Consider the following 57,671-nt stretch of genomic DNA (forward strand, 5'->3'; position numbering starts at 1 on the left):
AGCTTGAAGCCGCGCTGCTTGATCTCGGGCAGCGCATCCGGCGCCGGCGCCTCGACCCAGTCGACCTGACCCGACAGCAGCGCCGCGGTGCGCGCATTGGCTTCCGGCATCGGCAGCAGGATCATCTTGTCGGACTTCGGCACGCGCGCCTTGTCCCAATAGGCCTCGTTCTTCGCCAGCTCCAGCCGCTCGCGCGGCGTGAACTTGGTCATCTTCCATGGGCCGGTGCCCGACGCGTCCTTGGCGAAGGCGGCCCAGGCGGCTTGCGACTTCGCCTTGTCGTCGGCGCCGGTCGCGGCCTCATAGAGCTTCTGCCACTTGGTCGGGCTCGCCATGAACAGGTTGGTGAGGTTGATCGGCAGGAAGCTGTCCGGCTCCTTGGTCGTCAGCTCGACCGTGAGGTCGTCGATCTTGCGCGCAGACGCCAGCGTCGGCATGCGCGAGGCGGTGACGCCGACCTGGCTCGGATCGAATTGCGGCGCGTCCTGCTTCAGCACCTTCTCGACGTTCCACACCACGGCATCGGCGTTGAACGGCGAGCCGTCATGGAAGGTGACGCCGGGGCGCAGCTTGAACGTCCATTTGGTCTTGTCGGCATCGTCGACCTTCCATTCGGTAGCAAGGCCGGGAATGACGACGCTCGGCTTGTCCGCCGACGATAGGTCCCATCCCGTCAGCGCGTCATACATGGTGAGGCCGGTGAAGCGGTTGCCCTCGAAGCCTTGGTCGGGCTGGCCGAGCGTGCGCGGAATGTCCGCCGCAGTCATGCCGATGCGCAGCACGGATTCCGCGCTGGCTTGCGCCGGCAGCGCGAGGGCCGAGACCGTCGTCATCATGGCAGCCGCAACAGCCGCACGTTCCTTCATTGAGGTCGCAATACGCGAAAGCACGATCAACATCTCCGATCAAGCTGGCTAAATTCTGTGCATCGTTATGCAACGGCTATGCCAGCGATGCCTTCGCGCACGGCCCTGCGACGCGAGGTCACAACCGTTTGTACTCAAATGATCACGACCGGGGCTTGGCACCCGGATTGCAGGTTTCGCGGATCGAATTGATCCGATTGCCACGGAGCTTCACCCGCATGCGTATCCTCAACTCACTGCTTGCCACCGCGCTTGCGCTCGGCCTCTCTGCCGGCGCGGCGCGGGCCGAAACCGTTCTGCGCTACGGCATCTCGATGGCCGACATCCCGCTGACGACCGGCCAGCCCGATCGCGGCGCCGGCGCCTATCAGTTTACCGGCTATACGATCTATGATCCGCTGGTCGCGTGGGACATGAGCACAGCCGACAGACCGGGCAAGCTGATTCCGGGTCTCGCCAGCGAGTGGAAGGTCGACGAGGCCGACAAGACCAAGTGGCGCTTCACCCTGCGCAAGGGCGTCAAGTTCCACGACGGCAGCGACTTCAATGCCGACGCGGTGATCTGGAATCTGGACAAGGTGCTCAACGATAAGGCACCGCAGTTCGACAAGCGGCAGAGCGCGCAGGTGAAGACGCGGCTGCCGTCGGTGGCGAGCTACGCCAAGATCGACGACTCCACGGTGGAGATCACCACCAAGACGGTCGACTCCTTCTTCCCCTATCAGATGCTGTGGTTCCTGATTTCGAGCCCGGCGCAGTATGAGAAGCTCGGCAAGGACTGGGACAAGTTCGCCAGCCAGCCCTCCGGCACCGGCCCGTTCAAGCTGACCAAGCTGGTGCCGCGCGAGCTCGCCGAGCTCACGAAGAATTCCGAATATTGGAACAAGGACCGGCTGCCGAAGACGGACAAGCTGGTACTCGTGCCGATGCCGGAAGCACTGACCCGCACCAACGCGCTGCTCGCCGGCCAGGTCGATCTGATCGAGACGCCGGCGCCGGACGCCGTGCCGCAACTCAAGGCCGCCGGCATGAAGCTCGTCGACAACGTCACGCCGCATGTCTGGAACTACCATCTCAGCGTGCTGCCGGGATCGCCCTGGACCGATATCCGGCTGCGCAAGGCGCTCAACCTTGCCATCAACCGCGACGAGGTCGTCGGTCTGATGAACGGCCTCGCCAAGCCGGCCAAGGGCCAGGTCGACCCGTCGAGCCCGTGGTTCGGCAAGCCGAGCTTCGAGCTGAAATATGATGTCGCCGCCGCCAAGAAGCTGGTCGAGGAGGCCGGCTATTCGCCAGCCAAGCCGCTGAAGACGACCTTCATCATCGCGCAGGGTGGCACCGGCCAGATGCTGTCGCTGCCGATGAACGAATATCTGCAGCAGAGCTTCAAGGAGATCGGCATCGACATCGACTTCAAGGTCGTCGAGTTGGAGACGCTGTACACGCATTGGCGCAAGGGCGCGGCGGACGAGATGAACGCCGGCATCACCGCCAACAACATCGCCTATGTCACATCGGACCCGCTCTACGCGATCGTCCGCTTCTTCGCCTCCGACCAGATCGCGCCCGTTGGCGTCAACTGGGGCGGCTACAAGAACCCCAAGGTCGATGCGCTGATTGCTGAAGCCAAGCAGACGTTCGATCCGGCCAAGCAGGACGAGTTGATCGCGCAGGCGCATGCGGCTGTGGTCGACGATGCGGTGCTGGTCTGGGTCGTGCACGACACCAACCCGCACGCGCTATCGCCGAAGGTCAAGAAGTTCGTGCAGGCGCAACACTGGTTCCAGGACCTGACGACGATCGGGGCGGAATAACTGACCGGGCCGGCTGCTGTCGCGCTCGCAAAGAAAGAAGCCCGGCGTTTTGCCGGGCTTCCTCTTCAGCACGATAGCCAATATTTCATTTCCCGAAGGCGCCCGAGTCAAATTTGTAGGAGGCCTGGAGAAAGCCGCCGTACCGCTCGTAGCTGAAGGTCGTGGGCGACCCCGGGACTCCAGGAAATTGGGTGGTCCCACTGGTCGTCCGGGCGTACCAATAGCGGCCACCGACGCCGACGCTGAAATTTCTCGTCACGTCGTATGACACAACGCCCTCGAGCTGGTAGCCCCAGCCATTTCCAGATTGCGGAAGCGGATTGATGTCTGGCCGCAGCCAGTGATTGTCGAATCCGCTCAGCCGGACATAGGGCAGAACGGCGCCATCGAGGGTGACGTTCCAGTTCTGGCCGAGCTTGAAGACGCCGTTCAACCCCACACGGAGCGAATCCCAGTTCTCGGTCTTGCTGAGCACCAGCACGCCCCCCGCAACAGGATCGAGACCACAGATAAACGGATTGGTCGCGACCTGGATACATCCGTATGCGTTGACGGTTTCGTAGAAATGGTTGTAGCCGATGAAGCCGCCGACCTTGAACGCCGGCCCCCTCCAGAAATTGTAGCCGGCGTCGATCGTGCCGTACCAAAGCCTGCCGCTGTTCACGCTGCTGTCCGTATTCGAGTACGGAATGACGGCTGGCGGGAAGTCTTCGTCGTTGAGCCTGCCGCTGAAGATGTTGCCACCGCCCGCAAAGCCCTTGGCGAAGAAACCCAGACTGTGATCGGCCCTGGCGAACCCCTCGCCGGCATGGCTGTTGAGATTCTTGTAGGTCAGCAGAGAATTGGTTTGGCCAGCGACGAAAGGATCGCCCAACGTGTAGCGGGTGCGGCCCGAACTGTAGAAATAGCGGGCGCCGACCTCGAACTCCCACAGCGAGACCGGCGGAGGCGGCGCCTTGACCGGGAGATCCGCGGCCGACACCGCGCCGGCCCCGAGCACACAAGCCACAGCAGCGATGAGGCTGCCCGCAACTGGTAGAGTGAAACGCTTGATCGCACCCCGTGCCGGCCTGGCCTGCGTCAAACCAGCCGCACTCCTGTCCTCAGAAGACTGCATCGATGCCCCCCTCTGCAGCTCTTTCTATCTTGAGTAGAGACATGCTACAAGTTCGCGCAGATTCATGCAATCGACGCCACATGACACAAGTTGCTTCTTATCCCCCTGTTGCAACCTCGCAACAAACGCAATGCGCTCGACGCCTGCTCGATTGCGCTATCCTTGTACCCGTCCCGCGGACTGGAGCGCGCTATCGTTCGGTCAAGCTCGTCATCCTGTCGCTCGCATTCATCGGCAAGCTCGCGGCGGTGGACGCCCAGACATCATCCAATGGGCCTGGAAACCCCTTCGTCCCATCGTCATCGAAGCACGATCCGGGCAAGCTGCCGCGTGCCAAGCGAAGCCTCCCGCCACGGCATTCCACCCGCCCCGTCCCCGGCACGGAAGAACGCAGCAAGCGTTGCCCGCCCTATTCGGCTTATGTGGTCTGCAAGTGATGAGCATACTCATCGCGCGGGCACCGAACCTGGCAAACGAGGCCGCCGCGATCTGATGCGAACTCGGGAACGGGGCACCGGCTACTTCGTCAGCAGTGCGTACGCCCCGTTCCAATCCTCGGGCGGCGGATTGACCTGGTAGTTGCGGATGCGTGCGTCATAGAGATCATAGAGCTTGGCCAAGTCTTGTCCCTGGTCGCTCTTGCGGCCGCGCTCGATCGCGGCCAGCGCCCCTTCCCAATCGCGGCTGCGATAGCTCGCCAGCATCTCGATGGTGAGGTTGCGGAGCAACTGGAAGCGCTCGGAATACATCACGTCCTCGCGGCCGGCGATGGCGTAGATCACCTCCGGCTCGGTCTTACCCTTGACCATGATGAAGTCGAGCTCGAGAATCGCGAGCCGGTCCTTCACGGCCATCGCAGTCGCCGAGCCGACGATGATCGGAAAGCCGTACTCCTTGGTCTGGCCCTCCAGGCGCGAGGCGAGGTTTACGCTGTCGCCAAGCGCCGAATAGTTGAACTTCAGGTCGGAGCCCATGTTGCCGACCACGCCGATGCCGGTGTTGAGGCCGATTCCGACCTTGAGCGGAATGTAGACGTGGCCGCCATGCTCGGCCTCCTGCTCGCGTTCGCCGTTCACCTGATCGATCCGCTCGAGCATGTCGAGCGCCGCCTCGCAGGCATTGATCCGATGATCCTTGTCGGCGAGCGGCGCGTTCCAGAACGCCATGATGGCGTCGCCCATGTATTTGTCGACATAGCCCTTGCGGGCGATGATGGCGTTGGTCAGCGGCGTGAGGAAGCGGTTCATCAGCTGCGTCAGGCCCTGCGGATCGTGCTTGTAGCTCTCCGAGATCGTGGTGAAGCCGCGCACGTCCGAGAACATCACCGTGATCTCGCGCTCCTCGCCGCCCAGCGTCGGCGGCGATTGGGCAAGCTGCTCGACCAGCACCGGCGACAGATATTGCCCGAACACCGAGCGCATCTGCCGACGCTGGTTCTGCTCGCGGACGAAGTTCGCGAAGATCAGCGTCAGATAGATCGCCGTCGTCGACAGCATCGGATAGGTGAAGTCGATCAGCAGCCGATGCTGGGTGTAGAAGTACCAGGAGATCCCGAGCAGAGCGGCCGCGAACAGCGCCCCGACCACCACGAGTGTGACGGCGCCGAGTTGCGGCGCGAAGACGATCACGAGCAGGCCGAGAAGGAGCGCACCGAAGAACTCGGCCGGGAGTCCCCAATAGGGCGGCGTCAGAATCGCGCCGGTCAGAGCACTCTCGAGCACCTGAGCATGCACCTCGACGCCCGGCATGGCCGGAGAAATCGGCGTGGTCTTGATGTCGTTCAGGCCGGTGGCCGATGGCCCGATCAGCACCAGTTTGCCGGCGATCTTCTCCGGCGGCACCCGACCCTCCAGAACGTCAATGGCCGACACGTAGATCGATGGGTCACTCTCGGCATAATGCAGCCAGAGCTGCCCATTCGCGTCGGTCGGAATCTGTACAGCACCCAGACCAAGACCGATGATGCCACTCTTGTCAGTCCTGATCCGAATCGTATCCGTGCGGGTCGCGACCCGCAGCATCTCGAAGCTCAGGGAAGGCATGATATCCCCCTGAGCCAGCATGATCATCGGCACCCGGCGAATGATGCCATCGCGCTCCGGTTTGATGGTGAACAGGCCGCGACCAGCGGCCGCATGCTCGATCACGGGGACGTTGCGCAGCAGCCCGGGAAAATTCCACATGAATGGCGTTGCATCCTGGCTGTGGCCCAGCGTCACGATGCCTGTCACAGGCAAAGTCTTGTCGAGGCCTGCACGAGCCTCAGGACCACCGGATTCGCCGAGCACTACGCGCGACCGCTTCAGCGCGTCGGCGAGCACCTGGTCATTGGATGGCAATATCCTCAGCTTCTCGCGCGTCGGCTCGTCGAGATTTGAAAAAGTCTCGGCCGCGAGCCCGGGATTGAGCCGGTCCGGCTCGGCAAACACGACGTCGAAGGCAATTACCACGGCGCCGAGTCGGGTCAGAGTGTCGATGATCTCGGCGATCCGCGTGCGCGGCCAGGGCCACTGACCGAGCTTGGGATTCGCGAGACTCTTCTCGTCGATATCGACGATGGTCACCGGCCGCAGCGTCTTGATCCGCGGACTCAGCACCTGGAAATTATCGAAGGTCCGGACGCGCAGCTCCTGCACCAGGGCAGGGTCTGCCACACGCAACGCCGCGAAGCCGATCAGCAGCAGCAGGCAGATCATGCGCGCATAGCCGAACTTGCGCGCGAACCACCGAGGTACTGCTCTCAATCGTTTCATGCAGCATCCGATATCACGCCGAAGCCGGCGATCCGAGTCGTCCGGTTATCCGGACCGCGTTCCGCTCGGCGACGCCGCCGTCCGCATCGCGCGGCGGACGCGCGGGCTCAGACGAGGTGAAAACCGTCGTGATGCGCCTTGAACTGCTCAAGCGTCACCCCCTTGAGGGTGAGCGTATCGTGGGCTGCGTCGGTGATGATCGTGTCGTGGCCGCCATTGGCGGACTGCGCCGAGGCCACGAGCGCAGCAACGCCGGCGAACAGCGAGTGATCGATCTCGACGATGTCCTTGTTGACGTCGAAATCGCCGATCGTGGCGCTGCCGAAATGCGGGTTGAAGACGAAGGTGTCGTTGCCGTCCTTGCCGAAGATCGTCACGCCACCGCCGACATTGACGAAATTGTCGCTCTGGTCCGTGCCGTTGACCGCCGATGCACCATTGCCCGCCAAGGTGACGGTCAGTGCCTTGGTCGCCGTGCCGCCGTGGCCGTCGCTGACCTTCGCCTGATAGGTGATGGTCAGCGTGTCGCCGGAATTGAGGAAATCCAGGTTCACGTCGGCCGGATGATATGTCCAGTGCAGGACATCGGAGCCGCCATCGGAGCTCGTGCTGTCGAAGGTGATCGCGTGGGCATCGGCCAGCGCCTGGACGTGGGCATTCGAAGGCAGGCTCAGAGAGCCATTGTATTTGATCACGCCATTTTCGACCACCGAAGCGGTCAGCGTGTTGCCGACATCCCTGTCGAGCACCGTCAAGGTACCGGACATGCCGCTCGCCAATTTCACCGGCTGATCCGGGATGTAGCCCGCCGAGACGTTGTCGAGCTCGAACGCATTCTGGCTGCTGGCAAGCACCACCTTGTTGAACGGGGACAGGCCGAGGAACTCGACATAGCCGTTCGAGGCCAGCGAAGTCTGTCCGCCATTGGCGAGCAGCGGCGCGACGTCGCTGCCCGAGTAGGAGGCGACCAGCTTGTTGCCGTTGTAGAAGGAGATGCTGTTGTAGCTGTCGACCGAGCCCCAATACAGCCCGAAGCTGTTCTTGACGCTGTCGAAGGTGATGGTCTCCTGGGCGTGGCTGCCGATGCTGAGATAGTTGGTCTTGTCCACACCGTCGACCATGTAGGGCGCCGCCGACACCGGCGAGGAGCCGTGCACGATCCCCGCATTGCCGCTGGCCGTGAACTTGGCGTGCAGCGCCTCGCTGTAGAAGCTGCCGTGGCCGCGTCCGTTGTCGGAGATGTTGCCGGCCGACACGCGATCGAACGTTTCGGTCGGCAGGCCCTCGGCATTGGTGCTGGCGGTGCTTGCGAGCACCCTCGCCTGCTCGGCCAGGATGACGGTCTGGACCGTCGGGTTCGTTTCACCTGTGATGACGGGCGCATCCTCTGCGCCGTTGACCGTGATGGTGACGGGCGCATCGACCACGACGCCGTGACCGTCGTCGATCGCGACCGTGTAGGTCAGCGTGACATGCTCGTTGACGCCGAGATAGTCGAACACCTTGTCATTGGCAGCGAAGGTCCAGGCCTGCGATCCCGCACCACGGCCGGATTCTGTGAGCGCGCCGAGCGACAGCCAGCTCTTGAGTACGGACAGATCCGACGGCAGCCCGTGGTCGTTGCCGGAGGTCGCGACGCCGGTCACCTTCAAGACATGCGCATCGGTGATGTCCGCATCCTCGAAAGCGATCGCGCCGCTTACAGTGTCGAGCAGATCCGAGCCGGACATCGCCGCGCGCTCGGCGATTTCGGCCGCCTGCACCTCGCTCGTCACGACCGGCAGGTCGTTGGTCCCGGTGATGTTGACGACGATCGTCGAGGTCGCGCTCTTGCCCTGATGGTCGTCGAGCGTCACCGTGGTGGTGACCGTGACGGTCTGGCCGGCGCCGAGGAAATCGAGCGAGCCGTCGGTGATGGCATAAGTCCAGTCGACCTTGCCATCGTTGGCGTTGCCGCCCTGGCTCAAGTGCAGCGCCTGTTCCAGCGCTGCGATCTGGTCCGGAGTCAGCTGACTCGACAAATCGGTCTGCTGATCGGCCGCAGTCCAAGTCACGCTCTGCGCCCCGATCGACGCGGTTGGCCGATCGGTCAGGTCGACATCGGTGAACTTGACGCTGCCGGCGACGCTGTGCTGATCGGACGCCCCTGTTTGCGCCGCCGCTTCGGTGATTGTACCGGGCCGGCCGGAATCAGCGATCACAGGCGCCGTGTCTTCGGCCGTCAGCGTGATCAGCGTTCCGTCATGCCCGTCATTGCTGCCCGCGAAATGCAAGTCGCTGAAGTCGCCTTCGAGCGTCAGGGCAATGCTGTGTCCTTCGCCGTCGATGACGGTGAGCACGCCCGTCTCGGCATCGTAAGACGCCGTTGTCGCCTCGCTCCACTTGATCGTCTGCAGATCGATCTTGTCGTCGACGCCGAGGCCGGCGATCTTGGCGGAGAAGCCGGCATCATCGATGACGAGTTCGCTGCTCCCCTCGCTGCTGAAGTCGATCGTCTGGTCCACGTGACCATCGACCGTCAGCGTTGCGCCGGCATCGACCTTGATGATCCCGGAGCCTTCGACGTCGCCGGCGATCTCGAACTTGCCCGCCGTGATCTCGATCGTGCCATAGTTGAAGATCGTTCCGCCGATGCCGCTCAGCCCGCTCGCGGAGATCGTGCCGTAGATGTAGAGCGTGCCGTCATGACTCACCTTGGTATCGGCAAGGTCGAGGATCGCACCGAGGTCTACGGTGCAGACGCCGAAATTCAAGACGTCCATTCCGGACAGGGTCACATCGTTGCCGGCGATCTCCAGCGTGCCGACACTCCGAATTTCCAACGTGCCGCCGGTGAGCGTCGTGCTCCCGTCGAGCACCAGGATCGATTCCACCGGCATCTCACCATCCTCATCGATGATGATCTGACCGTCCGTGTTATCGATGGTAACGTTGTCGAAGGTGGTCGCAGCCGCGGTCTCGACATGCACGATGCCGTGGTTGACGAGATCGCCGCCGGTGATCGTGCTGTCCTCGATCAGCAGCAGCGCGCCGTCGTCCACCTGGACAGTGCCGCCGTTGTCGACGCTGACGCCGATCAGTGTTGCGCTCTCCTCTGCAGCGACCTGAAGCATCGAGCCGTCGCCGATGGCGATATCGACGTCGGTCAATGACGCGCTGCCCTGGACCGTCAGGATGGCCGTGATCTCCGCGAACGCGCCGGTCTCGCCGATCAGCAGCGTACCGCCCGCGACGGCGCTGCCCTCGATCGTGCTGTCGCCGTCGACGGAAATCGTCCCTTCGTTGCCGATAGCGCCGCCTGCGATACTCGTGCCGCTCAGCGAGAGTGCACCGCTCAGCGCAATGGTGATCGCGGCGGCGTTCGCATTCGTGATCGTCTCGTCTTCGAACGCATTGCCGCTACCGGACACGGCGATCGTTTCGAAATTGTCGAGCGTGCCGCCGCTCAGCGTGGCGTGGCCGGTCAGGGCTATCGTTCCGCCGGACTCGTTGGTCAGCGTGCCGCCAGTGATATCCGCATGCGACAGCGTCAGGGTCGCGGAGCCCTCGACCGTAATATTGCCACCCGCATTATCGATGCTGGTGCCGCCGTTTAGCGTAAGCTCACCATCGGCCTCGACATCGATCAGGCCGGCATTCGTGACGGCTTCGTCCGAGAGAGTGTTGCCGCTGCCGGAGACCTCGATCGAGCCGAAATTTTTCAGCTCGCCATCACTGATCGCGGCTCCGCCCTTCAGAACGAGCAGGCCGTTGGCAGGTTGTGGTGCCTCCCCGCCGCTCTCCAACGTTCCGAAGTTCTGAACGATCGGCGCGCCCTGGATGACGATGGCGCCGCCATCGATGCTGCCGCCATCCAGAGTCAGCGTCGCGCCGAGGTCGACCTCGATGAGACCGGAGCTGTCCTCATCGGCGTTCGCAACGTCACCATGCACGGTCAGCGTGCCGCCGGACAGCTCGATCATTCCGGTGTTGACGATGCCGGCGTTCGCCCCGAAGACGCCGCCGCCAGCCAGCAGCACGGTGCCGGCATTGTGCAGCTCGCTTTGCTCGAGAATCTGCGCCGAGCCGCCGACGGTGATCGTCGCACCCGATAAGTTGTAGATGCGCGAGTCGGCCTTGGCCGTCAGTGCGCCGCTGATCGTCAGCGTGCCGTTATTGTCGAGCTCCGGAACGGCGCCGCCGCCGAAATCATTCAGCGTGACCGATTTGGCGTAGGCGTAGGCGTCGTCATCGATCGTCACCGGAAAGGCCGGCGTCAGGCCGTGCAGCTGATCGGTGATGATGATGACGTCATCATCGGTGGTCGGAGCCAGGCCGGTTGCCCAGTTCGCGCCGTCGCTCCACAAATGAACCTGGCCGCCGCTGCTTTCGCCGGGCTGGGTCGTGGCGATCCAGACCACGGCCGGATCGTCGGTGCCGGTGATCGTCACCGTGATCGTCTGGGTCGACGTCGCGCCATGCGAGTCCGTCACGGTCACCGTGTAGGTGAGCGTCACCTTCTGACCCGCGGGAATGAAATCGGCGACATAGACCGGTAGGTTGGCGAAGCTCCAGTTGATCTTGCCGGTGCCGCTGCCGGTGCTGTCGGAGGCCAGGGATGCCGTCAGCGCCTGCTCGAACAGCGCCAGTGGCGCCGGCGGAATGCTGCCGCCGCCTTCAAGAACCGCGCCGGTCAGCTTGGCCGACACGCTATGGGTGTCGGTGAGGTCGACATCCTTGAACGTCAGCGTGCCGGAGGTCGGGTCCTCGGAGGTGAGCGGCCCGCCGGGCACGCTGGTGCCGCCCTCGAACGCGATGGTCGGGACGTTCGCCGTGATCTCGGGCTTGTCGTTGGTGCCGGTCACCGTGATCGTGATCGGCACCTCGGTATACTCGTTCGACGGCGCGAAATTGTTGTCGACGCGCACGACGTAGGTCAACGTCAGCGTCTCGCCCGCGGCCAGAAAGTCGAAGTAGTTGTCGGGAACACTGTAGCTCAGCATTGCCGAGCCGAAATTCTTGTTGGTCGGATCCGGCACCACCGTGATCTTCACGGCCGTCGCCATGACATCCTGCAACTGCAGGGCGTTCAGCGATGCCGTGACGTCGGCCTGCTGCGCGCTCTTGAACGCATAGGACTTGAAACTCACCGAGACAGTCGGCCGGTCGATGTTATTGACGTCGAGGAAATTGACGCGGGTGAGGACGGTGTCGAGGTCGGCGCCGTTGCCCGTCTGACCGGTCCGCTCGGCCAGACCGAAGGTCGTGGTCAGCCGGCCGCCGGCGTCGAGAATCCTGACCTCCGGCGCACCCGGAATGTGCGACAGCTGCTCGGACGTCGAGCTCGTCGTGGGTGTCGAGCCCGTATTGTCGGTCACCTGATAGGTCGGCGTCGCGCTGGTGCCATTGGGCAAGGTCAACGGCGTCAGCGTCTGCGGCACCCCGATGTCGGTGAAATGGGTTGTCGACTTCGGATTGGTGTTGTCGGTGAACTTCAGCGTGAAGACGTCGTTGATGAGCTTCTGGATGTCCGGCGTGAGCGGCACAGCGCTCTGATTCACGATTCCGTTGCTGATCTGGATCTGCTGTCCGGCCTGATTCACCACAGCGATCGGCTGCAGCGTCGTCTTGTCGAACAGCACGTAGGAGCCGGTGCGGCCATCGGGCTCGACCAGCACCTGGAACTTGGCATCGGGCAGACCGCCCTGCCCCGGCACCGTGAAGTCGATCTCGACCAGCACGGCGGTGCCGCGAATGCCCATGGTCGCCACGGGCGTGTCGACCTTCATGTCGCCGTGCTTGGCGGTCTCGCCGGCCACGAACGAGATCGTGCCGGCAACGAGGCTGATCAGCGAGGAATTGTTCGACCCGTTGGGGTCGTACACCATTTCATTCAGCACCATCCGCGCATTGGACGACAGGCCGAACACGGTGCCGTCGATGAAGGTGATGCCGAGCGTCGAATCCGAGCCGGACTGGACCACGTCGCCCTTCTCGACGTTGTCGCCGTTGTGAAGGAGGATCGAAACGCCGTTGCGGATGACGGTCGCGGTGCCCTGCAGCTTGGTCACATGGCCGATGACCTTGCTCACGCTCGCAGCCGCCCCGGCTTGGCTGACCTGCACCGCGCCGGAGAGCGCATTGACGAGGTCGCCGGTCAGATGCGCGCCGTCCGGCGAGGCCAGCGGCGCGCGTTTCTCGCCCTTAAAATAGTCCGGCAGCACCATCTCGCGCCCATCGGACGAGAGGATCAGGTCGAGGCCAGACCGCTTGAAATCGGCATTGAACAGAAAATGCGCGTCCGGAACGACGATGGCGTCCGTCGGCGCATGGGCATGCGGGGCCTCCAGCCGCACGTGGCCATGCGAGGAGGCGCCCCGGCCTTCGGAGAAAAGCGCGGCGTCAGAATTGCCAGCGTAATTCACGGGGCCACCGACTATGGTTAATGAATACATAAGAATGAGTGTTCAAGGCGTGCATATCACTGGCAAGTGTCTGGCGGAACCACCTTCAGCTTGTGCTTCAGGTGGCCAAAAACGGCGGCTTCCGCGGGATCGCTACGATGTTGTCGAGTTTCTGCCCTCTTTAAAGCTGACCCCGGCCGAGACATGCCAAGTCAAAATTCACCTCGTTTCAGAAAGCCAAAGTATTTGTAAGTATTCATAGACCATCAAATACCTTTGCCGACATCAACATCCGCACCGGCTTACCCCTGACAACGGATTTCAAGTGGAGGACTGCGGGTGGGAGAACAAGAATCGACGAATTGCATCAATTTGGCAGGAGCTGCGGCTGAGTTCGAAGCACAACTTCACCGCGAGCCCTCCTGACCTTCGCGACCCTCGCTCAGCTTTCGCTAGGATTTGTCGCATCGGAGCAACACAACGTTCAGCGTAAATCCTGCGATTTGGTCGCCGGATTGCCGGTTTTAAGCAGAGGCCAAACCTCCGCACCCATGCTGACCCCCAACAAGCATCCGGTTCCGTCAGGCGCTGCGTCGCGCCGGCCGAGATCCGGGCACGGGGCGTCACATGAATTTTCTCGCGCTGATGCGCGCATCGCTGGCGGCCGCGGCCGCCAGCGCCGCCATGTGGATCGGCAGCCCAGCGAGCGCCGGTCCTGTCGCGCAGCCATTGGGGCTTGCAGCCGCCATCGAGGATACGGCGGAGCCATTCGGCCTGCCGCGGGTCGGCCTGGAGGCCGGCGCGTTGCGCGACAAGTGGTTGGCGCTCGCGCGCAAGCTCGAAGACGAGCGCGTGCAGCTTGCGCTGTGCGACGGCGACCGCGAGCGCTGCGTCTCCCCCGCCGCCCTCAGCCTGCTGGCGATCATCGATCAGGGCCGTCTCCGCGCGGGACGGGCCAGGCTCGGCGAGATCAATCGCGCGGTCAATCTGGCCATCCGGCCGGCCAGTGATCTCGCTCAATATGGCCAGATGGACGTGTGGGCCTCCCCTCTCACTACGTTCGAACGCCGTGCCGGCGACTGCGAGGACTACGCGATCGCCAAGTTCGTCGCACTTCGGATGGCTGGCATTGCCTCCGACGATCTGCGGATCGTGATCCTGCACGATGTCGTCCGGGGCGAGGATCATGCCGTCGCGGCGGCGCGCCTCGACGGGCATTGGCTCATGCTCGACAATCAGCGCATGGCGATGATCCAGGACAGCGATGCGCGGCAGGTGCGGCCGTTGTTCGTGATCGACGAGACCGGCATCTCCCGGTATCAGGCCTTGCCCCTGATGGCGGAGGTCCGAGCGTTGTCGCCTGAGGGGACGGCTTCCGTGAACCATTGACGATCGCCGCATCGTTGCCGCGCGCCCACAACTTGAGACGTGGCCGGGAGTTCGCGGGACGAGCACGGCAGGAATGCGGACGGTGCGCCGACGGAACCGGCCGGCGCCGAAGGACACGATGCGGCGGCTCGTTCACCGCGCCGCAACGAGTTGCATCCACATTGCAGACGCGAACCGATCGAGGCGATAGTGCCGTCATGACCCCAGGCAGCCCCGCCCTCGCCGTGCGAGGATTGACGAAGTGTTTCGAGCGGCCGGCGGTCGATGCACTCGACCTCGTGGTGCGCTCGGGCGAATTCTATGCACTGGTCGGCCCGAACGGCGCCGGCAAGACGACGACGCTGCGCATGGTCGCGGGCCTGCTGCGCCCGGATGCCGGGCGGATCGAGATCTTCGGCATCGATGCGCTGCGCGACCCGATCGCGGCCAAGCAGGTGATGGCCTGGGTCTCCGACGAGCCCATGATCTACGACAAGCTCACGCCGCTCGAATATCTCGAGTTCGTCGCCGGACTGTGGGGCATCGATCCCGCGACCTCGAGTAACGCGGCAACCGAACTTCTGGTCTCGCTCGGGCTGGAGCCGCATCTGCACGAGCGCTGCGAAGGCTTTTCCAAGGGCATGCGCCAGAAGGTGGCGCTCGCCGGCGCGCTGATCCACGACCCGCGGCTGATCATCCTGGACGAGCCGCTGACGGGCCTGGACGCGGTGTCGGCGCGGCACGTCAAGGGCCTGCTCGCCGAGCGCGTCCGCCGCGGCGGCACGGTGATCATGACCACGCACATTCTCGAAGTCGCCGAGCGCATGGCCGACCGGATCGGGGTCATCGCCGCCGGGCGCGTCGTCGCCGAAGGCACTCTGGCCGAGCTGCGCCAGCAGAACGGTCGCACCGACACCAGCCTGGAGGAGCTGTTCATCGCGCTGGTCGACGTCGAGTCCGCGGCATGACGCGGGCGGCGACGCTCGCCTGGTTCGCCCGTCACGAGCTCAGGCTCGCCTGGCGGGAATGGCTCGGCATGATCACGGCCGGCAGGCGCCGCCGCACGCGGGCCGCCGTCATCGGTCTCGTGCTGTTCGGCGCCCTCATGCATCTGCCGGCCTGGATCGTGGTCGGTCGCTACGCCGATCTCGAGCTGCCGCTCGACAAGACCGCGCTGATCGTCATCACCGCGACCATCATGCTGTCCTGGGCGCTGATGCTGTCGCAGGCGATCGAATCCGTCACCCGCGTGTTCTACGCGCGCGCCGACCTCGATCTCATCATGTCGTCGCCGGTGCGGTTGGCCGAGATCTTTTCGGTCCGGATCGCGGCCATCGCGCTCTCCGTGACCAGCATGGCGCTGCTGCTCGCGACACCGTTCGTCGACGTGCTGCTGATCGAGGGCGGCGCACGCTGGCTCGCGGCGTTCGTCGTGGTCGCGGCCGTCGGCCTGTCGGCGGCGGCGATCGCCATTGCCATCACGATCGTCCTGTTCCGCCTGATCGGCCCGGCGCGAACGCGGCTGGTCGCCCAGATCCTGGCCGCCGTGATCGGCGCCGGCTTCGTCATCGTGCTGCAGATCGCCGCGATCGTGTCCTACGGCACGCTGTCGCGCTTCGCCGTGCTCACCTCGGATGCCGCAGCCGCCATCGCGCCCGATCCCGACAGCATCCTTTGGCTGCCGGCCCGCGCGGCGCTCGGCGACGGCCAGGCGCTGCTGATCCTGCTGGCCGCAGGCCTGCTGTTGCTCGGCGTCGTCATGATGGTGTTCTCGCCGCGCTTCGCCGACACCGCGATCAGCGCCGCGGCCCAGGGCATCTCCAGCCGCGCCGGCGCACGCGTCAGGTCGTTTCGGGGCGGCTCGCGGCAGCAGGCGCTGCGGCGCAAGGAGTTCATGCTGCTGCGGCGCGATCCCTGGCTGATCTCGCAGACGCTGATGCAACTGCTCTATCTGGTGCCTCCGGCGCTGCTGCTGTGGCGCAGCTACTCCGACAGCTCGCAGGCGGTGTTCCTGATCACGCCGGTCGTCGTGATGGCGGCGGGCCAGCTCGCGGGCGGCCTCGCCTGGCTCACCATCTCCGGCGAGGACGCGCCCGAACTGGTGGCGACGGCGCCGCTGCCGGCGACGCGCATCGTGCGCGCCAAGGTCGAGGTCGTGCTGATCACGATCGCGGTGATCTTCGCGCCTCTCGTGCTCGCGCTCGGCTGGGTCGCGCCGGCGCAGGCGGTGATCACGGCCGTTGCCGTTCTGGTCGCGACCGTCTCCTCCACGGCCATCCAGCTCTGGTTCCGGATCCAGGCGCGGCGCAGCCAGTTCCGCCGCCGCCAGACGTCGTCGCGGCTGGCGACCTTTGCCGAGGCGTTCTCCTCGATCGGCTGGGCGGCGACCGCTGCACTGGCGCTCGCGCTGCCCCAGGCTGCCATCGTCTGCGGCCTGATGACCGCGGGCCTCTTGCTCGCAGCCTGGAAGCTGAGGCCGGCACGAACCTGAAGCGTTCAGCGCAGCACCTCCATCACGGCGGCGGCGAACGCCGCCGGCTCTTCCTGCGGCAAATTGTGGCCGGCCCGCGCGATCACGCGATGGCCGATCCGGTTGCTGAACTTCGCAGCATGCGCCTGACCGTCCGTTGCCGGGATCACGCCGTCGGTGTCGCCATCGAGCGTGATCGTGGGCACGGTGATGACGGGCTGGCTCGCCAATCGCCGCTCCAGCTCCCGATAGCGCGGATCCCCATCGGCCAGCCCGTAGCGATGGCGATAGCTGTGGATCACGACGTCGACGTGATCGGGATTGTCGAACGCCCCCGCCCCGCGCGCGAAGGTCGCGTCGTCGAAGCGCCAGTGCGGCGACCATTGCTGCCACAGCAGCCGGGCGATCTCGGCGCGGTTGGCGGCAAGCCCGGCGCGGCCGCGCTCGGTCTGGAAGTACCATTGATACCAGAACGCGAACTCGCGCGGCACCGGCGCCGGCTCCAATGCCCGCGCAATGTCCTGGATCAGGTAGCCGTTCACGGAGACCAGGCCCGTGCAGCGCTCGGGCCACAGCGCCGCGCCGACGCAAGCCGCGCGGCCCCCCCAATCATAGCCGGCGAACACCGCGCGCGGGATCGCCAGCGCATCCATCAGCGCGATCAGGTCGGCGCCAATCGCAGCCTGCTGCCCCGAGCGCGGCGTCGATGCGTCGCGGAACCGCGTCGGGCCATAGCCGCGCACATAGGGGACGATGACGCGGCAGCCATGAGCTGCAAGGCGCGGCGCGACCTCGACGTAGGAGTGGATGTCGTAGGGATAGCCGTGCAGCAGGATGACGACGGGGCCGTCGGCCGGCCCGCTCTCGAAATAGGCGATGCGGAGCACGCCTGCATCGATCTCCCGCAGCGGCCGCAACACCCGATCCGTCATGCCATCCTCCCGCATCGTTGCGCCGCCCTGTCCAGCCGGACGTCGCGCCGAGGATAGTTCTGATCCGGATTCCTCGCTACACTCGCACGCGCTGTTGAAGAGGAACCGCCATGCTGCGCCCGCTGGTCTCGCTGCTTGCCGTCCTGGTCTCGTTCGCATCGCCCGCGGTGGCGCAATCGGGGCCGCGCACCAGCGAGTGCCTGGCGATGGCCAGCGCACCGCCGCGCGCCACGCCTGTCAGCTTGCGCCGGGCGGCGGCGGCCGGCAACGAGGTGACGATCACCTATGCCGGCCACTCGACCTACTTCATCGACACGCCGATGGGCATCCGCATCGCCACCGACTACAGCGGCGCTTATCAAGTCGGACGGCTGCCCGACGTGATCACCATGAACCGGGCGCACTCGACGCATTACACGCTGGCGCCCGATCCGCGCATCCCACACGTGCTGCGCGGCTGGGGCGACGACGGCAAGCCGGCCCAGATATTCGAGCGGATCGGCGACGTGCTGATCCGCAACATCACCACCGACATCCGCCGCTACTTCAGCGATTCCATCGGCATCGACATGATCAAGGACGGCAACTCGATCTTCATCTTCGAGGTCGCCGGCCTCTGCATCGGCCATCTCGGCCATTTGCACGTCAAGCTCGACGAGACGCATTTCGCCGCAATCGGCCGGCTCGACGTGGTGATGGTGCCGATCGACGGCACCTACACGATGTCGCTCGACGGCATCTCGGAGATCACCAAGCGGCTGCGCGCCTCCGTGGTGCTGCCGATGCACCGCTTCGCGACGCCGCTCGACGAGTTCATGCGCAAGATCGGCCAGCAGTTCGAGATCGACCGCCGCGCCGAGCGCAGCTTGAAGATGTCGCGCGAGCTGCTGCCACAGGTCCCGACCGTGATCATCCTCGACGGGGTCTAGAGCATGATCCGGAAAAGTGGAGGCCGGTTTTCCGAGAAGATCATGCTCAGGACAATATGAGCTCAGGCGCCCGCGAGGCTGGTGCCGCGGCGGCCTTCCGGCGTCAGGAACATGCGCTTGAGCTTGTTGATCACGCGCACCGCGAGGCCGAGCAGGTAGGGCTGCGTCTTCAGGCAGAAGGCGAGCTTCTTGACGTGGCCCTCGACATGCCATTTGGCATGGGCGCCGTCGCGGAAGAAGATCACGTCGCCCGGCCCATAGCGCTTCGCCGGCATGCCCTCGCTCTCCAGCACGATCGCGCCTTCGAGGATCAGGATCGTCTCGTCGAAATCGTAGTACCAGTTGAACTTGCCCTCGGTGCAATGCCAGACGATGGTCGAGCCCAGCCCGTCGCTGCTGCGTGCGATGGTGCAGGAGGTCGCGGTCGGACTGCCCTCGATGATCCAGGACGGCTCGATCGGAGCGGGCGCCAGGTCGACGGCGAGATTGGCGGTTTCGATCAAGGACGGGGACATCTTGGACCTCAAATGCATCGGATTGAAATGACCGGCTGAACGGCGGCGTGAGCCCGCGACCGTAGCCGATTGCACCTAATGGCTGCTTTCCGAAGTCGTTAAGATTTGAACCGATCGCCGCGACCAGCCGTCGCATCACAAACACGCAAGCGCTATAAACTCCACGCGAACGCCGCAATTTGTTCGCGGCCTCGCCAAACCTGCTGATCTACTGTTTGACCGCACTGCAAGATGCGGACAGGCTTCCCGCTGGTCGCCCTGCCCATCCTGAGTTGTGCCGTCGCCTTTAAAGATTTGCCGCCTTCGCAGAGATAAGGATTTCCCAGGATGCGCCGACTGAGCCTCGCACTCGCCCTCACGCTGTCCGCCGCCACCCTTGCAACCGCCAGCCTCGTCATGGCGGGCGAAACGCCCGCCCCCGACAACGCCAAGGCCTACTTCATCAACCTGAAGGACGGCGACACCGTCTCCTCGCCGGTCCTGATCCGCTTCGGCCTGTCCGGCATGGGCGTTGCCCCGTCCGGCACCGAGGCCCCCAACACCGGCCACCACCACCTGCTGATCGACGCGCCCGCTCTCGAGGGCGACTCGCTCAACGAGGCGATCCCGGTCGATGCCGGCCACGTGCATTTCGGCAAGGGCCAGACCGAAGCCTCGGTCAATCTCACGCCGGGCAAGCACACCTTGCAGCTCGTGCTCGGCGACTGGAGCCACATCCCGCACAACAAGCCGGTCATGTCGGAGCGGATCACGATCGACGTGCAGGCCACCACCGGCAGCGCCAAGCAGTAGGCACGTTCGGCCGACGACGACACCGCCGCGAGCATCGCTCGCGGCTCGTTTCGGGCCGGTGCACGCGTGACGCCGGCCCGTCATGCGTCAGGCCCACTCGCCCTTGCGGAACACCGGCACGCGACGACCATCTTCATGGAGGCCGTCGATGTCGGTGTCGGCCGCGCCGATCATCCAGTCGATGTGGATCAGGCTTCGGTTGCCGCCCTGGGCGGCGATCTGCTCCGGCGACAGCGAGGTGCCGTTGATGAAGCATTTCGAGTAGCACTGGCCGAGCGCGATGTGCGAGGCGGCGTTCTCGTCGAACAGCGTGTTGTAGAACAACAGGCCGCTCTTGGAGATCGGCGAGGAGTGCGGCACCAGCGCGACCTCGCCGAGCCGGCGCGCGCCCTCGTCGGTGTCGAGCACCTTGTTCAGGACCTCCTCGCCCTTCGAGGCCCTGGCCTCGACGATGCGGCCCTCCTCGAACCTGACCTGGATGTTGTCGATCAGCGTGCCCTGATAGGACAGCGGCTTGGAGCTGACGACGTGACCCGACACACGGCGGCAATGCGGCGTCGTGAACACTTCCTCGGTCGGAATGTTGGCATTGCAGGTGATGCCGTTCTTGGCGGTCGAGGCGCCGCCCTCCCATTCGTGGTCGTCGGCGAGACCGATCGTCAGGTCCATGCCGGGTCCGGTGTAATGCAGCGCGCTGAAGCGCTGGCCGTTGAGCCACCCGGTGCGCTCGCGCAGCACCGCGTTGTGGCGCTCCCAGGCGGACACGGCATCCTCGCGATCGACGCGCGACGCGGCGAAGATCGCATCGGCGAGCTTCGCCACCGCGACCTCCTCTGGCACGTCCGGGAAAACCAGCTTGGCCCAGGACGGGCTCGGATAGGCGATGATGTTCCAGTTGGTCTCGAAATTGGTGATCTTCTCCAGCGCCGGCTGGTAGGCCTTGGAGTTCGCCTTGCTGGCACGTGCCACCTTGGCCGGATCCTGTCCCGACAGCAGCATCGGATTGTCGCCGACGATGGCGAGCCGCGCCGTATTCTCAGAGAATGCCTTGGCCATGCCCTGGTAGAGCCAGTCGGCGGCGCGATCGAAGCTGTTGTCATGACCGAAACGGTAGCGCGCCAGGGTCAGCTCCTCGTCGGAGAAGAACGAGGTCACGATTCCCGCACCGGCCTTGTAGGCGTGCTCGGCGACCTTGCGCACCAGCGGCAGCGCCACCGACGGCGCGGTCAGCAGCAGATCCTGACCCGGCTGCAATTGCAGGCCAACCTTCACCGCCACCTCGGCCAGGCGGTCGAGCTTGACGGGATCGATGGCGGCATCGAAGTTGCGCGGATGTGCGGTCATCAGGGTATCCAGTTCCGTTTCTTTGCGGTGTTGAAGAGATAGGCCAATCGAGAAGGGGGTCAATGGGAAAGGGGCTTCCGTGCGGCGTTGTCATCGCTCGCCGTATCCTCCGCTGTCATCCCGGCGAACGCCGGGATCCATACTCCGCGGTGTCTGTGATGATACGCGGCTGTGGCTCCAGCTCGGTCCAGCGCAGGCTTCGGTGTTTATGGGTCCCCGCTTTCGCGGGGACGACACGGGAGTATTCGGTGGCCTGTCACCTTATCACTGCGTCATCACTGCGCGGGATGGCCACGAAGTTTGCGGGCATGGCAGCTCATCCTCGCACCCGCTTTCGCGTCCGAGTATTGCTCTTGCAGTCACCCTCTCCAAAGCGAGGGTGCAGGGAAGGCCGGACCTCGACTGAGGCCCGTGGCCCGCCTGCTCAAAAAATGCAGGCGGCAGGTACCACAGGTCCAGCCGGACGATCCGGCCCTCCCTGCGCGATGGCTTTAACGGCTGCTTCGCATTCTCCCCGGTGCGCCGGGCTTTCTGGTCACCGTCACCCACGCGGCGCCGTTGGCGCCGGCGCAGGCTTGATACTGGCATCGGAGTATCAGGACCACGCGACTTGACCGTGCGAGCCGATGTTGTTCGTCCGCGCGAATGACCACGCTGCAAACCGGCCCGCCCATCACATCCCACCTCCACGCTTCGTGACGACCGCGCAGCGCCCCTCGTCGATGAGGCGGGACAGCGACAAACAATCATGATTTTCCGAAATTGCCAAGCGGGATATTTTTCTGCCGGGACTGGACAGCCCAAATCAGCCTGAACTTGCTCGTGAAATCGGATTCCGGACGCAGCGGCGATCGGGCGTATCTGACGCCTCGACAGGCTTGTCCGATCTCGGCACGAGGGACATGAGTCGCCCGACGAGCGGCATTCTTGATCGCGTCAGTCCTCGACGCGCAGCCCATCACCATCGACGTACCAGTCGGCGCGGGACGCCCAATGCACGTGGCGATCGGGAACGGCGCCGAGCGGCTCATCGAAGCCTCCGGCGGGAATGATCGCCTCGCGGCCGCTGCGCGTCAGATGTGGCATCGGGCTGCCGCAAGTGCTGCAGAAGGCGGTGGCGAAACTGCGCGCCCGGGGCAAGTCGAACCGCGTGACGTTCGCCTCGCCACGCAGCCAGCGCAGCGCCGCCGCCTTGACGATGACCTCACAGGAGTGCGCCGTGCCGCTGGCCTTGCGACAGCGCGAGCAATGGCAATTGAGGAATTTGTCGAACGGCCCGTCGACCTCGAAGCCGACCTGGCCGCAGAGGCAGCTGCCGCGGAACGTGATCATGACGATCTCCTGTCGTGGTCTGGAACGGAATGTCCAAGAGCGCCGCACGCGTGGAGGATGTTACTTGTCCTGATTGCTTATCCTGATTGCATCCTTGCAGCTATCAGGACGACTGAAGGCCAGCCGCGGTCGCCGCGCTGTTAGTAGGTAGTCTAAACTTCCCAAAGCGGAACATTCATTTGTTGTGAGTCATCCTCGACGTCGAGAGTCAATCATTCCGAATGATTTGGAACCAGTCTGAGCGGGCAGCGCCGTCCCGCATTTGCATGGCTCAGGGGCGATTCGGTCACCTTGAGGACATGTTTGGACGTTGATTGGCGCGCGGCAGGGGGATTTCACAGCGTACAGGAGTCCTCCGAATGTACCGCGTTGTTATTGTCGTCGCCGCATTGCTGGCTCTCTCCGTTCAAGCCGAGGCGCGTCCTCGTCACCATCATCATCACTACTCGCACCGTCACCACTCCTACATGAACGCGATGGCCTCGATTCCCGGCGAAGGTCGCGTCGTCGGCGGCCGCCCATCGGGATGTCCGCATGCCTTTTGCGGCTGCGAAGCGTCGCTCTACACGTTCGGCCGGGTCGTTCCCGAGCTGAATCTGGCATCGAACTGGCGTCGCTTTCCGCGCGCAGCTCCCGCACCGGGAATGGCTGCCGTCCGGTCCGGCCACGTCATGATCCTGCAGCAGCAGGTCGCCGGCAACATCTGGTATGTGCATGACGGCAATTCCGGCGGCCACGTCACCCGCGAACATCCCCGCTCGATCGCCGGCTACACGATCGTGAACCCGAATGGCGGTTCCGCGATGTTCGGCGCGGCGGCTCGTGTCACGCGCGAGGCCCGTGCGCCGAGCTACCAGCGGCTCGCCCGCAACACGCGGCCGGACGGCTGGATGGCCAGCGCGGCGCCGATGGCCTTCAACTAGGTCCTTGATAGCTTCGCGACGCGGCCTGCGGCATCCGGATCGAATGCTGCAGGCCGCGTCGTCTAGCCTGCGCGCGCGTCCGCTGGCAGCACCAGTAACAAGCGGAACCGTTCACAGCGCGCCAAGGGCGGGCGCCAGGATCACACAGGCCAGCAGCGCCAGGGCCGCAGCGCTGCAGCGATAGCCGAGCGACGCCGGCACGACATGCCCGAGGCCGCAGCGCAGCGTCGCGCCGAGCACGATCCAGGCTCCTCCGATCGTCGCAGTCGAGAGTCCGAGCACGACCAAGAACGGCCATAGGCTCGCCGCATCGCCTTCCAGCGGCAGCAAGGTGAAAGCGAAGATGATGGCCTTTGGATTGAACAGCGTCGTGATGAACACGCCGCGCAGGGTGACCGGCGCCGCATCGCTTGCGCTGCTGCTGCTGCCGTGGCGCCAGAGCGCGGCAGCGAGGTGCAGCAGATAGAGCACGACCACGACACGGAGAGCCTGTCCGACCAGCGGCGCGGTCGCGACGAGCGGACCGAGCGTGATGCGCAGCGTCGCGATCGCGAGCAGATAGCCGGCAAGCTCGGCGAGCAGCAGATGAACGGAGGCGCGCACGCCACGACTCGCACCGGCAGTGGCGAGCAGCGTGTTCGTTGGGCCGGGCGTAACGAGCAGCGCTGCGCCCGCCGCACCGAAGGTCAGGATATCCATGACCGCATCAAGCACGCGCGCCATGCGCTGGCCTTGACGAGCGTCAACGTCCGGCGCCGCGGGCTGCGGTCCCGTTTTCCGGAACGGCTCGTATGTCGGCTTCATTGTGGACGGTGGTCGGCCGCGCCGCATGATAGGATCGTATGGCAGCATGCAGGGCGACTGATTGACTTGGCTCTCGTGCAAACTAAGGTTCGCGGCGCCGGAAGTGGAACAGCGCCTGATCATCGCACCGTTCGAACGCGTAGCATCGATGGTCGGCGCGCAAGGATCGGAAGACAGATGACGTTGGCGATGAGCTGGGACGAGTGGGCCCGGCATGATGGCATGGCGCTGGCGGCGCGCGTTCGCAGCGGCGAGCTGACGGCGGCGGAGCTGGCAAGGCAGGCCGCCGAGGCAATCGCAAAAGTCGATCCCGCGCTGTCCGGCGTGGTCGAAGTCTTCGCCGATGCCGTGGAAGATCCGGGCAAGGCAGGCGCCAATCTCGCAGGCCCCTTCGCCGGCCTGCCGTTCCTGATGAAGGATCTCGGGCCGACCATGGCCGGACGGCTGCAGGAGCAGGGCTCGCTGTTCATGCGCGGCAACCGACCCGCCGCCGACACGCACCTGACGGCGAAGATGCGCAAGGCCGGCCTCAATCTGATGGGCCGCACCACGACGCCGGAGTTCGGCGTCTGCAGCTCGGCCGAGAACCCGGCCGTCTACGTCACGCGCAACCCCTGGAATACCGACTATACCACCTGCGGCTCGTCGGCCGGGAGTGCGGCAATGGTCGCCGCCGGCGTGGTGCCGATCGCGCATGCGACCGACGGCGGCGGCTCGATCCGCATTCCCGCCGGCGTCAACGGCAATATCGGGCTGAAGGTCTCGCGCGGCGTGTTTTCGATCGCGCCGCATCTGTCGGATCTAAGCGGCCTGGTCTCGATCCAGGGCTGCCAGTCGCGCAGCGTGCGCGACACCGCGGCATTCGTCGATCATTGCCGCGGCGGCGCGCCCGGCGAGTTCATGCCGTATTGGACCACGCCGGAGCCCTATGTCGAGCTGATCAAGCGCGATCCCGGCAAGCTGAGGATTGCGCTGTCGCATCAATGGGGCGACTACCGCGCAACGCCGCATATTGCTTCAGAGCTGGAGCGTGTGGGCAAATTCCTCGAAGGCCTCGGCCACCACGTCGGCTACGCGCTGCCCGACGTCGATTACCGCCAGGCGTTCGCGGCCCAGACCACCTGCTACATCTCGAACTTCGCGATCGTCATCAACAACCTGCTCGCATCACGCAAGCTCGAGCGGCCGCCAGCCGACCTGATCGAGCCGATCAACATCCGGATCTGGGAAGCGGGCAAGGGCACCAGCTTCGCCGAGCGTGCGGCGATGCAGGCGGTGTTCAATACGACGTCGCGCGCCTTCGGCGCGTTCTTCGAGGACTGGGACATCATCCTGACGCCGGTCACGGCACTGCCGACGCCGAAGATCGGCACCACCGAATACCTGACCATCAGCGACAATCCCGACGTGCTCGACTGGTTCGAGAATCTGTGGCGCAACTTCGCGTTCACGCCGCTCGCCAATCTCTGCGGCGTCCCGGCGATCTCGCTGCCGCTCGCCACCAATGAGCACGGCCTGCCGCTCGGCATCCAGGCGATCGGCAAGCAGGCCGATGACGGCCTGCTGCTGCAGCTCGCGGCCCAGATCGAGCGCGCGATCGGCGGTCAATGGAACGGCGGCGCGACGCCGGCCGTGCATGTGACCAGCAAGTGAGCGACCCACGCGCCTGATCCTGATGACATGATAGGCTGCGCCGGGCGTGGACAAGGCGCTCGCATTTCCGGCAATCTTGCATTTCCGACCATCAGGCGCCCGATGAACATCCTGCTGCTCAATCCCAACATCCGCACCGACATCACCGACCTGATGCTGCAGGTCGGCCGCGACGCCGCCGCGCCCGGCACGACCCTGATCCCCTGCACCGCGCCGCGCGGTGTGCCCTATATCGCAACCCGCGCGGAGGCGCAGATCGGCGGCGCCGTCGCGCTGGAGATGCTGGCGGAGCGCAACGGCAGCTTCGACGCCGCGATCATCGCCGCATTCGGCGATCCCGGCCTGTTCGCGGCCCGCGAGCTGTTCGACGTGCCGGTGATCGGGCTTGCCGAGGCGGCGATGCTGACCGCCTGCATGGCCGGACGCCGCTTCGCCATCGTCACCTTCGCGCAGGCGCTGGGTCCCTGGTACGAGGAGTGCGTGCGCATGCACGGCCTGATGGAGCGCTGCGCCGGCATCCGCATGCTCGACGGCAGCTTCAAGCAGATCTCCGACGTGCAGCACGAGAAGGAAGAGCTGCTGGTCGAGCTGGCGCTGCGCGCGGTGGAGGAGAACGAGGCCGACGTGCTGATCTTCGCCGGCGCACCGCTCTCCGGGCTCGCGGCCCGCGTCGCGCACCGCATTCCCGTGCCCGTGGTCGATCAGGTGATCGCCGCGGTGAAGCAGGCCGAGGCACTGCTGGCGTTGAAGATGCGCAAGGCCACCGCCGGCACCTTCCGCCGCCCGGCCGCGAAGCCGACGACGGGCCTGACGGAAGCGCTCGCGGCGCGGCTGGAGCATCGCGACGGGTAGTTGGGCCGTGTGAGTCGCAACGCTCTCTCCCCACGTCATTCCGGGACGCTGTCGGCGCGAGCCCGGAATGACGTGGGGAGAGAGCGAGCCAGATCTTGTTAGCTGCGAGCTCGGGCGAATCCCGTCATACTCCCATACCCCCACTTTCTCTTCTGTACACAAGCCGCCTTCGTTGCCTGAAAAGGCGGCACGCTTCTTGCTTTTTCAGATCAGTTGAGCAGGAAGCCCATGGCCAGCGTATCGGAAGCCAAGTCGCTCGTTCTGGATCGGATCACCCACCGCTTCGCCAGCGGCACGGTGGCCGTATCCGATATCAATCTCGATGTGAAAGGCGGCGAGATCATCGCCCTGCTCGGCCCGTCCGGCTGCGGCAAGACAACCTTGCTGCGCATCATCGCCGGCTTCATCGGCCACAGCGAGGGGCGCGTCATCATCGGCAACGACGTCGTCGATGCGCTGCCGCCCAACCGGCGCGCGGTCGGCATCGTGTTCCAGAACTACGCGCTGTTTCCGCATCTCTCGATCACCGAGAATGTCGGCTACGGCCTCGCCGCGCGCGGCGTCGACAAGGCCACGCGCAACAGGGAGGCGCAGCGGCTGCTCGACATGGTGCAGCTCGGCCCGTTCGGTGAGCGGCTGCCGCGGCAATTGTCGGGCGGCCAGCAACAGCGCGTGGCCCTGGCGCGCGCGCTCGCGATCAAACCGTCGATCCTGCTGCTCGACGAGCCGTTCGCCGCGCTCGACAAGAATTTGCGGTTGGACATGCAGATCGAGGTCAAGCGGCTGCAGCGCATGGCCGGGATCACAACTTTGATCGTGACCCACGACCAGGAGGAGGCGCTGTCGATGGCCGACCGCGTCGCCGTGCTGAGTCACGGCCATCTCGAGCAGTTCGGCACGCCCTCCGAGATCTACGATCAGCCACAGACGCTGTTCGTGAACAGCTTCGTCGGCACCGCGAACAAGATGAAGGGGACGGTGATCGCGACCGACGCGGGCAGTGTCAAGGTTGGCCTGGAGGCCGGCGGCGAGATCATCGCGCGCGCCCCCACCCCGGTACGTGCCTCAGACAAGGTCACCGTGTGCCTGCGTCCCGAGCATCTCACCTTCGTCAGCGACGACACCGGCTTTGCCGGCGAGATCGGCATGGCGCTGCCGCTCGGCGCAACCGTGGTCCATGAGATCAAGGCCAGCGACGGCTCGAGCATCAAGATTTCGCAGGCCCGCACCGGCGACACGCCACTGCGCGATGCCGGCGCGCCGGTGCGGGTCGCACCGATCGCACCCGGCCTCGCCACCGTCTTCCCGCAATAGACCAACAGACACATCGGAGTGAAACATGATGCTTGATCGCCGCCGGCTCCTGACCAGCGCCTTGACGCTGGGAGCCATGCACGCCTTCCCGGGCCTGAGCCTCGCGCAGGCGCGGCCGCTGGTGTTCGCGACCTTCACCGGCAGTTGGGAGGAGGCGCACAAGGCGGTGCTGGTGCCGGCGTTCCGCAAGGCCAATGCCGATGCCGCCATCGTGCTCGACCCGATGCTGTCGGTCGACCAGATCGCCAAGGTCAATGCGGCCAAGGCCAATCCGCCGATCGACGTCATGCTGCACGATCCGGGTCCGGCGCTGGTCGCGATCGGCCAGGATCTCGTCGATCCGTTCCCGGCCGACAAGAGCACCTATTTCAAGGACCTGATTCCGGAAGCGCAGGACGCGATGGGCCCGGCGCCGTTCTTCCAGGTCGTCGGCCTCACCTACAATCCGGAGACCGTGAAGACGCCGCCAACCTCTTGGGCCGATCTGTGGAAGCCCGAGTTCAAGGGCAAGGTCGGCATCACCAACCTGAACTCCACGCTCGGCACCGGCTGGCTGGTCGAGATCGCGCGCATGCGCGGCGGCTCCGAGGCCAATGTCGACGAGGGCTTCAAGGCGCTGGAGGAGCTGAAGCCGAACCTCGCCGCGGTCGCCGCCAATCCCGGCGCCCTGGCGACCCTGTTCCAGCAAGGCCAGATCGACATCTCGCCCGGCAATTTCAACGCCATCCAGATCCTGAAAGCGCGTGGCGTGCCGGTCGAGTTCGTGGCGCCCAAGGAAGGCGCCATCGCCTTCAAGACCACGATCCACATCGTCAAGAACTCGCCGAACAAGGAGCTCGCCTTCAAGCTGATCGAGGCGGCGCTGTCGCCGGAAGTGCAGACCACGCTGATGAACTCGCCCTATCTGATCGTGCCGACCAACACCAAGGTGGCCATGACCGGCGAGATCGCCAAGGTGCTGGCCAAGGACACCGCGGAGCTGAAGAAGAAGTTCGTGTTCCAGGACTGGAAGAAGATCAACGAGCAGCGCGCGTCCTGGATCGAGAAGTTCAACCGCGACATCAAGATCTGACGCGATGAAGAGCGCCACGACAGCACCTGGAGACGTGACCAGCTTCAGCCTGGGGCTTGCGCTGCCCCTGGGCCTGGTGTTCGCGATCTTCTTCGTGCTGCCGCTGGCGCAACTGCTCTATCTCTCGCTGCACAACGACACCGCGGCGACGGTGTGGGGGCTCGGCCAGTACATCAAGTTCCTGACCGACCCCTTCAGCCTCGCCGTGCTCGGCTCGACCTTGCTGCTCGGCGCCGAGGTGACGCTCGCCTGTCTCGTGCTCGGCTATCCCATCGCCTGGCTGTATCAGCGCTCGGGCAGCCGGGTGCAGACCCTGATCATCATGATCGTCCTGCTGCCGCTGCTCACCAGCGTCGTCGTCCGCACCTTCGCCTGGATCGTGATCCTCGGGCGGCAGGGCATCATCAACTCCGTGCTGCAATCGCTCGGCCTGATCGGCACGCCGCTGCGCATGATCTACACCCAGGGCGGACTGATCGCGGCGCTGGCGCAGGTGCAGATGCCGCTGATGGTGCTGCCACTGATCACCGCGATCGGCCGCATCGATCCCAATCTCTCCGACGCCTCGGCCTCACTCGGCGCCGGTAGCTGGCGCACCTTCGTCAAGGTGATGCTGCCGCTGTCGATGCCCGGCATCATCGCCGGCTGCACCCTGACCTATGCCGCCGCGATCACCGCCTTCATCACGCAGTCCCTGGTCGGCGGCGGGCAGATGCTGTTCATGCCGATGTATCTCTACCAGCAGGCCTCGACGCTGCAGAACTGGCCGTTCGCCGCGGCGATCTCGATCATCTTCCTGTTCGCGGTGCTGGCGATCGTCGCGCTGTTCTCGACACTCGGGCGGCGTGCCCGCGGCTATGGAGACGCCAGATGAGCCAGCGCCAGCGCAACTGGGAAGCGCTGAGCTTCCAGATCGTGATGACGGTGGTTGCCGTGCTGGCGCTGATCCTGATCGTGTCGCCGTCGCTGGTCGTGGTGATCGTCTCGTTCACGTCCGGCTTCTCGCTGAAATTCCCGCTGCCGGGCTATTCGGCGCGCTGGTACGTCGAATTGTGGAACGCCTGGCAGCTGCAGTTCGCCGCACGCAACAGCGTCGTCGTCGCGCTGTGGTCGACGGGGCTCTCCATCGTGCTGGGCGTGGCCGCCTCGCTCGCGATCTCGCGCTCCAAGAGCCTGACTGCGAAGCTGCTGGATTCGTTGTTCATGTCGCCGCTGGTACTGCCGGCACTCGCCTTCGGGCTGGCGGCGCTGATGTTCTTCTCGCTGATCGGCCTGCCGGTCTCGCTGCTCACGCTGGTGATCGGCCATACCATCGTCTGCGTGCCCTATGTCGTCCGCAACACCGTCGCGGCACTGGCCCAGCTCGAGCCAACCTTGCTGGAAAGCTCGGCGATCCTCGGCGCCTCCAGGCTCTACACGTTCCGCCGCATCGTGCTGCCGCTGATCCGTCCCGGCATCATCTCCGGTGCGTTCATCGCCTTCATGTCGTCGTTCGACAACGTGCCGGTGTCGCTGTTCCTGCGCGATGCCGCCACCGACATGCTGCCGATCCGGATGTGGCAGGACCTCGAAGGCAAGCTCGACGTCACCATCGCCGCGCTGTCGAGCGTGCTGATCATCGCCACCATCGCGCTGATGGCGATCATGGAGCGCGCCACCGGCCTGTCGAAGCGGCTGACGGGTTGATCAATCCGACAGCGTCGCAAGGAGCTGAATAGTTGCGATTTGGCCGTCATTCCGGGGCAATCGCCAATGCGACGGAGCGAAGCGGCGGCGCGTTGACGATTGAACCCGGAATGACGGTGGTCATGGCGTAGTAGGATTCATCCGCTCGCTGCGACGAGCCCGCCGCAGGCGGGCGTCTCGAAGGACGGCCACACGCTCTAAGCGCCACGGAAGATCGAATAGCCCCAGGGGGTGAATTTCAGCGGCAGGTGAAAACGCTCCTCGACCTTGTCGATCGCGAAGCGAAACGGCACTGTGGTGAGGAATTTCGTCTGAGCGCCAGCCCCGAAGAACTCGCCGACATGAAACAGCACCTCATACTCGCCGGCGATGACGCCGTCACCCTTGACGACCGGCGCCTGCAAGGTGCCGTCGGCGCCGAGCTGTCCCTCCGCGAGCAGCGTGCGATCCGGCGTCACGCGCCAGATCGCGACGCGCAGGCCACGCGCGGGGCGCCCGTTCGCCACGTCAACCGCATGAACCGAGATTCCACCGGCCATTTCGTGCTCCGCCATCAGGTTGTCGCGGCATGATAGCCGCGAAGCAAGCGTCAGCACCAGCGGCGCCGCTGTGGCCTGCGGTCGCTGCGATGACCGCGCTGCAGGCCCTGGTGTCGCTGGCGCTATTCGCGCCGGGCGTCGTCGCGCCGCGCGCTGGACTGAGCATCGAGCAGCTGTCGCTGTTTTCCACCGCGGCCTTCACCATCAGCCTCGTCTCCTCGTTCTGGGGCGGCACGCTGGTCCAACGCGTCGGCTCGCTGCGCGTCGCAGCGCTGTGCGCGGTCGCCGTCTGCGCCGGCATGTCGCTGGCCCTGTTCGAGGGTGGATGGGCCCTGCTCGGCGCCGGGCTGATGCTGGGGCTCGCGGTCGGACCGGAGACACCGGCAAGCTCAGCGCTGCTCGGACGTCTCGTGCCGGCCGAGAAGCGCGCGATGGTGTTTTCGATCCGGCAGACCGGCAGCCAGATCGGCGCGGTGGTCGGCTCGCTGCTGCTGCCGCCGATCGCCGTGCTGCTGGCACCGAGCTCCGCCTATGCCGCCGTGATCGTCTGCGCCGCCATCGCCTTCGCCGGCTTCGAGCGTCTGCGGCCGGCCTATGCGATCACGCCGCCGGCCATGCCGCGGCTCGGCCTGTTCGATCGATTGCGACTGATCAGCGCCGACCGCCGCATGGCCGCGCTCGCGGTCGCCTCGATTCCGTTCAGTGGCATGCAGGTCATCCTCAACACCTGCTTCGTCAGCTTCGGCACGGCGGAGCTCGGGCTCAGCCATGTCGAGGCCGGCTGGGTGCTGGCCTCGGCGCAAGGCGCCGGTCTGATGGGACGGCTGGGCTGGGGCGTGGTCGCGACACGCCTGCGCTCGGCGCGGACCGTGCTGGTGATGGCAGGCGTCGGCATGGCGGTCTGCGCGCTGCTGCTCGGTCTCTGCGGGCCGCTGCTGAGCCGGTCGATCCTGGTCCTGCTCACGATCGTGTTCGGGCTGACGGCGAGCGGCTGGAACGGCGTGTTCATCGCCGAGATCGCCAATCTCGCCAAGCCCGGACGCGTCGCCGAGGCGACAGGTGCGGTGCTCACCGCCTCGTTTCTCGGCCTCGTCGCCGCGCCGCTGCTCGTCGCCTTGCTGACGCCCCGCGTGGGACTCGGCGGCAGCTTCGTCGCACTCGGATTGACGGCGGCCGCGGGCGCGGCCGTGCTGCTGATGGAGCGATCCCATGCGCGCAAGTGACATCGCACGCGCCGTCATGGCGCGGCAAAGCACCGCCAGAGAGATCGCCGAGCAGGCGCTGGCGCGCATCGCCGCGGCCCGTGACCTCAACGCCGTCGTCACGACAGATCCGGCGCGAACGCGCGCCGAGGCCGATGCCGTCGATGCGCGCGTGGCCGCCGGCGAAGCAATGCCGCTCGCCGGCGTGCCGATCGTGGTCAAGGACAATATCTGGGTCGGCGGCTGGCGCATCACGCAGGGCTCGCGGCTGTTCGCTGATTTCATCGCGCCCGAGGATGCGATCGCGATCGCGCGGCTGCGCCGCGCTGGCGCCGTGATCGTTGGCGTCGGCGCAACCTCCGAGTTCGCCTGCAAGGGCGTGACGACCTCGCAGCTGTTCGGACCGACTGTTCATCCGCAGGACCGGCAGCTCACGCCCGGCGGCTCGTCGGGCGGTCCCGCCGTTGCGGTGGCGGCTGGGCTCGTGCCGCTCGCGATCGGCACCGATGCCGGCGGCTCGAGCCGCCGGCCGCCGGCCCATGTCGGCGTGGTCGGCTTCAAGCCGTCGTTCGGTGCCATTCCCTACGGGCCGGGATTCCCCGAGCCATTCTGGCGCATCTCGGTGATTGCGCCAATTGCGGCCGATGTCGGCGATGCTAGGCTTGCGTTCGAGATCATGGCCGGCGCCGAGCCGCGCGATCCTGATACGTTCGATGTGGCCGCGGCGGATCATGCAACGCCGCTGCGCGTGGCGTTCTCGCCGCGGCTCGGGCTGGACGTCGCGGTCGATGGCGACATCAGCGCTGGCCTGCAGCGGGCGGTCGACCGCCTCCGCGCCGGCGGCATGCCGATTGTCGACAAGGATCCCGTCTGGCCGGCGGGCCTTGCCGAGGACGCGGTGATGCCGCTCCAGCATGCCGGGCTGGCCGCGCTCTACGGCGACGCCTTCCACAATGATCCGGCGCAATTCGATCCAGATATCGCCAAGCAGATCGAGCGCGGGCTCGGCCTGAGCGGCGCCGATGTCGCGCGTGCGCTCGAGGCAAGCGCGCAGATCGCGCGGGCCTTCGCAAGCTTCTTCACGCAGGCCGACGTGCTGCTGGCGCCGACCGTGCCCTGCGTCGCCTGGCCATTCACGCAGCTCGGCCCATCCAAGATCGGCGGCAAGCCGGTGAGCCCGCGCGCGCATGCGGTGTTCACGCCTTACGCCAATCACGCCGGCGTGCCGGCGATCTCGATCCCCTGCGGCACCAACGTTCACGGACTGCCATTCGGTCTGCAACTCATCGCGGCCCGCGGCCGCGACCGCCTGCTGCTCGATGTCGCTGCCGACGCAGAGCGGATCCTCGCTCAGTCCTGATCGAACTTCTTCGCCAGCCGGGCCCGGGTGATGTGACCGATCTGGTCGATGGCGTTGGCGATCTCGGTGTCCGGGTCGTTGCCGATGCGACGCTCCATCTCGGCGATGACCGAGGGGCGGTCGGCGTGCAGCGCCAGAGCGACGATCAGCGGCATGCCGAACTTGTCGCGATAGCGGCGGTTGATGTCGGCGACGCGCTCGAACTCGGAGCGCGACAGCGAGGTGAAGCCGAGCCGACCCTGCTCGCCGATCGAGTCGTTCGTCATCTCACCCGCCAGCGCCTCGCGGCCGGCGAGCTCCGGATGGGCGCGGATCAGCTTCAGCTTCTCGTCGCGGCTCATGGTGCGGACGACGTTCATGAGCGTCGTATGCAGCGCGTCGGCCGCGTCGTCAAAGGCGGTGAGGCCGGCGCGATAGGCGCGGTCGGCGATTTCAGGCGAATGCTCGAAGATGTCGCCATAGCGCTCGACGAACAGCACGCGTGACATCTGCGACGGCCGCCACGCGCCGGCCGGCGGATGCGTCCGGATCCAGTGCCGGGCGATGTCGAGCCGGGTCGCGACCCAGACCTTGTCATGACCCGTGATGTAGTCGAGGAAGCGCGCCAGCGCGGCCGCGCGCCCGGGACGGCCGACCAGGCGGCAATGCAGCCCGACCGACATCATGCGCGGGCTCTCCGCACCCTCTGCGTAGAGCGTATCGAAACTGTCCTTCAGATAGGCGAAGAACTGGTCGCCGGAATTGAAGCCCTGCGGGGTGGCGAAGCGCATGTCGTTGGCATCGAGCGTATAGGGCACGATCAGTTGCGGGCCGTGCGGCCCCGCGATCCAGTACGGCAATTCGTCGGCATAGGAATCGGCGCTGTAGACGAAGCCCTGCTCATTCAACACGATGTCGAGCGTGCGCTCCGACGTGCGGCCCTGGTAGAAGCCGAGCGGCCGCTCGCCCGTCAGCTCGGTATGGAGCCGGATCGCTTCCCCGATATCGGCGCGCTCGTCGGCCTCGGGGACATCGCGGTAGTCGATCCATTTCAGGCCGTGGGAGGCGATCTCCCAGCCGGCTTCCTTCATCGCAGCCACGGCGTCCGGATTGCGTGCCATCGCGGTGGCGATTGCAAATACCGTGACCGGCAGCTTGCGCGCGGTGAACATCCGCCACAGCCGCCAGAAGCCGGCGCGCGAGCCGAACTCGTAGATCGACTCCATATTCATGTGGCGCTGGCCCGGCCAGGGCTGGGCGCCGACGATCTCGGACAGGAAGGCTTCGGAGGCGGCGTCACCGTGGAGGATGTTGTTCTCGCCGCCCTCCTCGTAGTTGATCACGAACTGCACGGCGACGCGGGCATCGCCCGGCCAGCGCGGATGCGGCGGCGTGCGGCCGTAGCCGACCATATCGCGGGGATAGACGTCAGCACTCATCCGGCTCAGCTCCCGCGATAGGTCTGGTAGCTCCAGGGCGTCGCGAGCAGCGGCACATGGTAGTGCGCGCCAGCATCGGCGACGGAAAAGCGGAGCGGGATCAGATCGAGAAACAGCGGATCGCCCGAGGCGAGGCCGTGGGTCCTGAAATAGGCGCCCATATGGAAGGTCAGCATGTAGGTGCCGGTGGCGAAGTCATCGTCCGCCAGCATCGGCTGGTCGGTGCGCCCGTCGGCATTGCTCCGGACCTGCTTGACGCGGCGCCAAGAGCCGTCCGGTTCGAGGACATCGAGATCGATCGCGACGCCGGCCGCGGGCTTGCCCCTGACCGTATCCAGAATATGCGTGCTCAGCCGCCCCATGCATCGTTACCTCTCTGCTGCCGGCTCGGAACACTATCAGCGCCCGGTTAAAGGTTCGAGGCGATTTGCGGTTCAGTTGCAGCCTACGGTCTGGTCACGTCGCGCTCCTTGCCGAAGCGCTCGACCAGGAAGTCGATGAACAGCCGCACCTTCACCGAGAGGTGCCGCGTCGGCGGATAGATCGCATAGAGCGCGAGCGGCGGCGCGGCGTAATCGGCGAGGATCGCGGTCAGCGCGCCGCTCTCGAGCGCGTCCGCCGCGATGAAGCGCGGGATCAGCGCAATGCCCTGTCCCTTGATGGCGACGTCGCGCAGCACCTCGGCATTGTTGACGCACAACGACCACGCCGGCTGGACCCAGTGGTCGCCGTCGCGGCCGGTGAGCTTCCACTGATTGCCGGTCAGCAGGAAACCGTAGGTGAGAGAGGTGTGGCGACGCAGCTCCTCCGGGCTGCCAGGCGTGCCGTGCCGCGCGAGATAGGCCGGCGCGGCGCAGATCACGCGCTCCACCGGCATGATCCGCCGCGCCACCAGGCTCGACGATTCCAGCTCGGCGATCCGCAACGTCACGTCGAAGCCGTCCTGCACGGGATCCAGCAGATCGTCGCTCAGCACGATCTGCAACTGCAGCTCGGGATAGCGGGCCATGAAATCGGCGACGACGGGACCGAGCCGCATGGTGCCGAACGACATCGGCGCGTTGACGCGCAAGAGCCCGCGCGGCGCGGCCTGCGACTGACTGACGGCCTGATCGGCGGCGTCGAGCTCCGCGAGGATCGAGACCGCGCGCTCGAAATAGAGCTGGCCGGTCTCGGTCGGGCTGGCATGGCGCGTGGTGCGGACGATCAACTGGACGCCGAGGCTCGCCTCCAGCTCGCCGATATATTTCGAGATCGCCGAGCGCGACAGCCGCAGCTGCCGGCCGGCCTCGGCGAAGCTGCCGCTCTCGACCACCTTCACGAAGGCCCGCAGGCTGCTCAGCTTGTCCATAGGGCCGCCATTGTCGCCAAATCGTAGACAGAGACGTCACAAGAGCACGGATTGTCTCCAAATCAAAGCGAGCCAATATTGCGCCCAGGAATTCAACGGCCCTTTCGGGGGTCCATCGACAGGAGACCCATATGCCCGGACTGCACCACGTGACTGCGATTGCCGGCGATCCGATCCGCAATTTCGGCTTCTACACCCGCGACCTCGGCCTGCGCTTCGTCAAGAAGACAGTCAATTTCGACGATCCCGGCACCTATCATTTCTACTACGGCGATGAGACCGGCCGCCCCGGCACCATCCTGACCTTCTTCCCCTGGGCCGGCGTGCGGCCGGGCCGCCGCGGCGTCGGCGAGACCCACCAGACCGCGTTCCGGGTGCCGCAGCGCTCCCTTAGCTACTGGACGCAGCGCCTCACCGAGAGGGGCATCGCCTATGAGGCGCTGGAGAAGCGCTTTGGTGAATCCGTGCTGCCGTTCACCGATCCGGACGGCATGGCGCTGGCGCTGGTCGGCGTCCCCGGCGCGGAGAACGAGCCCGGCTACAGCAACGGCGACATCCCGGCGGAGCACGCGATCCGCGGCTTCCACGGCGTGACCCTGCTGCTCGACTCCGCGGAGAGGACTGCCGCCGTGCTGACCGACGTGTTCGGCTTCGAAGAGACGGGCCGCGAAGGCTCGGTGATCCGCTTCAAGGCGCCCGGCGACGCCGAGGGCAGCGTGGTCGACATCTACGAGGCCAGGGGCTTTCTGCGTGGCGCGCAGGGCGCCGGGTCGGTGCATCACATCGCCTTCCGCGCCGCCGATGACGCCGCACAGGGCGTGATGGCACAGCGGCTGGTCGATCGTCACGGCCTGCATCCGACCGAGCAGAAGGACCGCAACTACTTCCGCTCGATCTACTTCCGCGAGCCGGGCGGCGTGCTGTTCGAGATCGCAACCGATATCCCGGGCTTCGCGGTCGACGAGCCGGTCGCCGAGCTCGGACGAAACCTCAAGCTGCCCGCTTTCCTCGAATCGCACCGCAAGCAGATCGAAGGCGTGCTGCCCAATCTCGAGGAGGCCGCATCGTGACCGAGGCATTGTCCTTCACCCACCGCTTCCAGCCCGCAACCACGCCGGGAGCAGCGCCGCTGCTGCTCCTGCACGGCACCGGCGGCGACGAGAACGACCTGCTGCCGCTCGGCGCCACGCTGTCGCCCGGCGCCGCCCTGCTGTCGCCACGCGGCCAAGTGCTCGAGCATGGCATGCCGCGCTTCTTCCGCCGGCTTGCCGAGGGCGTGTTCGACGAGGACGACGTCCGCCGGCGCGCTCTGGAGCTCGGCGCCTTCATCGACGCGGCGCGGCAGCACTACGGGATCGGAGCGCCGCTCGCGGTCGGCTACTCCAACGGCGCCAACATCGCCGCCGCGCTGCTGCTACTGCAGCCGGAAGCGCTGACCGGTGCAGTGCTGTTCCGCGCCATGGTGCCGCTGGCGCATCCTCCGGCCGCCAGGCTCGCGCGCCGGCCGGTGCTGATGCTGTCCGGGCTCGCTGATCCGATCGTGCCCGCCAGCAATTCGGCGAAGCTGTGCACGCAGCTCACCGAGGCCGGCGCCGACGTGACCCACACGACGCTTCCGGCGGGGCACCAGTTGTCGCAGGCGGATGTGACGCTAGCGCGCGACTGGCTCGCCGGACTGCCGCAGGCGATCGCCGCCTGAAGACGCTTGCGGCTGTCGCGGCTCCTGGCCAAGAATGTGGTCTCATCGGCACCAGCATCGGGCCGCCCCTCCGGCGGCTCCGATGCTGGCGGATAGATGGGAAGGATTGTGCATGGCCGTCGACAAGCTGTTCATCAATGCGCGGCTCGACCGCAGCGCGCGCCATGCGATTACGGTCGACGGCGGCCGCATCAGCGGGCTTCTCGCTGAGACCGAGCGCCCCGAGGCGCGCGAGGTGATCGATCTCGGCGGCGCACTGGTCGTGCCCGGCTTCGTCGAGGGCCACATCCATCTCGACACCAGCTTCTACGGCGATGCCTGGAAGCCGCACAAGCCCTGCACCAACGGCTTCGACGTGCATGAGCGCGTCACGTTCCAGGCGCAGAACATGGCCGCGGCTGCACCGATGGACGTGCGCGCCCGCAACCAGCTCGATCTTTGTATCGGCCACGGCACGACACGGATGCGCAGCCACGTGATGGTGGACGGCTCCGTCGGCCTCACATCGCTGGAAACGATCCTGCGCGTCCGCGACGATTATCGCGAGCTGATCGAGATCCAGCTCGTCGCCTTTCCGCAGAGCGGCATCCTCAAGAGCCCGGGCACACCCGAGCTGCTCGACGAGGCCATCAGGCTCGGCGCCAACCTCGTCGGCGGGCTCGATCCCGCCAGCTTCGACCGCGACGTCGAAAGGCATCTCGACGTCGTGTTCGGCACAGCCCACAAGCACGGCGTCGATGTCGATATCCATCTGCACGATCCGGGCATGCTCGGCCTGTTCGAGCTGGAGCAGATCGCGGCGCGCACGCGCGCCCTCGGCATGCAAGGTCGCGTCGCGGTCAGCCACGCCTACGCCCTCGGCGACGTGCCTGCTGACCCGCTGAAGAAGATTGCCGACGTCCTGGCGGCGTCTGGCGTCGCCATCATGACCAACGCGCCGGGCGCGCGGCCCTTCCCGCCCGTGGCGCTGTTGCGTGCGGCGGGGGTCACCGTGTTCAGCGGCAACGACAACATCCGCGACTCCTGGTGGCCCTATGGCGACGGCGATCTGTTGAACCGCGCCATGATGGTCGGCTATCGCTCCGGCTTCTATGTCGATGACGAGCTGCGGATGGCCTTTGACCTCGTCACCGAGGCCGGCGCCAAGGCCTTGAGGCTTGCGGACTACGGCCTGCGCGTCGGTGCGCGGGCCGACTTTGTCACCCTCGATGCCGAGCACGTTCCGCAGGCTGTCGTCGCCGTGCCAAAGGGCCGCTCAGTCTACAAGGACGGCCGCCTCATCGCGCGCGACGGCCATGTGATCAGGCAGCCGACCTAGGCCCGCGTCATTGTGCCGGCTCGACCGGTGCCTGTGAGCGCGGCGGCTCGGCGCGCGACACCGTCGCCGCCTCGATCCAGCGCGTCACGGCCGACAACTGTCCGCCGGACTCGCGATAGGCCTGCAGCTGATAGTCGGCCGAGCTGCCGAACTGCATGATGATGCGGCAGTGCTCGACCTCGGCGAGACATCCCAGAGCCTCCGCATGCGGTGCGACATCCGCGATCATGCGGTTGAGGATCTCCTGGCCCGTCACGGGACCGTCCTCGGTCACGAACAGACAGTCGGTGCCATAGCGCTGCGCCCGCCACTTGTTCTCGACCGCGATCGCGCGCTCGACATTGCCTACGGTCTCCGCAAGATCGGGATTGAGATAGAGGTAGCGTGCCAAAGCGCGATAGAGCGAGGCAATCGCCACGGCGTCATCCACCGACGTGCAGACGTCGGGCGCACGCAACTCCAAGGTCGGATGCCGCAGCGACGGCCGCATCGCCCACCAGACATGACTCTCGTCCGGCATCACGCCGGACTTCGTCAGCGCCGCGACATAGCGATCATATTGCTGCTTCGAGGTGAACAGCTCGGGCAGGCCGCTGCGCGGCAGCTCGTCATAGGCGGCAAGCCGATAGCCCTTCAGGCCCGTCTCGCGCGAATTCCAGAACGGCGAGGACGCAGATAGCGCGACGAACACCGGGATATGCGGGATCATCGCCCGCATGACCGCGAACCGCCGCTCGGGGTCCGGCAATTGGACGTGCACGTGCATGCCGCACAGCATGTTACGCTGGCCGACGATCCGAAGGTCCTCCATCATCTCCGCGTAGCGCGGCTTGGGACTCGGCTGTGAGCTGCGCCACCTCGCGGTCGGATGCGTGGAGCAGGCCAGGATCGTCAGGCCATACTGACTCGCCACGCTGGCAACCTCGCGCCGCAGGAATTTCATCTCCTCGCGCGCGTCGCCGACATCGACATGCACGTTGGTGGCGACCTCGAGCTGCGCCTGCAGCATCTCGCGCATGGCCTGTCCGCCGGTCGACCAGTTGGCGGCCTCGAACAGATCGTCCGGGGTCCGGATCGCGACATCGTGCGTCTGCGCATCGACGAGAAAGTACTCCTCCTCGATGCCGAACGAATATTCCGTGACTTCCTCGCTGCCGGTGGCCGAGCGGATCACCAGACGACGCTCGTCATCGCTCAGGCCAAGCCGCAGCTTCTCCAAGATGCGTGGATCCAATCCCATGTGATCAATCCTGTCAGACGTCAAATGCCGTGCGTCTGCAGCCATGCCTCGAGCAGGGCCGCCTGCCACAGCCGCGAATGTCCCTTGGGGCTCATCTCGGCTTCGGGGTTTTGCAACATGTGGTCGATCAAGTCGCGCTGGTAGAGGCCGCGTGCGCGCGCCTTCTCGTCGTTGAGAACGTCGCGGACATAGTCGAGGAACGGGCCGCGCAGATAGCGCAGCGACGGCACCGGAAAGTATCCCTTGGGACGGTCGATCACCTCCGCCGGCACGCAGCGGCGTGCCGCCTCCTTGAGAATGTGCTTGCCGCCGTTCTTCACCTTCAGCTCGGCGGGCATGCGCGCGGCGAGCTCCACCACGTCGTGATCGAGGAACGGCACGCGGGCCTCCAGCCCGAACGCCATCGTCATGTTGTCGACCCGCTTCACGGGATCGTCGACCAGCATGATCTCGGTGTCGATCTGCAGCACCTTGTCCGCCGCCGAGGCGCCGGCATGATCTCCGAAGAAGCACTCCACGAATGCCAGGCTCACGTCGTCGCCGAGCAACTCCGGCGCCAGCAGCCGCTGCAGATCCGAATGCGTCCAGTCGAAATAGACATTCTGATATTGCTGAACGGGATCGTTGGCCGAGAGGAAGCCTGGATACCAGCTGTAGCCACCGAACACCTCGTCGGCGCCCTGCCCGCTCTGCACCACCTTGACGCGCTTGGCGACCTCCGACGACAAGAGATGGAACGCGACCGCGTCGTGGCTGACCATCGGCTCAGACATGGCGGCGATGGCATCGGGCAAGGCGTCGAGCGCGCGGTTGCCGCCGATCCTGATCTGCTCGTGGTTGGTGCCGAACGTCCGTGCAATGATGTCGGAGTAGTGGAATTCATCGCCGGTGTGCTTGCCCACCGCGTCAAAGCCGATCGAGAAGGTGCGGATGTCCTCGTGTCCCAGCTTGGACAGCAGCGCGACCAGCAGCGACGAATCCAGCCCGCCTGACAACAGCACACCGACGGGCACGTCAGCGACACGGCGACGTGTCCACCGCCGACGTCATCGCGTCCAGCAATGCATCCGACCATTCTTCTTGACTCATGGCGCGATCGGTCGGACGCGGCGCGCCGACACTGAACTGCCAGTAGCGTTCGCGGCGCTGCGCTCCATCGGGCTCGATCGTCAGCAACGTCGCCGGCTCGAGCTTCTTCACGCCATTGAGGATCGTACGGGGCGCCGGAACGGCGGCGTGAAAACTGAAGAAATGATGCAGCGCCGTTCGGTCGATCGAGGTGTCGACATCACCACCGGCGAGCAGCGCCGGCAGGGACGAGGCAAAGCGGAGGAAGCCCGGCCCCTCGGTGTAGTACAGCGGCTTGATGCCGAGACGGTCGCGCGCGATCACGACGCGCCCGCTGTCGCGCTCCCACAGCGCGAAGGCGAACATGCCCTTGAAGCGCTGAACACAGGTCTTGCCCCAGGCATGATAGGCCTTGAGGATCACCTCGGTATCGCCGTCGGAGAAGAAGCGATAGCCCTTCGCCTGCAGCTCGGCGCGCAGCTCGCGGAAATTATAGATGCACCCATTGAACACGATGCCGAGGCCGAGCGCGGCATCGATCATCGGCTGCTGCGCGGCGGCTGATAGATCGAGAATGCTGAGACGACGGTGGCCGAGCGCGATTCCGCCCTGCACGTAGAGGCCGGCGGCGTCGGGACCGCGCGCCTGCATCGCATCGTTGACTCGGCCGAGCGCCGCGAGCGCGGGCTGTCCGGAAGTCCTGACTTCACCACAAATGCCGCACATCGCGGATCATCCAGTTTCTGTTGTGTTATGTGCCGCCGACAACCCTCTGTGATCGTTTGCGTTCCGCGACGAAACCGGCAGAGTCCGAGGCAAATAGCGGAACGATTTCGGCGGGTCTGGACGCGCGCGCGACCAGCACGTGATCGGGCGGAACCTCGATCCAGTCCGGCTCCTTGTCAAAAGGCTCGGAGACGGCGATCACTTGATCGCCATCTTCCCGGTAGTAGAGCGAGTTGGCGCGATCATTCTCAGCGAAGCGAAACGCGTAGAGATCGTGGCCGTTCGACAGGGCGGACGTGAAGCGCAGATGCTCACGCAGGCCGTCCTCGTTGACCAGCTGGCGGAGCGCGCGTAGCACGTTCGATGTCGCACCGATCGGGTCCTGATCGATGCCGGCGCCGACGATGGCGAGGAACACGGCTTCGGAATCGGTGGTGCCGAGCCGCGAAGGATACAGCGCGTCCGGAATCATAGCCTCGATCTTGCGGCGCAGCCTGTTCCAGCACCCGACGAAGCCGTTGTGCATGAACAGCCAGCGGCCGCAGGCAAACGGATGGCAGTTCTGACGGGTCACGGCCGTGCCGGTCGCGGCGCGCACATGCGCGAAGAACAGATGTGAATGCAGGTGCCGGCACAGATAGCGGAGATTCTCATCGGACCACGCCGGACGTGTCTCGCGATACAGGCCGGGCTCGGGATGATCGCCGTACCAACCGAGACCGAAACCATCGCCATTTGTGCCTGCGGTGGATTCCAGCGCGCGGATGCTCTGCGTCACCAGCGAGTGTTCCGGCTCGGTCACATAGTGCTCGAAGGCGGTCGTCTCACCGCGGTACGCGATCCAGCGGCACATCCTTGCCCTCCGGTTCAATCAATGAGCGCGCGGCACGCCTGCGCGTGTCACGTTCTTTCGGAGCAGGCGGAAACGCGTCAAAGCACCCCTGGTTCCCGCGCACTCAGTCACGCACGGGACGTCAGCCTGTGGGACTGGGATTGGCGTCGCCCGGCTCCGGCAACATGCCAGTGCCGGGAGTCTTGTCCTTGTCGGTCAGGTCGGGCCGCGCATGTGGGCCAGCCGAAGGCATGCTTTCCGGGCCTGGCCGCTTCGCCGCCGGAGCATCCGCGTCGCGCAGCTCCCTGCGATCTCGCGATTTGCGATCTGGGTGCTCGTGATCTTCCTCACTCATCGATTGTCCTCTCGCGCAGATCAACGAGTCAGCGCGCGAAGGCAACCTTCGTCAGCTCTTGCCGTTCCCGTCCGCACGTCCGAGATCGCCTCTCCGGGCTCCGCTTTCGCGTCGTTGCGACAGGTGCTCGATCATTGCGAGTTGTGCGTAGAGCTCAGGTCCTCGCCAATCGTCATGGCGACACCGTCATGGCGACACCGACCGTCTCGCCGCACGTTCCTCGCAGATGAAGCGACATCGCCGCACTCATGCTCACGCCTCGCCGCGCTCGCGCACCAACCGGAGCCACGCCGCCGCGGCCGGCGACAGATAGGCGCCACGACGCCAGGCCATCGCCAACGTCCATTCGGTGCCGGGCTCGTCGAGCAGGACGAGACTGATCGGCACCTGCGTGCGCTGGGTCGCGATCATGCGCGGCAGGAAGGCGACCCCGAGACCGGCGCCGGCGAGCTCGGCAATGAAATCGATCTGCGTGCTGCGTGCAGCCACCACCGGCTCGAAGCCATTGCGGCGGCAGGCCTCGCGGAGAATACGATTGAGCGCGAAGCCGGCTTCGAACAGCACGAACGGCGTGTCGCGCAGCTCGGCGAGCGTGATCGTTTTGCGGCGGGCCAGCGAATGATTGACAGAGACGAGCGCCATCAGCGGCTCGCGGCGCACGATCTGCGCGGCAAACTCATCGGCGATGGGCGGCAGCAGGCCGGCAAAATCGATATCGCCTGCAGCCAGCAATTCGCTGAGCCGGTCGCTGCCGTGCTCCACCAGCCGGATCTCGATCTCCGGATAAAGCTGGCGGTAGAGCGCGAACAACGGCGCGAACAGCGTGCTCGACCCGATCGGCGGCAGGCCGAGGCGCAGCACGCCGCGCTTCAGGCCGCGCAGTTCGGCGAGCTCTGCCTGCAGGTCGTCACGCTCCGCCAGCAGCCGGATCGCGCGGCGATAGACGATCTCGCCGGCCGCGGTCATGCGGCTCTTGTGGCCGAGCCGGTCCAGAAGGGGTAGGCCGAGCTCGTCCTCGAGCTGCTTGACGGCCTTGCTGACGGTCGACTGGGTCGCAAACACCACCTTGGCAGCCTGCGAGAAGCCGCCTTGGCGGACGACCTCGACGAAGGTCCTGAGGGTTCGAAGTTCCATAATCAGGCTCAGTATTCGATTTTCGACTTGATATCATTCATTCAATTCGCTTTCTACATGTTGCGATGCGGCATACCTTGATCGCGCAATCACTTACGGACGCCGCCACATGGTGCATCGCAGCATTTCCATTGGGGTTCATCGCCTGCTCCGCCGCAACCGGCTGGTGCAGATCGGTCTGCTCGGCCTGTTCTGGGCTGCCGGCGAGGCGCTGGCCCGGGCGACCGGCCTGCCGCTGCCAGGCGGCATCATCGGAATGGCGCTGGCGCTTACTCTGGTCCTGGCAGGCGGATTGAAGGTCGCCAGCATCAAGCGCGGCGCAAATTGGATGCTGGCCGAGATGCTGCTGTTCTTCGTGCCGGCGGTGCTGGCGCTGCTCGACCATCGCGAGCTGTTCGGCCTGCTCGGCCTGAAGATCTTCGCCTTGATCGTCGTCAGCACCACCGCCGTGATGTGCGTGACCGCGCTCACCGTCGACCTCTGCTACCGTTGGACCGAGCGTCATGACCCTCGCCGCGCTGTGGCGTGAGCCGCTGATCCAGGCGGCGGTCTGGTCGCTCGCGACGATCCTGCTCTATCTGCTGGCGAAGCGCATGCACCGGCGCTGGCCGCGCTGGTGGCTGATGCCGCTCGCGGTGGCGCCCGCGCTGCTGATGATCGCGGCGCTCGCGCTCAACGTCTCCTATCGCGACTACATCCGCGGCACGCATTGGCTGGTGGCGCTGCTCGGCCCGGCCACCGTCGCCTTCGCCGTGCCGATCTATGAGCAACGCGCGCTGATCCGCCGCCGCTGGCCGCTGCTGTTGGCCGGCATGGTCGCGGGCAGCCTCACCGCCGTGGCGACCAGTTGGGCACTGGCCTATGTCCTCGGCATCGATGGCGAGCTGCGTCTGAGCCTGTTGCCGCGCTCGATGAGCACGCCGTTCGCGATGGAAGTCTCAGGCGAGATCGGCGGCATCCCCGATCTCACCGCCGTGTTCGTCGTGCTCACCGGCATCATCGGCGCCGCCGTCGGCGACGTCGTGCTGGCGCGGCTGCCACTGCGCTCGACGCTCGCCAGAGGCGCGCTGTTCGGCGTCGGCGCGCATGGTGCGGGCACCGCGCGCGCCCACCAGATCGGGCGCGAGGAAGGCGCGATCGCCGGCCTCGTGATGGTGCTGGTCGGGCTGATGAACGTGGCGCTGGCGCCGCTCATCATTCAGTTCATGCGGTAGCGTTCTCAGCGTCACGCGAGCGAGGCGATCCAGTTGCTGATCTCGGCCTGCCGGACCCCGTCATTCGCGACGTCCTGGTCGAGCCCGAGCCGCCACAGAATGTCGCGCCGGGCGCGGTCGTGATGCAGGGTGGCGAGATCGGCTGCGTAGCGCTCGAGCTCCGCCGGATCGACGAAGAAGCCCTCCTCGACCAGCGGCTGGCCGATGCGGCGAATCACCCAGGCAACGTCCTGCAGGCTGAATTCCGGATGATATTGGACGCCCCAGAACCGGCCGTGGCCGCTGCGGATCTCCGCGGCCTGCACCTCGCTCATGGCATTGTGCGCGGTGACCGTCGCATCCGACGGCAGCCGGGTGACGATGTCGCTGTGAATCGCCGGTGCATCGAACACGGCGCCCCGCGCCGCATGCATCGGGTGATCGCGGCCCGCCTCCGTCAGCGTGATCTTGCGCGCAAAGCCGACCTCGCGGCCGGCCGGATTGAGCGACACCTCGCCGCCGGCCGCCACGGTTGCGAGCTGGAGTCCCCAGCATGAGCCGAACATCGGCACGCCCCGCGCGAAGATCGTCCGCACCAGCTCGATCTGGCGCAGCGCTTCCGGCTCGCGCTGATAGATGTTGAGCGCTGATCCCGTGATGACGATGCCCTGATAGGCCTCGATCGGCTGCGGCAGGCGCGCATCGGCATCGGCGGGTGCGGCGATGTCGATCACCGCGTCCGGCGCCAGCGCGCGCAGCACGGCCGCGTAGCTCTCCGACGGCGTGGCGCCGGCGACCTCGGCCCAGCGGCGCCGGCCGTCCAGCGAGTTGCCTTCGAGCACGAGCAGTCTCAGCACTCGTCAATCCTCCGCCCGCCCGATCAGGGCTCCAGCACGCCGCGCAGGAATCGAGCGCTCCGCTCGCGCACCTCCGGCCGGTTCAGGATCGTGTGCACGTCGGCATCGATCACCATCACCTCCGCCTTCGCATCGTCCTTGAGCGCGGCGGCGCAGGATCCGGTGACGGGGCGGTCCTTGTTCCAGGGATTGGCAGCCGAGAAATACGGATCGCGCGCCGAGATCGCGTTCAGCACCGGCTCCTTTGGGCCGATGCCGAGCCTGGGCGCGGTGACGAAGTAGTTGTCCTCGCACGACCACGAATAGATCAGCCGCGCCGCCACATCCTTGCCGGCGTAGCGGCCGACCGCCACCGCGCCCTCGCTGGTGCCTGCCAGCACGATCCGCAGCCGGTCCACCCAGCTCCAATCGCGCGACGCCTTCAGCGCGTTCTCCAGTTCGGCCAGCCGCAAGGCGTGGACGCGCTCATAGATCGCGACGTCGACCGGCGAGGCGTAGGTCAGCCGGTCGGGAATCGCGAGGCTGTCGGGCGCCACCGACGCCACGCCGAGCTCGTCGGCGAGCCAGGCCTGGAACTCCTTGACCGCCGGCGCGACGCCGCTCGACCCGTGCATCACGATCACGAGCGGCGCGATCCCGATCACGTCGGGCGCGTCCTCCGCATGCCCCTCCCAGCGCCGGCCGCCGACGAGCGCCGCCGGCAACACCACATGGGCCAGGCTCCAGGTCAGCGCGAGATTCGCCGACGACGGCTCCAGCACCGTGCCCCTGGTCTCGCCGGGCGTGTCGGCCGCGAGGCAAGCGGTCACGAGCAGCAGGGCGGCAGCCACCGACAGGACACGCGCCACGAACATGATCGATCCGTCCTCCTGCGAGGCGAGCACAGCGAGCCTGGCGCGCACCGTCCGTTTCAATCACGGCATCGGGCTGCGGACAAGCAAGGTGCGACGGACAGAGCATGCAGGGCACGCATGCGGTGACGCGATCAGCGCGCGCGCAGCCGCCGGCGCTGGGCGCGTGGCGTGTCCATCGACCGGACGTGATGGCGAGGCGTGGCCGCAGCGCAGAAGATCGCATTGGGCGCGGCGGCCGGCACGGCGGCGGCCTCGCGCGCTCCTCCGCAGCCGCTGACGACGCGAAGCCGCGGCGCAACCGGCGACATGTCCCGCAAGCTCTCCTGCCGTACGCTCCCATCGCTCGGGATCTCCACGGGAGAGAGAGCCAACAGCGTCGCCCGCAAGCCGCGAAGGATGGCGGCCATTGCGCGCAACGGCCGCGCCCAGCGAAACCGCCGGGCCGACCGCTTGGCGCGGCCCTCGGCGCGCTTGGCTCGCCCGGCTCCGCTGCCGCGCCGGCCGCGCTGACTGGACGCGGATCCCTCTTCATCGACCTGCAGCATCGGCCGGAACGACAGTTCCGAGGGACCAGCCGCGATCAACAACTTGCGCATGCGTCTCACCTTGATCTCGTGACGGCCAACCCGGCGGCCGCGTTCGTCGAGACCATCGCGCAAGGACGGTGACCGCAAGCTGTTGCCCGATGTCAGCGACATGTCAGCTCCGCCGCCGGCGGTATCGTCGCCGGAAGCGAGTCATGGCTCACATTCTCTCTCCCAGCCGCGCCATCACCAGATCGAGCACGTCGGCCTCGTCGAACGCCGCCGCGGTGAGCGCCGCGCCCGCCGCGATCAGTTCGTCGTGACCAAGGTTGGTGCGCATGCCGACGGTCGCGATGCCGGCCGCCGTCGCCGCCGCGATGCCGGCGCGGGAATCCTCGAAGGCGACCGACCTTTCCGGCACGGCATCGATCGCACGCAGGCCTTCCAGATAGGGCAGCGGGTGCGGCTTGCCGTGCGGCAACTCGTCGCCGATGATCACGGCGCGAAACCGGTCCATCAGCCCGAGCCCGTGCAGGATCAGCTCGGCATTGGCCCGCGGCGCGTTGGTCACGGCCACCACCGGAATCGCCGCCGCCGCGGCCCGATCGAGCAGCGCCGTCAGGCCCGGCAGCGGCTGCACCGCGCCGGCGGCGAGGCTGCGAAACACCTCCTCCTTCTGCGCCATGACCGCCGCGCGCCGCTCGGGCGCCTCATCCGGCAGAAATTGGGCGGAGATCGACAAATTGGATCGGCCGAGCAGTTCGCGGGCCGCCCGCGCGCGGTCGAACACGTGGCCATACGGCCCAAACACCGCGTTGAAGGCCTGCAGATGCAGCGCATCGGTGTCGGCGAGCGTGCCGTCGATGTCGAACAGCAAAGCCCGCCCCTTATTGATAACGCCTCGCATCAGCAAATTGACCTCAACTCATCCGGATGTTGACGCGATCTGATCCAACTCTCGACCATTCCGCCTGTCGTTATTCCCCAAACGGCGTGAAACCGCGACGGGGGAAATTGCGATGATCGGCCAGTTGAGCGCATTGCCTGTTTTGACACCGTCGAGGCTCGGAGCGGCCGCCGCGCTGGTCTCAGTCATCTGGATTGCCGCACCCGGCGCCGCGCAGGCCGGATCCGCCAACGGCGACATGGTCAACGGCCAGTACTGCAACGATCTCTGCAAGGCCTATATGGCCTGGTCCAACCGCATGCTGGCCGTCACCCAGCCGGCGTCCTATTCGCGGCCGCAGGTGCGGGTCGCGGTGCCGCAGAGCATGACGCCCAAGAAGATGGACAAGGCCGAGAAGCCGGACCGGATGGCGCAGCACGGACCGAAGCCGCATCGGCCCGCCAACCTGAACTCCTTCGCCCAACTGCCCTCCGGCAGCCAGGCCACGCAGTCTTCGATGGAGCCGCCGCCGAGCGACCTCGCCGCGTCCGACGCGCCGGCGACAGGTCGGCTGTTCGCCGCCGACCCGCTGCCCCACTCCGCCATCGCCGACATGCGCCGCGCGACCGACGCCGCCGGCCTGCGGCTGGTGTCGATGACCGAGCCCGTCACGGTCGGCGAGGCCGGCGGCAGCCCGCGCTCGAAGATGCCCTCGATCTGGATCATGCTCGCGGCAGCCGCGCTGCTGGCCTATTTCGGGCACGGCTGGCTCAAGCGCCGCAACGGCGCGTCGCACCACCTCAACTGAGACGGCAGGAACTGCGACGTCAGGTCGCCCGCGCAACGCCGCGGGAACCATTCCGGACAAATTGACCACCTGCCCTCGTCTGCGACCGGAGCTTCGGTTGAACTCGCAGCGCCGCGGCTCTATGCGTGGGCGATGAACATCGCCCTCACCGCTCCACCGCTGAGTTCCTGGCCGCGCCATCACGCGGACCTCAAGCCTGCGCCGTTCCTGCCGATGAGCCGCAAGGAGATGGACGCGCTCGGCTGGGACGCGTGCGACATCGTGCTGGTGACCGGCGACGCCTATGTCGACCATCCTTCGTTCGGCATGGCGATCATCGGCCGGCTGCTCGAGGCCCAGGGCTTTCGCGTCGGCATCATCTCCCAGCCCGATTGGCACTCCGCCGAGCCGTTCAAGGTGCTCGGCAAACCGCGCGTGTTCTTCGGCGTCACCGGCGGCAACATGGACTCCATGGTCAACCGCTACACCGCCGACCGCCGCATCCGCAGCGACGACGCCTATACGCCCAACGGCGAAGGCGGCAGGCGGCCGGACCGCTGCACGCTGGTCTATGCGCAGCGCTGCCGCGAGGCGTTCAAGGACGTGCCCGTCGTGCTCGGCGGCATCGAGGCGTCGCTGCGCCGCATCGCGCATTACGACTACTGGTCCGACAAGGTGCGCCGCTCGGTGCTGGCCGACGCAAAGGCCGACATCCTGATCTACGGCAATGCCGAACGCGCCGTGATCGAGGTCGCGCATCGGATCGCCGGCGGCGAAGCGCCGAAGGACATCCGGTCGGTGCGCGGCACCGCGCTGTTCCGCAAAGTGCCCGAGGGCTTTGTCGAGCTGCATGCCGACGATCTCGACTCCGCCGACGAAGGCGCTGCGCGCGAGAAGGGCGACGTCGTGGTCCGGCTGCCGTCCTGCGAGCAGGTCGAGGCCGACAAGGAAGCCTATGCCCGCGCCTCGCGCGTGCTGCACCGAGAGAGCAATCCGGGCAATGCGCGTCCCCTGGTGCAGCGTCATGGCGACCGCGACCTCTGGCTCAACCCGCCGCCGATCCCGCTGACCATGGCGGAGATGGATAGCGTCTACGATCTGCCCTATGCCCGCGCGCCGCATCCGTCCTATGGCGACGCCAAGATCCCGGCCTGGGACATGATCAAGTTCTCGGTGACGATCATGCGCGGCTGCTTCGGCGGCTGCACCTTCTGCTCGATCACCGAGCATGAGGGCCGCATCATCCAGAGCCGTTCGGAAGGCTCGATCCTGCAGGAAATCGAGCGCATCAGGGACAAGACGCCGGGCTTCACCGGCGTGATCTCCGACATCGGCGGCCCGACCGCCAACATGTACCGGATGGCCTGCAAGGACCCCAAGGTCGAAGCCGCCTGCCGCCGGCCGAGCTGCGTGTTTCCGGAGATCTGTCCGAACCTCAACACCTCGCATGACGATCTCATCCGGCTCTATCGCAAGGTGCGCGAGGTCAAGGGCATCAAGCGCGTGATGGTCGCCTCCGGCGTGCGCTACGATCTCGCGGTCGAGAGCCCGGCCTACATCAAGGAGCTGGTCACGCATCACGTCGGCGGCTATCTGAAGATCGCGCCGGAGCATACCGAGCGCGGCCCGCTCGACAAGATGATGAAGCCGGGCATCGGCAGCTATGACCGCTTCAAGCAGATGTTCGACGCCGCCGCCAAGGAGGCCGGCAAGAAGTACTACCTGATCCCGTATTTCATCGCCGCCCATCCCGGCACGTCAGACGAGGACATGATGAACCTCGCGCTGTGGCTCAAGCGCAACCGCTACCGCGCCGATCAGGTCCAGACCTTCCTGCCGTCGCCGATGGCCACGGCGACCGCGATGTACCACACCGGTGTCAACCCGCTGCGCGGCGTGCGTCACGGCGGTAGTGACAAGGTCGAAGCCATCAAGGGCCTGCGGCAGCGAAGGCTGCACAAGGCATTCCTGCGCTATCACGACCCCGATAATTGGCCGGTGCTGCGCGATGCGCTCAGGGCGATGGGCCGCGCCGATCTGATCGGCTCGCGTCCCGAGCAATTGGTCCCCGCGCATCAGCCGCCGGGCACCGGCAAGGCCGCAACGACACGGCGGCCGGTGCGCCCGGAGCAGCGACCGCAGCGTTTCACGACGAAGGGTGTGCGGATCAGGAAGTAGTCCGCGCTGGACGACCTCCGATCTCGGCGTCAAAGGCAAGCCCGCGCCCCACACTCCCCCGTCGTCCCGGACGAGCGCGCATCGCGCGCGAAGATCCGGGATCCATAACCACAGGGAGACGTGTTGGGCACATCCTGAGCCGCCAGCGTGCCTCACACATCCGCCGGTGGTGATGGGTCCCGGCTCAAGGCCGGGACGACACTGAGTGTGTCGCATGGCCGTTCCACCTCACAGTCGTGATGAGCATCGTGAGCGCGACGTATCTACGCCCACGCACCACATCCACTACACGATTTTTCCAAACAGCACGCCGCAGCCCCGCGGCGCAGATCGCGCCCAGGTCATGCTGCCGACATCGCCCTCGAGAAACGAGAGGGCGCGGGGAAGACCGGACCTCGACTGAGGTCCGTGGCCCGCCTGCGGAAAAAAATGCAGGCGGCAGGTACCACGGTTCAGCCGGACGACCCGGCCTTCCCCGCGCGCTGGTTTTAACGGCTGCTTCGCGATCTCCCTGGGGACCGGGCTGTCTTGCCCCCATCACCGGCGAGATGCTCGTGGCACCATCAACCGGCTTGACCTCAGCATCGGGAGGCCAGGACCACGCGACTTGACCGTACGTCCCAGGCCTGCTCGCCGGCCCCGCAAATGCAGAGCCCCAAGCCCGACACGTCCACCGCTTCCCGCTTGCTACGCTCCGTGACGATCGGCCGAAACGCCCCTCTTCATCGCGAGCGGGATGCCCGGAAACATCGTTCTGATTTGCCCGACGATGCAAGCCGAACAGCGTGCGACAAACTGGCTCGACGGGCAATTTGCGCATGACGGGGATGCGGGAATTGCCCGTCGGGCCGACGCCGACAAGAAGGAGCAAGAATCTAATTAATCTGAGGAGAACTCTCCCACGAGTTGCCAACGTATTCATTGTTGTTCTCAGACAAAAACCACCCACCATCGTTCAGGCGACGGCACACGTTGTAACTGAACTTGCACCCCCAAACGTAAACACCGCCACCCCCTGTGATGCCATCCATTCTGAACATCGAATAGCCTGATTGATTGCGCTCGAATGAGCACTTGCGAAACATGATCTGCTCGACCTCGCCAAAGAAGCTACACAGATCAAACTCACGATTGTCAGCAAACACGCAACCAGTAAACGTAATGTTCTGGCTGTTGGAAATCTTGAGAATTCCGTAGGAGCAATCCCGAACCGTCGTATTGTCAACATCAACGTCAGCACAATTCTCAAACTCAAAGCCATATGTCCCTGATCCGTACAAATCGCAATTTCTGACCTTCACTCCATTGCAATTCACAAATCTCAGAACACCACCTTGACAGTACCCAGCGCTGACATGACCTAAGGTAAGGTCAGTTATCGCGATGTTTCTGCAGTTCTCGAAAGTAATAACCCAAGAGTATTGCGGCTCGACCAGAAGCGCGGCATCATCACCTTCAATCTCGAAATGCTCCACCCCGGCGATGACAAGCTCCTTGCCATCGAAAACGCTGTTCCACCTCACGTTTTCGGTAGCAAGCGGAAAGCCATCGTTTAAAAGAAGTTCGACGCTACTTACGTGGACTATACGGTGAGACGAGACACTTTGGATTAGGGCTCTAACTGTCTCAATCGAAATGGGCGGCGACTGCTGTGCCGATCGAACAGGGTTGACAGGCTTGTAAGTCAGGCGCACCGGCTCGGACATTTGACTTGCGTCGAAGAATAGCTGGACGTCGACAAACGTCGCTTTCCGCAGCTCGTCCCGAAGAACCTCAATACTAGAAATGTCCAGCGTCCACCCGAGTGTATCGGATTCATTGCTCATAACACCTACCCCCATGGTCAAGGTGCCTTGAAATGACAGATGCAAAGGCTTCTTTCGGCGGGCCGGGCCGTTCACCGGCTGAATCTGGACCAGCCAATTGTCGCGCAATACATAAGGATGAATAGCAAAGACAGGCTTCCGCTTGAAGAACGCCTCAATATATCGCTCGGCTATCGGCTTTAGGACCCAAGTAGCAAGCGCAGTGATGACCGCAACAATCGCTGTGTTTAGGTCGACTTGCATTCCTTATTCACCTAGGATCGTAAAAGATGAGGATCATTGATCCGTTCACCAATCTGGCATGGCGACCCGATTCGTCAATCTTGGGTTGCTCCCCGAACCGCTTTATTTGCTTGCCTGCACCGTATGTTCAGCCAGCAGCGATTGCGGTGACACCGGTAGACTGCACACAATTGAACGCCAGCGCGCCGCGCACTCACCGCCGGCTCATCTACCGGTGGGCACGCGTCGCCTCAAGGCAGCACTGTACCCAACTAGCCAGAGCCTAAGGCATCTCCCCAGCTCAAGCCGCCGTGGCTTGTTCACCGTCTCGATGCGATCGAGAATCTTGCCGAGATCGCGCCTCGCGATCTGGCGTCGTAGTCGGTCTGCAGATTGAGCCAGAGCTCCGGCGATGTATCGATGAATATGCATTGAATGCACCGATCGTCGTTCGGAAAAAGCGGCTTGCGCCGCCCGATCTCGGCGTGTAGACGGCGCCTGTCGCGAAAAGCGGTCGTTGCCTACGGCCGAGTACAAGCCGTCCATCTGCCTTTTGGCATGGACCGGCCCAGCGTCTCCCACACATCGATCGCCTGACAGATCGTCAGGCTCCAGCGAGCGGTCGCGCGTGTTTGCGCCATCGGCTCGCGTGGACCGGAGCGCGCCATGACCAGGGCTGTTGCCGTCATCTATCTCACCATCGTGCTCGATGCCGCCGGCATCGGGCTGATCTTTCCGATCCTGCCGTCACTGCTGCACGACGTGACGCGCACCGACAACGTGGCGTCCTCTCTCGGCGTCATGACGGCGCTCTACGCCGCGATCCAGTTCATCTGCGCGCCGGTGCTGGGCTCGCTGAGCGATCGGCTCGGCCGGCGCCCGCTGCTGCTGGTCTCGCTGGCCGGAGCCACAGTCAACTACCTGTTCCTGGCCTTTGCACCCGATCTCTGGATGCTCCTGCTCGGCCGTGCCATCGCCGGCGCCACCAGCGCAAATGTCTCGGTGGCCGCGGCCTACATCACCGACATCTCGCGCGACGAGGAACGGGCCCACCGCTTCGGCCTCCTCAATGCGATGTTCGGCATGGGATTCATCATCGGGCCCGTGCTCGGCGGCGCGCTCGGCGACCATTGGCTGCGGCTGCCGTTCGTCGTGGCGGCGGCCTTGAACGGATGCAACGTTCTGCTGGCGTTGCTGATGCTGCCGGAATCGCGACCACCGGACCGTAGCAAGATCGAGATCGCAGTTCTGAACCCGCTGCGGCCACTGCGCTGGGTGTTCGCCGTCAAGAGCCTGTTGCCGGTCGTTCTCCTGTTCTTCCTGTTCAGCGCGACCGGCGAGGCCTATGGCGTCTGCTGGGCGCTGTGGGGCGGCGACACCTTCCACTGGAGCGGTCTTTGGATCGGGCTGTCGCTCGGCGCCTTCGGGGTGTGCCAGACGCTGGCCCAGGCCTTCCTGCCCGGCCCGGCCGTGAGATTGCTGGCCGAGCGCGGCGCCATCCTGACCGGGGTCGCCTGTGTCTGCACGGCCCTCACCGCCATGGCGTTCGTCAACCGGAGCTGGATGGTCTTTGGCGCCATGCCGCTGTTCGCGCTCGGCGGCATGGGCATGCCGGCCCTGCAGTCGATCGCCACCCGGCAGGTGGACGAGGATTTGCAGGGGCAACTCCAGGGCGTGCTCGCCTCCACGGTCAGCCTCGCATCGATCGTTGCGCCGCTCGGCTTCTCGAGCCTGTACTTCGTCGTCAGGGACGATTGGCCCGGGGCGATCTGGCTGTCGGTCGTCGCCATCTACGCGATCGCCGTTCCCATCGTTCTCACGCTGCGCCCAGCCAAGCCGGCGGCTGTGCCCTGATGTATCGGAACGATCGCCGTCGCCGTCCGTTGGACCCGATGCCTCAGATCGAACTTGTAAAGCCGCTCTCTCGCGCGATGCAGATCTATCTCCGCGTGGCCGGACACGATCTCGACCAGGGAACGCGACGCGCCCTCGCGCGGCATATCCGCGGGCTGGCCGAACAAGGCGTGCATGATCCCGGCCGGCTGACCGTCTGCGGCCTCAGCTATCTGCGCAAGCTCGACCGCCAACGCGGCCGCGAACGATTCTGATAACGATCCTGATCAAGGCACGCCGCCCGTGCTAGCAGCTCGAGTCCCCACCGGCCCAGCGATAGATGCGGCTGCTCAGGGGGCCTGCTCCCATCGGGTTGCTAACCTTGATGGTCACGCGGGATCCAGAGCCGGATTTTTCGATGCGCGCCGCGACGAAGTAGTTCATCCGGATCCCATAGCTGCCGGCGACCAGGCGAAACTCCGCGAAGCCGCGGTCGCGGTGCAGTTCGCCTTCGGCTTCGATCTGTCCCTGGGCCGGGTTGCCTGGACTGAAGACCGGGACGGGCGGATTGCAGCGCTTGCCGGTCTCGATCAAGCGGCGGTAGATTTCCTCGTAGCTTTCGGAAAAGCTTCTGCTATCGGCAACGTCGCGCGAATTCAGGCCCTCCGGCGACGTCGCACATCCACCGAGCAGCGCCATGGCAGCCGCCGTCAGCGCCGCACGCAAAGCGAACTTCATTCCCATGAACCGTCCCCCAGCGCCCAACGATCGCCTCGCCCCGAGTGATCACCGTCGTCTTCACGCTACCTGAAGGATACGCGAGTTCCCGTGAACCATGCAATATGCGACGCGTCCAGACTTGGTGCTTTTGCCCCGGAGATGTCTTGACATGGCGGTCGGAGACTGAGGTTGAGGTCAACCCGCCAGCAGCGATCGTCGTCTATCGGTAGGAGCCGAACGCGGGGACCATCCGCATCGTTTGCGCGTGAGCGAAATCAGCGGCGCACCAGTTGGCTCCGATGATGGGCCGGCATTCGGAACGATCGCCGCCGGCTTCCGTTGACTTCGATGCCTCGGATCGAACTTGCCAAGCCGCTCTCGCGAGCGATGCAGATCTATCGCCGCATGGCCAGACACGATCTGGACCAGGCGACGCGGCGCGCGCCGGCGCGGCACATGCGCGGGATGGCCGATCAGGGCGTGGATGATCCCGGCCGGCTGACCGTCTGCGGTTTGAGCTATTTGCGTCAACTCAACCGACAACGCGACCGCGAGCGATCCTGACCTGTCGCGTCGGACACATGGCGATTGATCGTGAGCGGACCGCACCTCCGATCCGCCCGATCGCTT

At 65.6% G+C, this 57,671-nt stretch carries 47 protein-coding genes and 1 pseudogene (1 of these 48 running past the window's edge); 25 read left to right on the forward strand and 23 right to left on the reverse strand.

The genetic code is table 11. From position 1 onward, the window contains the following. Nucleotides 1–866, reverse strand: the 5' portion of a protein-coding gene (locus tag QX121_RS16515; protein WP_409999346.1) for an ABC transporter substrate-binding protein. 784 nt of this gene lie to the left of the window's left edge; 866 of the gene's 1,650 nt are visible here — the first part of the coding sequence; it begins with the start codon at nt 864–866; its stop codon lies beyond the left edge, outside the window. Nucleotides 867–1,084: 218 nt separating this feature from the next. Here QX121_RS16515 and QX121_RS16520 point away from each other — a divergent pair, with 218 nt between their 5' ends. Continuing rightward, nucleotides 1,085–2,680, forward strand: a complete 1,596-nt coding sequence (locus QX121_RS16520) for an ABC transporter substrate-binding protein (protein WP_315812503.1) — start codon at nt 1,085–1,087, stop codon at nt 2,678–2,680. Nucleotides 2,681–2,765: 85 nt separating this feature from the next. Here the strand turns inward: QX121_RS16520 and QX121_RS16525 are convergent, their stop codons facing one another. The 3 genes from QX121_RS16525 to QX121_RS16535 form a co-directional block, all read right to left on the reverse strand. Next, entirely contained in the window at nt 2,766–3,797 is a 1,032-nt protein-coding gene (locus tag QX121_RS16525) for a hypothetical protein (RefSeq protein WP_315812504.1), read from the reverse strand. A 518-nt stretch (nt 3,798–4,315) separates the two neighbouring features. Then, nucleotides 4,316–6,550, reverse strand: a complete 2,235-nt coding sequence (locus QX121_RS16530) for an adenylate/guanylate cyclase domain-containing protein (RefSeq protein WP_315812505.1) — start codon at nt 6,548–6,550, stop codon at nt 4,316–4,318. Between the two features lie 107 nt (nt 6,551–6,657). Beyond that, the gene (locus QX121_RS16535; RefSeq protein ID WP_315812506.1) at nt 6,658–12,954 is read right to left on the reverse strand and encodes a VCBS domain-containing protein; all 6,297 of its coding nucleotides are present in this window, start codon (nt 12,952–12,954) and stop codon (nt 6,658–6,660) included. 606 nt (nt 12,955–13,560) lie between these two features. Between QX121_RS16535 and QX121_RS16540 the strand changes: the two genes are divergently transcribed. The 3 genes from QX121_RS16540 to QX121_RS16550 all read left to right on the forward strand — a co-directional run bounded on the left by QX121_RS16540 (nt 13,561) and on the right by QX121_RS16550 (nt 16,792). After that, nucleotides 13,561–14,322, forward strand: a complete 762-nt coding sequence (locus tag QX121_RS16540; RefSeq protein WP_315783829.1) for a transglutaminase-like cysteine peptidase — start codon at nt 13,561–13,563, stop codon at nt 14,320–14,322. A gap of 197 nt (nt 14,323–14,519) precedes the next feature. Next, a complete protein-coding gene (locus tag QX121_RS16545) occupies nt 14,520–15,269 on the forward strand; it encodes an ABC transporter ATP-binding protein (protein WP_315812507.1) in 750 nt (249 codons plus the stop codon). Then, the gene (locus tag QX121_RS16550) at nt 15,266–16,792 is read left to right on the forward strand and encodes a permease (protein WP_315812508.1); all 1,527 of its coding nucleotides are present in this window, start codon (nt 15,266–15,268) and stop codon (nt 16,790–16,792) included. The genes QX121_RS16545 and QX121_RS16550 overlap by 4 nt, the downstream gene beginning before the upstream one ends. Nucleotides 16,793–16,797: 5 nt before the next feature. Here QX121_RS16550 and QX121_RS16555 read toward each other — a convergent pair whose 3' ends face one another. Continuing rightward, nucleotides 16,798–17,703, reverse strand: coding sequence for an alpha/beta hydrolase (locus QX121_RS16555; RefSeq protein ID WP_315812509.1), 906 nt, complete (start codon nt 17,701–17,703; stop codon nt 16,798–16,800). 110 nt (nt 17,704–17,813) lie between these two features. Here QX121_RS16555 and QX121_RS16560 point away from each other — a divergent pair, with 110 nt between their 5' ends. After that, nucleotides 17,814–18,632, forward strand: coding sequence for an MBL fold metallo-hydrolase (locus QX121_RS16560; protein WP_315812510.1), 819 nt, complete (start codon nt 17,814–17,816; stop codon nt 18,630–18,632). A 62-nt stretch (nt 18,633–18,694) separates the two neighbouring features. On the opposite strand, the gene QX121_RS16565 is transcribed toward QX121_RS16560, so the two are convergent. Further along, nucleotides 18,695–19,147 carry a cupin domain-containing protein gene (locus QX121_RS16565; protein ID WP_315734852.1) on the reverse strand — a complete coding sequence of 151 codons (453 nt, stop codon included), beginning with the start codon at nt 19,145–19,147 and terminating at the stop codon, nt 18,695–18,697. A 327-nt stretch (nt 19,148–19,474) separates the two neighbouring features. Between QX121_RS16565 and QX121_RS16570 the strand changes: the two genes are divergently transcribed. Next, on the forward strand, nt 19,475–19,939 hold the full coding sequence (locus QX121_RS16570) for a DUF4399 domain-containing protein (protein ID WP_315734855.1): 465 nt from the start codon (nt 19,475–19,477) through the stop codon (nt 19,937–19,939). 87 nt (nt 19,940–20,026) lie between these two features. Here QX121_RS16570 and QX121_RS16575 read toward each other — a convergent pair whose 3' ends face one another. Both QX121_RS16575 and QX121_RS16580 read right to left on the reverse strand, forming a co-directional pair. Further along, complete coding sequence (locus QX121_RS16575; RefSeq protein WP_315734857.1) at nt 20,027–21,283, reverse strand: aminopeptidase; 1,257 nt, start codon at nt 21,281–21,283, stop codon at nt 20,027–20,029. Nucleotides 21,284–22,219: 936 nt separating this feature from the next. Further along, complete coding sequence (locus tag QX121_RS16580; protein ID WP_315783836.1) at nt 22,220–22,615, reverse strand: GFA family protein; 396 nt, start codon at nt 22,613–22,615, stop codon at nt 22,220–22,222. 359 nt (nt 22,616–22,974) lie between these two features. On the opposite strand from QX121_RS16580, the gene QX121_RS16585 reads away from it, so the two are divergent. Then, nucleotides 22,975–23,538, forward strand: coding sequence for a hypothetical protein (locus tag QX121_RS16585; protein WP_315734861.1), 564 nt, complete (start codon nt 22,975–22,977; stop codon nt 23,536–23,538). Nucleotides 23,539–23,649: 111 nt separating this feature from the next. Here QX121_RS16585 and QX121_RS16590 read toward each other — a convergent pair whose 3' ends face one another. Next, the gene (locus QX121_RS16590) at nt 23,650–24,261 is read right to left on the reverse strand and encodes a LysE family transporter (RefSeq protein WP_315812511.1); all 612 of its coding nucleotides are present in this window, start codon (nt 24,259–24,261) and stop codon (nt 23,650–23,652) included. 258 nt (nt 24,262–24,519) lie between these two features. Between QX121_RS16590 and QX121_RS16595 the strand changes: the two genes are divergently transcribed. The 6 genes from QX121_RS16595 (at nt 24,520) to QX121_RS16620 (ending at nt 30,919) form a co-directional block, all read left to right on the forward strand. Further along, a complete protein-coding gene (locus QX121_RS16595) occupies nt 24,520–25,995 on the forward strand; it encodes an amidase (RefSeq protein ID WP_315812512.1) in 1,476 nt (491 codons plus the stop codon). A gap of 102 nt (nt 25,996–26,097) precedes the next feature. Next, nucleotides 26,098–26,847 (forward strand): aspartate/glutamate racemase family protein, encoded by a 750-nt coding sequence (locus QX121_RS16600; protein ID WP_315797131.1) that lies wholly within the window; start codon nt 26,098–26,100, stop codon nt 26,845–26,847. Nucleotides 26,848–27,075: 228 nt separating this feature from the next. After that, on the forward strand, nt 27,076–28,161 hold the full coding sequence (locus QX121_RS16605) for an ABC transporter ATP-binding protein (protein ID WP_315772669.1): 1,086 nt from the start codon (nt 27,076–27,078) through the stop codon (nt 28,159–28,161). Between the two features lie 25 nt (nt 28,162–28,186). Next, a complete protein-coding gene (locus QX121_RS16610) occupies nt 28,187–29,233 on the forward strand; it encodes a polyamine ABC transporter substrate-binding protein (protein WP_315734871.1) in 1,047 nt (348 codons plus the stop codon). Between the two features lie 4 nt (nt 29,234–29,237). After that, complete coding sequence (locus tag QX121_RS16615; RefSeq protein WP_172131291.1) at nt 29,238–30,107, forward strand: ABC transporter permease; 870 nt, start codon at nt 29,238–29,240, stop codon at nt 30,105–30,107. Further along, nucleotides 30,104–30,919, forward strand: coding sequence for an ABC transporter permease (locus QX121_RS16620; protein ID WP_315812513.1), 816 nt, complete (start codon nt 30,104–30,106; stop codon nt 30,917–30,919). Before QX121_RS16615 ends, QX121_RS16620 begins: the two co-directional genes overlap by 4 nt. Before the next feature lie 197 nt (nt 30,920–31,116). Here QX121_RS16620 and QX121_RS16625 read toward each other — a convergent pair whose 3' ends face one another. Next, nucleotides 31,117–31,458 (reverse strand): hydroxyisourate hydrolase, encoded by a 342-nt coding sequence (locus QX121_RS16625; RefSeq protein ID WP_315812579.1) that lies wholly within the window; start codon nt 31,456–31,458, stop codon nt 31,117–31,119. Nucleotides 31,459–31,487: 29 nt separating this feature from the next. On the opposite strand from QX121_RS16625, the gene QX121_RS16630 reads away from it, so the two are divergent. Together QX121_RS16630 and QX121_RS16635 are read left to right on the forward strand one after the other, a co-directional pair. Beyond that, nucleotides 31,488–32,681, forward strand: a complete 1,194-nt coding sequence (locus tag QX121_RS16630; RefSeq protein ID WP_315812514.1) for an MFS transporter — start codon at nt 31,488–31,490, stop codon at nt 32,679–32,681. Then, nucleotides 32,668–34,020, forward strand: coding sequence for an amidase (locus QX121_RS16635; protein ID WP_315812515.1), 1,353 nt, complete (start codon nt 32,668–32,670; stop codon nt 34,018–34,020). The genes QX121_RS16630 and QX121_RS16635 overlap by 14 nt, the downstream gene beginning before the upstream one ends. On the opposite strand, the gene puuE is transcribed toward QX121_RS16635, so the two are convergent. From puuE to QX121_RS16650, 3 genes are all read right to left on the reverse strand, one after another. Next, the gene (gene puuE, locus QX121_RS16640) at nt 34,011–35,438 is read right to left on the reverse strand and encodes an allantoinase PuuE (RefSeq protein WP_315783848.1); all 1,428 of its coding nucleotides are present in this window, start codon (nt 35,436–35,438) and stop codon (nt 34,011–34,013) included. The two genes, QX121_RS16635 and puuE, sit on opposite strands and share 10 nt — an antisense overlap. Before the next feature lie 5 nt (nt 35,439–35,443). Then, on the reverse strand, nt 35,444–35,800 hold the full coding sequence (gene uraH, locus QX121_RS16645; RefSeq protein WP_315783850.1) for a hydroxyisourate hydrolase: 357 nt from the start codon (nt 35,798–35,800) through the stop codon (nt 35,444–35,446). A gap of 83 nt (nt 35,801–35,883) precedes the next feature. Continuing rightward, nucleotides 35,884–36,789, reverse strand: a complete 906-nt coding sequence (locus tag QX121_RS16650; RefSeq protein ID WP_315783852.1) for a LysR family transcriptional regulator — start codon at nt 36,787–36,789, stop codon at nt 35,884–35,886. 131 nt (nt 36,790–36,920) lie between these two features. Between QX121_RS16650 and QX121_RS16655 the strand changes: the two genes are divergently transcribed. The 3 genes from QX121_RS16655 (at nt 36,921) to QX121_RS16665 (ending at nt 39,806) form a co-directional block, all read left to right on the forward strand. Beyond that, nucleotides 36,921–37,859, forward strand: a complete 939-nt coding sequence (locus QX121_RS16655; protein ID WP_315783854.1) for a ring-cleaving dioxygenase — start codon at nt 36,921–36,923, stop codon at nt 37,857–37,859. After that, the gene (locus QX121_RS16660) at nt 37,856–38,488 is read left to right on the forward strand and encodes an alpha/beta hydrolase (protein ID WP_315812516.1); all 633 of its coding nucleotides are present in this window, start codon (nt 37,856–37,858) and stop codon (nt 38,486–38,488) included. Before QX121_RS16655 ends, QX121_RS16660 begins: the two co-directional genes overlap by 4 nt. Before the next feature lie 112 nt (nt 38,489–38,600). Further along, on the forward strand, nt 38,601–39,806 hold the full coding sequence (locus QX121_RS16665) for an amidohydrolase family protein (protein ID WP_315812517.1): 1,206 nt from the start codon (nt 38,601–38,603) through the stop codon (nt 39,804–39,806). Nucleotides 39,807–39,813: 7 nt separating this feature from the next. Here the strand turns inward: QX121_RS16665 and QX121_RS16670 are convergent, their stop codons facing one another. From QX121_RS16670 to QX121_RS16685, 4 genes and pseudogenes are all read right to left on the reverse strand, one after another. Beyond that, nucleotides 39,814–41,046 (reverse strand): carboxylate-amine ligase, encoded by a 1,233-nt coding sequence (locus QX121_RS16670; RefSeq protein ID WP_315812518.1) that lies wholly within the window; start codon nt 41,044–41,046, stop codon nt 39,814–39,816. Between the two features lie 20 nt (nt 41,047–41,066). Beyond that, nucleotides 41,067–42,840: pseudogene (locus tag QX121_RS16675) on the reverse strand (N-acetylglutaminylglutamine amidotransferase). Nucleotides 42,841–42,865: 25 nt separating this feature from the next. Beyond that, complete coding sequence (locus tag QX121_RS16680; RefSeq protein ID WP_315783864.1) at nt 42,866–43,693, reverse strand: class II glutamine amidotransferase; 828 nt, start codon at nt 43,691–43,693, stop codon at nt 42,866–42,868. 586 nt (nt 43,694–44,279) lie between these two features. Continuing rightward, nucleotides 44,280–45,161 carry a LysR family transcriptional regulator gene (locus QX121_RS16685; protein ID WP_315734888.1) on the reverse strand — a complete coding sequence of 294 codons (882 nt, stop codon included), beginning with the start codon at nt 45,159–45,161 and terminating at the stop codon, nt 44,280–44,282. A 109-nt stretch (nt 45,162–45,270) separates the two neighbouring features. Here QX121_RS16685 and QX121_RS16690 point away from each other — a divergent pair, with 109 nt between their 5' ends. Both QX121_RS16690 and QX121_RS16695 read left to right on the forward strand, forming a co-directional pair. Continuing rightward, nucleotides 45,271–45,690, forward strand: a complete 420-nt coding sequence (locus QX121_RS16690) for a CidA/LrgA family protein (RefSeq protein WP_315812519.1) — start codon at nt 45,271–45,273, stop codon at nt 45,688–45,690. Continuing rightward, nucleotides 45,665–46,375, forward strand: a complete 711-nt coding sequence (locus QX121_RS16695) for an LrgB family protein (RefSeq protein WP_315812520.1) — start codon at nt 45,665–45,667, stop codon at nt 46,373–46,375. Before QX121_RS16690 ends, QX121_RS16695 begins: the two co-directional genes overlap by 26 nt. An 11-nt stretch (nt 46,376–46,386) precedes the next feature. On the opposite strand, the gene QX121_RS16700 is transcribed toward QX121_RS16695, so the two are convergent. The 4 genes from QX121_RS16700 to QX121_RS16715 form a co-directional block, all read right to left on the reverse strand. Beyond that, on the reverse strand, nt 46,387–47,211 hold the full coding sequence (locus QX121_RS16700) for a type 1 glutamine amidotransferase (RefSeq protein ID WP_315812521.1): 825 nt from the start codon (nt 47,209–47,211) through the stop codon (nt 46,387–46,389). 23 nt (nt 47,212–47,234) lie between these two features. After that, nucleotides 47,235–48,065, reverse strand: a complete 831-nt coding sequence (locus QX121_RS16705) for a hypothetical protein (RefSeq protein WP_315812580.1) — start codon at nt 48,063–48,065, stop codon at nt 47,235–47,237. Nucleotides 48,066–48,196: 131 nt separating this feature from the next. Continuing rightward, a complete protein-coding gene (locus QX121_RS16710) occupies nt 48,197–48,763 on the reverse strand; it encodes a hypothetical protein (protein WP_315812522.1) in 567 nt (188 codons plus the stop codon). 46 nt (nt 48,764–48,809) lie between these two features. Beyond that, nucleotides 48,810–49,502 (reverse strand): HAD-IA family hydrolase, encoded by a 693-nt coding sequence (locus tag QX121_RS16715; RefSeq protein ID WP_315812523.1) that lies wholly within the window; start codon nt 49,500–49,502, stop codon nt 48,810–48,812. 106 nt (nt 49,503–49,608) lie between these two features. Here QX121_RS16715 and QX121_RS16720 point away from each other — a divergent pair, with 106 nt between their 5' ends. Both QX121_RS16720 and QX121_RS16725 read left to right on the forward strand, forming a co-directional pair. After that, nucleotides 49,609–50,283, forward strand: coding sequence for a hypothetical protein (locus QX121_RS16720; RefSeq protein ID WP_315812524.1), 675 nt, complete (start codon nt 49,609–49,611; stop codon nt 50,281–50,283). A 132-nt stretch (nt 50,284–50,415) separates the two neighbouring features. Then, nucleotides 50,416–52,440, forward strand: coding sequence for a YgiQ family radical SAM protein (locus tag QX121_RS16725; RefSeq protein ID WP_315812525.1), 2,025 nt, complete (start codon nt 50,416–50,418; stop codon nt 52,438–52,440). Nucleotides 52,441–53,315: 875 nt separating this feature from the next. Here the strand turns inward: QX121_RS16725 and QX121_RS16730 are convergent. After that, nucleotides 53,316–54,509, reverse strand: a complete 1,194-nt coding sequence (locus QX121_RS16730) for a right-handed parallel beta-helix repeat-containing protein (RefSeq protein ID WP_315812526.1) — start codon at nt 54,507–54,509, stop codon at nt 53,316–53,318. Between the two features lie 645 nt (nt 54,510–55,154). On the opposite strand from QX121_RS16730, the gene QX121_RS16735 reads away from it, so the two are divergent. Together QX121_RS16735 and QX121_RS16740 are read left to right on the forward strand one after the other, a co-directional pair. After that, nucleotides 55,155–56,342, forward strand: coding sequence for a TCR/Tet family MFS transporter (locus tag QX121_RS16735; RefSeq protein ID WP_315812527.1), 1,188 nt, complete (start codon nt 55,155–55,157; stop codon nt 56,340–56,342). Further along, on the forward strand, nt 56,342–56,596 hold the full coding sequence (locus tag QX121_RS16740; RefSeq protein WP_315812528.1) for a hypothetical protein: 255 nt from the start codon (nt 56,342–56,344) through the stop codon (nt 56,594–56,596). The genes QX121_RS16735 and QX121_RS16740 overlap by 1 nt, the downstream gene beginning before the upstream one ends. 31 nt (nt 56,597–56,627) lie before the next feature. Here QX121_RS16740 and QX121_RS16745 read toward each other — a convergent pair whose 3' ends face one another. Beyond that, complete coding sequence (locus tag QX121_RS16745) at nt 56,628–57,020, reverse strand: hypothetical protein (protein WP_315734901.1); 393 nt, start codon at nt 57,018–57,020, stop codon at nt 56,628–56,630. Nucleotides 57,021–57,389: 369 nt separating this feature from the next. On the opposite strand from QX121_RS16745, the gene QX121_RS16750 reads away from it, so the two are divergent. Further along, complete coding sequence (locus QX121_RS16750; protein WP_315773672.1) at nt 57,390–57,605, forward strand: hypothetical protein; 216 nt, start codon at nt 57,390–57,392, stop codon at nt 57,603–57,605. Nucleotides 57,606–57,671 lie beyond the last annotated feature (66 nt).

This window comes from Bradyrhizobium sp. SZCCHNR2028 (assembly GCF_032380995.1).
GTDB lineage: Bacteria > Pseudomonadota > Alphaproteobacteria > Rhizobiales > Xanthobacteraceae > Bradyrhizobium.

Coding starts and splice junctions, on each gene's coding strand:
- QX121_RS16630 (WP_315812514.1), top strand. CDS start 31,488: ATGATAGCCGCGAAGCAAGCGTCAGCACCAGCGGCGCCGCTGTGGCCT.
- QX121_RS16625 (WP_315812579.1), bottom strand. CDS start 31,458: ATGGCCGGTGGAATCTCGGTTCATGCGGTTGACGTGGCGAACGGGCGC.
- QX121_RS16585 (WP_315734861.1), top strand. CDS start 22,975: ATGTACCGCGTTGTTATTGTCGTCGCCGCATTGCTGGCTCTCTCCGTT.
- QX121_RS16580 (WP_315783836.1), bottom strand. CDS start 22,615: ATGATCACGTTCCGCGGCAGCTGCCTCTGCGGCCAGGTCGGCTTCGAG.
- QX121_RS16550 (WP_315812508.1), top strand. CDS start 15,266: ATGACGCGGGCGGCGACGCTCGCCTGGTTCGCCCGTCACGAGCTCAGG.
- QX121_RS16750 (WP_315773672.1), top strand. CDS start 57,390: ATGCCTCGGATCGAACTTGCCAAGCCGCTCTCGCGAGCGATGCAGATC.
- uraH (WP_315783850.1), bottom strand. CDS start 35,800: ATGGGGCGGCTGAGCACGCATATTCTGGATACGGTCAGGGGCAAGCCC.
- QX121_RS16560 (WP_315812510.1), top strand. CDS start 17,814: ATGCTGCGCCCGCTGGTCTCGCTGCTTGCCGTCCTGGTCTCGTTCGCA.
- QX121_RS16695 (WP_315812520.1), top strand. CDS start 45,665: ATGACCCTCGCCGCGCTGTGGCGTGAGCCGCTGATCCAGGCGGCGGTC.
- puuE (WP_315783848.1), bottom strand. CDS start 35,438: ATGAGTGCTGACGTCTATCCCCGCGATATGGTCGGCTACGGCCGCACG.
- QX121_RS16745 (WP_315734901.1), bottom strand. CDS start 57,020: ATGGCGCTGCTCGGTGGATGTGCGACGTCGCCGGAGGGCCTGAATTCG.
- QX121_RS16570 (WP_315734855.1), top strand. CDS start 19,475: ATGCGCCGACTGAGCCTCGCACTCGCCCTCACGCTGTCCGCCGCCACC.
- QX121_RS16655 (WP_315783854.1), top strand. CDS start 36,921: ATGCCCGGACTGCACCACGTGACTGCGATTGCCGGCGATCCGATCCGC.
- QX121_RS16650 (WP_315783852.1), bottom strand. CDS start 36,789: ATGGACAAGCTGAGCAGCCTGCGGGCCTTCGTGAAGGTGGTCGAGAGC.
- QX121_RS16545 (WP_315812507.1), top strand. CDS start 14,520: ATGACCCCAGGCAGCCCCGCCCTCGCCGTGCGAGGATTGACGAAGTGT.
- QX121_RS16720 (WP_315812524.1), top strand. CDS start 49,609: ATGATCGGCCAGTTGAGCGCATTGCCTGTTTTGACACCGTCGAGGCTC.
- QX121_RS16710 (WP_315812522.1), bottom strand. CDS start 48,763: ATGTCGCTGACATCGGGCAACAGCTTGCGGTCACCGTCCTTGCGCGAT.
- QX121_RS16615 (WP_172131291.1), top strand. CDS start 29,238: ATGAAGAGCGCCACGACAGCACCTGGAGACGTGACCAGCTTCAGCCTG.
- QX121_RS16610 (WP_315734871.1), top strand. CDS start 28,187: ATGATGCTTGATCGCCGCCGGCTCCTGACCAGCGCCTTGACGCTGGGA.
- QX121_RS16565 (WP_315734852.1), bottom strand. CDS start 19,147: ATGTCCCCGTCCTTGATCGAAACCGCCAATCTCGCCGTCGACCTGGCG.
- QX121_RS16690 (WP_315812519.1), top strand. CDS start 45,271: ATGGTGCATCGCAGCATTTCCATTGGGGTTCATCGCCTGCTCCGCCGC.
- QX121_RS16665 (WP_315812517.1), top strand. CDS start 38,601: ATGGCCGTCGACAAGCTGTTCATCAATGCGCGGCTCGACCGCAGCGCG.
- QX121_RS16735 (WP_315812527.1), top strand. CDS start 55,155: ATGACCAGGGCTGTTGCCGTCATCTATCTCACCATCGTGCTCGATGCC.
- QX121_RS16740 (WP_315812528.1), top strand. CDS start 56,342: ATGTATCGGAACGATCGCCGTCGCCGTCCGTTGGACCCGATGCCTCAG.
- QX121_RS16555 (WP_315812509.1), bottom strand. CDS start 17,703: ATGACGGATCGGGTGTTGCGGCCGCTGCGGGAGATCGATGCAGGCGTG.
- QX121_RS16605 (WP_315772669.1), top strand. CDS start 27,076: ATGGCCAGCGTATCGGAAGCCAAGTCGCTCGTTCTGGATCGGATCACC.
- QX121_RS16600 (WP_315797131.1), top strand. CDS start 26,098: ATGAACATCCTGCTGCTCAATCCCAACATCCGCACCGACATCACCGAC.
- QX121_RS16530 (WP_315812505.1), bottom strand. CDS start 6,550: ATGAAACGATTGAGAGCAGTACCTCGGTGGTTCGCGCGCAAGTTCGGC.
- QX121_RS16705 (WP_315812580.1), bottom strand. CDS start 48,065: ATGTTCGTGGCGCGTGTCCTGTCGGTGGCTGCCGCCCTGCTGCTCGTG.
- QX121_RS16725 (WP_315812525.1), top strand. CDS start 50,416: ATGAACATCGCCCTCACCGCTCCACCGCTGAGTTCCTGGCCGCGCCAT.
- QX121_RS16635 (WP_315812515.1), top strand. CDS start 32,668: ATGCGCGCAAGTGACATCGCACGCGCCGTCATGGCGCGGCAAAGCACC.
- QX121_RS16575 (WP_315734857.1), bottom strand. CDS start 21,283: ATGACCGCACATCCGCGCAACTTCGATGCCGCCATCGATCCCGTCAAG.
- QX121_RS16620 (WP_315812513.1), top strand. CDS start 30,104: ATGAGCCAGCGCCAGCGCAACTGGGAAGCGCTGAGCTTCCAGATCGTG.
- QX121_RS16520 (WP_315812503.1), top strand. CDS start 1,085: ATGCGTATCCTCAACTCACTGCTTGCCACCGCGCTTGCGCTCGGCCTC.
- QX121_RS16525 (WP_315812504.1), bottom strand. CDS start 3,797: ATGCAGTCTTCTGAGGACAGGAGTGCGGCTGGTTTGACGCAGGCCAGG.
- QX121_RS16680 (WP_315783864.1), bottom strand. CDS start 43,693: ATGTGCCGCTGGATCGCGTACCGCGGTGAGACGACCGCCTTCGAGCAC.
- QX121_RS16685 (WP_315734888.1), bottom strand. CDS start 45,161: ATGGAACTTCGAACCCTCAGGACCTTCGTCGAGGTCGTCCGCCAAGGC.
- QX121_RS16590 (WP_315812511.1), bottom strand. CDS start 24,261: ATGGCGCGCGTGCTTGATGCGGTCATGGATATCCTGACCTTCGGTGCG.
- QX121_RS16730 (WP_315812526.1), bottom strand. CDS start 54,509: ATGCAAGTCGACCTAAACACAGCGATTGTTGCGGTCATCACTGCGCTT.
- QX121_RS16595 (WP_315812512.1), top strand. CDS start 24,520: ATGACGTTGGCGATGAGCTGGGACGAGTGGGCCCGGCATGATGGCATG.
- QX121_RS16540 (WP_315783829.1), top strand. CDS start 13,561: ATGAATTTTCTCGCGCTGATGCGCGCATCGCTGGCGGCCGCGGCCGCC.
- QX121_RS16670 (WP_315812518.1), bottom strand. CDS start 41,046: ATGGGATTGGATCCACGCATCTTGGAGAAGCTGCGGCTTGGCCTGAGC.